The organism is Streptomyces sp. NPDC060184, assembly GCF_042728795.1.
In the GTDB taxonomy this organism is placed as follows: domain Bacteria; phylum Actinomycetota; class Actinomycetes; order Streptomycetales; family Streptomycetaceae; genus Streptomyces.
On record NZ_JBHWYX010000018.1, the window covers coordinates 1 to 55,678 of the forward strand.

The 55,678-nt window shown below is 72.8% G+C and carries 56 protein-coding genes (1 of these 56 cut by a window edge); 30 read left to right on the forward strand and 26 right to left on the reverse strand.

Annotation, left to right across the window (positions count from 1 at the left end):
- The 4 genes from ACFWEE_RS14315 to ACFWEE_RS14330 form a co-directional block, all read left to right on the forward strand.
- The coding region (locus ACFWEE_RS14315) for a GTP-binding protein (protein WP_386889049.1) at positions 1-858 on the forward strand (858 nt) is incomplete at its 5' end.
- 4 nt (positions 859-862) lie between these two features.
- A complete protein-coding gene (locus ACFWEE_RS14320; RefSeq protein ID WP_386889051.1) occupies positions 863-1,594 on the forward strand; it encodes an ABC transporter ATP-binding protein in 732 nt (243 codons plus the stop codon).
- Positions 1,578-2,495 carry an ABC transporter permease gene (locus tag ACFWEE_RS14325; protein ID WP_386889053.1) on the forward strand — a complete coding sequence of 306 codons (918 nt, stop codon included), beginning with the start codon at positions 1,578-1,580 and terminating at the stop codon, positions 2,493-2,495. The genes ACFWEE_RS14320 and ACFWEE_RS14325 overlap by 17 nt, the downstream gene beginning before the upstream one ends.
- A gap of 50 nt (positions 2,496-2,545) precedes the next feature.
- Positions 2,546-4,090, forward strand: a complete 1,545-nt coding sequence (locus ACFWEE_RS14330; protein ID WP_386889055.1) for a glycosyltransferase family 2 protein — start codon at positions 2,546-2,548, stop codon at positions 4,088-4,090.
- Positions 4,091-4,244: 154 nt separating this feature from the next.
- Here the strand turns inward: ACFWEE_RS14330 and rlmB are convergent, their stop codons facing one another.
- The 6 genes from rlmB to ACFWEE_RS14360 all read right to left on the reverse strand — a co-directional run bounded on the left by rlmB (position 4,245) and on the right by ACFWEE_RS14360 (position 10,010).
- Positions 4,245-5,201, reverse strand: a complete 957-nt coding sequence (gene rlmB, locus ACFWEE_RS14335; RefSeq protein WP_386889057.1) for a 23S rRNA (guanosine(2251)-2'-O)-methyltransferase RlmB — start codon at positions 5,199-5,201, stop codon at positions 4,245-4,247.
- A 107-nt stretch (positions 5,202-5,308) separates the two neighbouring features.
- Entirely contained in the window at positions 5,309-6,709 is a 1,401-nt protein-coding gene (gene cysS / locus ACFWEE_RS14340; protein ID WP_386889059.1) for a cysteine--tRNA ligase, read from the reverse strand.
- 252 nt (positions 6,710-6,961) lie between these two features.
- Complete coding sequence (locus tag ACFWEE_RS14345; RefSeq protein WP_386889061.1) at positions 6,962-7,366, reverse strand: PPOX class F420-dependent oxidoreductase; 405 nt, start codon at positions 7,364-7,366, stop codon at positions 6,962-6,964.
- Between the two features lie 181 nt (positions 7,367-7,547).
- Positions 7,548-8,045: a 2-C-methyl-D-erythritol 2,4-cyclodiphosphate synthase gene (gene ispF, locus ACFWEE_RS14350; RefSeq protein ID WP_386889062.1), complete on the reverse strand. Its 498-nt coding sequence runs from the start codon at positions 8,043-8,045 to the stop codon at positions 7,548-7,550.
- Positions 8,035-8,862: a 2-C-methyl-D-erythritol 4-phosphate cytidylyltransferase gene (gene ispD, locus ACFWEE_RS14355; RefSeq protein WP_386889063.1), complete on the reverse strand. Its 828-nt coding sequence runs from the start codon at positions 8,860-8,862 to the stop codon at positions 8,035-8,037. The genes ispF and ispD overlap by 11 nt, the downstream gene beginning before the upstream one ends.
- Positions 8,863-9,527: 665 nt before the next feature.
- Complete coding sequence (locus ACFWEE_RS14360; protein WP_003953493.1) at positions 9,528-10,010, reverse strand: CarD family transcriptional regulator; 483 nt, start codon at positions 10,008-10,010, stop codon at positions 9,528-9,530.
- Positions 10,011-10,703: 693 nt separating this feature from the next.
- Between ACFWEE_RS14360 and ACFWEE_RS14365 the strand changes: the two genes are divergently transcribed.
- On the forward strand, positions 10,704-11,342 hold the full coding sequence (locus ACFWEE_RS14365; protein ID WP_386889065.1) for a DUF461 domain-containing protein: 639 nt from the start codon (positions 10,704-10,706) through the stop codon (positions 11,340-11,342).
- 111 nt (positions 11,343-11,453) lie between these two features.
- Here ACFWEE_RS14365 and ACFWEE_RS14370 read toward each other — a convergent pair whose 3' ends face one another.
- Both ACFWEE_RS14370 and ACFWEE_RS14375 read right to left on the reverse strand, forming a co-directional pair.
- Positions 11,454-12,134: a response regulator transcription factor gene (locus ACFWEE_RS14370; protein ID WP_275493488.1), complete on the reverse strand. Its 681-nt coding sequence runs from the start codon at positions 12,132-12,134 to the stop codon at positions 11,454-11,456.
- Entirely contained in the window at positions 12,131-13,393 is a 1,263-nt protein-coding gene (locus tag ACFWEE_RS14375; RefSeq protein ID WP_386889066.1) for a sensor histidine kinase, read from the reverse strand. Before ACFWEE_RS14375 ends, ACFWEE_RS14370 begins: the two co-directional genes overlap by 4 nt.
- A 196-nt stretch (positions 13,394-13,589) precedes the next feature.
- Between ACFWEE_RS14375 and phoU the strand changes: the two genes are divergently transcribed.
- Positions 13,590-14,267, forward strand: coding sequence for a phosphate signaling complex protein PhoU (phoU, locus tag ACFWEE_RS14380; protein WP_386889067.1), 678 nt, complete (start codon positions 13,590-13,592; stop codon positions 14,265-14,267).
- A gap of 255 nt (positions 14,268-14,522) precedes the next feature.
- Complete coding sequence (locus tag ACFWEE_RS14385) at positions 14,523-14,672, forward strand: hypothetical protein (protein WP_266705998.1); 150 nt, start codon at positions 14,523-14,525, stop codon at positions 14,670-14,672.
- Between the two features lie 213 nt (positions 14,673-14,885).
- Here ACFWEE_RS14385 and ACFWEE_RS14390 read toward each other — a convergent pair whose 3' ends face one another.
- Positions 14,886-16,244 carry an MDR family MFS transporter gene (locus tag ACFWEE_RS14390; RefSeq protein ID WP_386889068.1) on the reverse strand — a complete coding sequence of 453 codons (1,359 nt, stop codon included), beginning with the start codon at positions 16,242-16,244 and terminating at the stop codon, positions 14,886-14,888.
- 355 nt (positions 16,245-16,599) lie between these two features.
- Here ACFWEE_RS14390 and ACFWEE_RS14395 point away from each other — a divergent pair, with 355 nt between their 5' ends.
- From ACFWEE_RS14395 to ACFWEE_RS14420, 6 genes are all read left to right on the forward strand, one after another.
- Positions 16,600-17,361 (forward strand): phosphoglyceromutase, encoded by a 762-nt coding sequence (locus ACFWEE_RS14395; RefSeq protein ID WP_386889069.1) that lies wholly within the window; start codon positions 16,600-16,602, stop codon positions 17,359-17,361.
- 209 nt (positions 17,362-17,570) lie between these two features.
- On the forward strand, positions 17,571-18,119 hold the full coding sequence (locus ACFWEE_RS14400) for a YcxB family protein (RefSeq protein WP_386889071.1): 549 nt from the start codon (positions 17,571-17,573) through the stop codon (positions 18,117-18,119).
- 151 nt (positions 18,120-18,270) lie between these two features.
- Positions 18,271-19,536, forward strand: coding sequence for a glycosyltransferase family 4 protein (locus tag ACFWEE_RS14405; RefSeq protein WP_386889072.1), 1,266 nt, complete (start codon positions 18,271-18,273; stop codon positions 19,534-19,536).
- On the forward strand, positions 19,533-20,501 hold the full coding sequence (locus ACFWEE_RS14410) for a hypothetical protein (protein WP_386889074.1): 969 nt from the start codon (positions 19,533-19,535) through the stop codon (positions 20,499-20,501). The genes ACFWEE_RS14405 and ACFWEE_RS14410 overlap by 4 nt, the downstream gene beginning before the upstream one ends.
- A gap of 165 nt (positions 20,502-20,666) precedes the next feature.
- Positions 20,667-20,915 (forward strand): hypothetical protein, encoded by a 249-nt coding sequence (locus ACFWEE_RS14415; RefSeq protein WP_327176538.1) that lies wholly within the window; start codon positions 20,667-20,669, stop codon positions 20,913-20,915.
- A complete protein-coding gene (locus tag ACFWEE_RS14420) occupies positions 20,912-21,154 on the forward strand; it encodes a hypothetical protein (RefSeq protein ID WP_386889075.1) in 243 nt (80 codons plus the stop codon). The genes ACFWEE_RS14415 and ACFWEE_RS14420 overlap by 4 nt, the downstream gene beginning before the upstream one ends.
- Positions 21,155-21,264: 110 nt before the next feature.
- On the opposite strand, the gene ACFWEE_RS14425 is transcribed toward ACFWEE_RS14420, so the two are convergent.
- The 4 genes from ACFWEE_RS14425 to mshA form a co-directional block, all read right to left on the reverse strand.
- The gene (locus ACFWEE_RS14425; protein WP_386889230.1) at positions 21,265-22,062 is read right to left on the reverse strand and encodes a hypothetical protein; all 798 of its coding nucleotides are present in this window, start codon (positions 22,060-22,062) and stop codon (positions 21,265-21,267) included.
- Between the two features lie 224 nt (positions 22,063-22,286).
- On the reverse strand, positions 22,287-23,816 hold the full coding sequence (locus tag ACFWEE_RS14430; protein WP_386889077.1) for a hypothetical protein: 1,530 nt from the start codon (positions 23,814-23,816) through the stop codon (positions 22,287-22,289).
- A 110-nt stretch (positions 23,817-23,926) separates the two neighbouring features.
- Positions 23,927-24,439 carry a YbjN domain-containing protein gene (locus ACFWEE_RS14435; RefSeq protein WP_386889079.1) on the reverse strand — a complete coding sequence of 171 codons (513 nt, stop codon included), beginning with the start codon at positions 24,437-24,439 and terminating at the stop codon, positions 23,927-23,929.
- Between the two features lie 68 nt (positions 24,440-24,507).
- Complete coding sequence (gene mshA, locus ACFWEE_RS14440; protein ID WP_386889081.1) at positions 24,508-25,884, reverse strand: D-inositol-3-phosphate glycosyltransferase; 1,377 nt, start codon at positions 25,882-25,884, stop codon at positions 24,508-24,510.
- Between the two features lie 442 nt (positions 25,885-26,326).
- On the opposite strand from mshA, the gene ACFWEE_RS14445 reads away from it, so the two are divergent.
- The 3 genes from ACFWEE_RS14445 to ACFWEE_RS14455 all read left to right on the forward strand — a co-directional run bounded on the left by ACFWEE_RS14445 (position 26,327) and on the right by ACFWEE_RS14455 (position 30,340).
- Positions 26,327-27,124 carry a class I SAM-dependent methyltransferase gene (locus ACFWEE_RS14445; RefSeq protein ID WP_386889082.1) on the forward strand — a complete coding sequence of 266 codons (798 nt, stop codon included), beginning with the start codon at positions 26,327-26,329 and terminating at the stop codon, positions 27,122-27,124.
- Positions 27,125-27,394: 270 nt separating this feature from the next.
- Positions 27,395-28,453: an NlpC/P60 family protein gene (locus ACFWEE_RS14450; RefSeq protein ID WP_386889083.1), complete on the forward strand. Its 1,059-nt coding sequence runs from the start codon at positions 27,395-27,397 to the stop codon at positions 28,451-28,453.
- 492 nt (positions 28,454-28,945) lie between these two features.
- Positions 28,946-30,340: a PP2C family protein-serine/threonine phosphatase gene (locus ACFWEE_RS14455; RefSeq protein WP_386889084.1), complete on the forward strand. Its 1,395-nt coding sequence runs from the start codon at positions 28,946-28,948 to the stop codon at positions 30,338-30,340.
- On the opposite strand, the gene ACFWEE_RS14460 is transcribed toward ACFWEE_RS14455, so the two are convergent.
- The 4 genes from ACFWEE_RS14460 to ACFWEE_RS14475 all read right to left on the reverse strand — a co-directional run bounded on the left by ACFWEE_RS14460 (position 30,322) and on the right by ACFWEE_RS14475 (position 32,981).
- On the reverse strand, positions 30,322-30,657 hold the full coding sequence (locus tag ACFWEE_RS14460; RefSeq protein WP_386889226.1) for a DUF2516 family protein: 336 nt from the start codon (positions 30,655-30,657) through the stop codon (positions 30,322-30,324). The two genes, ACFWEE_RS14455 and ACFWEE_RS14460, sit on opposite strands and share 19 nt — an antisense overlap.
- A gap of 210 nt (positions 30,658-30,867) precedes the next feature.
- On the reverse strand, positions 30,868-31,521 hold the full coding sequence (locus tag ACFWEE_RS14465) for a hypothetical protein (RefSeq protein ID WP_386889085.1): 654 nt from the start codon (positions 31,519-31,521) through the stop codon (positions 30,868-30,870).
- An 18-nt stretch (positions 31,522-31,539) separates the two neighbouring features.
- Positions 31,540-32,067, reverse strand: a complete 528-nt coding sequence (locus ACFWEE_RS14470; RefSeq protein WP_386889087.1) for a helix-turn-helix domain-containing protein — start codon at positions 32,065-32,067, stop codon at positions 31,540-31,542.
- A 95-nt stretch (positions 32,068-32,162) separates the two neighbouring features.
- Positions 32,163-32,981, reverse strand: a complete 819-nt coding sequence (locus ACFWEE_RS14475) for a phosphotransferase (RefSeq protein WP_386889088.1) — start codon at positions 32,979-32,981, stop codon at positions 32,163-32,165.
- A gap of 74 nt (positions 32,982-33,055) precedes the next feature.
- Between ACFWEE_RS14475 and ACFWEE_RS14480 the strand changes: the two genes are divergently transcribed.
- Entirely contained in the window at positions 33,056-33,634 is a 579-nt protein-coding gene (locus tag ACFWEE_RS14480; protein ID WP_386889090.1) for an O-methyltransferase, read from the forward strand.
- 123 nt (positions 33,635-33,757) lie between these two features.
- Here ACFWEE_RS14480 and ACFWEE_RS14485 read toward each other — a convergent pair whose 3' ends face one another.
- Complete coding sequence (locus ACFWEE_RS14485; RefSeq protein ID WP_386889091.1) at positions 33,758-34,813, reverse strand: aldo/keto reductase; 1,056 nt, start codon at positions 34,811-34,813, stop codon at positions 33,758-33,760.
- 90 nt (positions 34,814-34,903) lie between these two features.
- Positions 34,904-35,716, reverse strand: a complete 813-nt coding sequence (locus tag ACFWEE_RS14490; protein WP_386889093.1) for a JmjC domain-containing protein — start codon at positions 35,714-35,716, stop codon at positions 34,904-34,906.
- Positions 35,717-36,176: 460 nt separating this feature from the next.
- On the opposite strand from ACFWEE_RS14490, the gene ACFWEE_RS14495 reads away from it, so the two are divergent.
- From ACFWEE_RS14495 to ACFWEE_RS14535, 9 genes are all read left to right on the forward strand, one after another.
- A complete protein-coding gene (locus ACFWEE_RS14495; RefSeq protein WP_386889095.1) occupies positions 36,177-36,347 on the forward strand; it encodes a hypothetical protein in 171 nt (56 codons plus the stop codon).
- Between the two features lie 235 nt (positions 36,348-36,582).
- Positions 36,583-37,587 (forward strand): arginase family protein, encoded by a 1,005-nt coding sequence (locus tag ACFWEE_RS14500; RefSeq protein WP_386889096.1) that lies wholly within the window; start codon positions 36,583-36,585, stop codon positions 37,585-37,587.
- Complete coding sequence (locus ACFWEE_RS14505; protein WP_386889097.1) at positions 37,572-38,900, forward strand: tetratricopeptide repeat protein; 1,329 nt, start codon at positions 37,572-37,574, stop codon at positions 38,898-38,900. Before ACFWEE_RS14500 ends, ACFWEE_RS14505 begins: the two co-directional genes overlap by 16 nt.
- Entirely contained in the window at positions 38,897-40,270 is a 1,374-nt protein-coding gene (locus ACFWEE_RS14510; RefSeq protein ID WP_386889099.1) for an MATE family efflux transporter, read from the forward strand. The genes ACFWEE_RS14505 and ACFWEE_RS14510 overlap by 4 nt, the downstream gene beginning before the upstream one ends.
- Positions 40,263-41,465 (forward strand): PQQ-binding-like beta-propeller repeat protein, encoded by a 1,203-nt coding sequence (locus ACFWEE_RS14515; protein ID WP_386889101.1) that lies wholly within the window; start codon positions 40,263-40,265, stop codon positions 41,463-41,465. Before ACFWEE_RS14510 ends, ACFWEE_RS14515 begins: the two co-directional genes overlap by 8 nt.
- The gene (locus tag ACFWEE_RS14520) at positions 41,462-43,309 is read left to right on the forward strand and encodes a M3 family metallopeptidase (RefSeq protein ID WP_386889103.1); all 1,848 of its coding nucleotides are present in this window, start codon (positions 41,462-41,464) and stop codon (positions 43,307-43,309) included. Before ACFWEE_RS14515 ends, ACFWEE_RS14520 begins: the two co-directional genes overlap by 4 nt.
- Entirely contained in the window at positions 43,306-43,968 is a 663-nt protein-coding gene (locus tag ACFWEE_RS14525) for an O-methyltransferase (protein ID WP_386889105.1), read from the forward strand. The genes ACFWEE_RS14520 and ACFWEE_RS14525 overlap by 4 nt, the downstream gene beginning before the upstream one ends.
- Positions 43,958-44,755 (forward strand): SDR family NAD(P)-dependent oxidoreductase, encoded by a 798-nt coding sequence (locus ACFWEE_RS14530; protein ID WP_386889107.1) that lies wholly within the window; start codon positions 43,958-43,960, stop codon positions 44,753-44,755. Before ACFWEE_RS14525 ends, ACFWEE_RS14530 begins: the two co-directional genes overlap by 11 nt.
- Positions 44,756-44,844: 89 nt before the next feature.
- Positions 44,845-45,885, forward strand: coding sequence for a hypothetical protein (locus ACFWEE_RS14535; RefSeq protein ID WP_386889109.1), 1,041 nt, complete (start codon positions 44,845-44,847; stop codon positions 45,883-45,885).
- Between the two features lie 33 nt (positions 45,886-45,918).
- On the opposite strand, the gene rox is transcribed toward ACFWEE_RS14535, so the two are convergent.
- Both rox and ACFWEE_RS14545 read right to left on the reverse strand, forming a co-directional pair.
- The gene (gene rox / locus ACFWEE_RS14540) at positions 45,919-47,352 is read right to left on the reverse strand and encodes a rifampin monooxygenase (RefSeq protein WP_386889110.1); all 1,434 of its coding nucleotides are present in this window, start codon (positions 47,350-47,352) and stop codon (positions 45,919-45,921) included.
- Positions 47,353-47,592: 240 nt separating this feature from the next.
- Positions 47,593-48,135 carry an HAD domain-containing protein gene (locus tag ACFWEE_RS14545; RefSeq protein ID WP_386889111.1) on the reverse strand — a complete coding sequence of 181 codons (543 nt, stop codon included), beginning with the start codon at positions 48,133-48,135 and terminating at the stop codon, positions 47,593-47,595.
- Between the two features lie 350 nt (positions 48,136-48,485).
- On the opposite strand from ACFWEE_RS14545, the gene ACFWEE_RS14550 reads away from it, so the two are divergent.
- Positions 48,486-49,628, forward strand: a complete 1,143-nt coding sequence (locus ACFWEE_RS14550; protein WP_386889112.1) for an acyltransferase family protein — start codon at positions 48,486-48,488, stop codon at positions 49,626-49,628.
- Positions 49,629-49,699: 71 nt separating this feature from the next.
- Here the strand turns inward: ACFWEE_RS14550 and ACFWEE_RS14555 are convergent, their stop codons facing one another.
- Positions 49,700-50,953, reverse strand: coding sequence for a GNAT family N-acetyltransferase (locus ACFWEE_RS14555; RefSeq protein WP_386889113.1), 1,254 nt, complete (start codon positions 50,951-50,953; stop codon positions 49,700-49,702).
- 121 nt (positions 50,954-51,074) lie between these two features.
- Between ACFWEE_RS14555 and ACFWEE_RS14560 the strand changes: the two genes are divergently transcribed.
- Both ACFWEE_RS14560 and ACFWEE_RS14565 read left to right on the forward strand, forming a co-directional pair.
- A complete protein-coding gene (locus tag ACFWEE_RS14560; protein WP_386889115.1) occupies positions 51,075-51,581 on the forward strand; it encodes a TetR/AcrR family transcriptional regulator in 507 nt (168 codons plus the stop codon).
- Position 51,582: 1 nt separating this feature from the next.
- On the forward strand, positions 51,583-51,948 hold the full coding sequence (locus tag ACFWEE_RS14565) for a hypothetical protein (protein ID WP_386889117.1): 366 nt from the start codon (positions 51,583-51,585) through the stop codon (positions 51,946-51,948).
- Positions 51,949-52,139: 191 nt separating this feature from the next.
- Here the strand turns inward: ACFWEE_RS14565 and ACFWEE_RS14570 are convergent, their stop codons facing one another.
- On the reverse strand, positions 52,140-53,129 hold the full coding sequence (locus tag ACFWEE_RS14570; RefSeq protein ID WP_386889119.1) for an asparaginase: 990 nt from the start codon (positions 53,127-53,129) through the stop codon (positions 52,140-52,142).
- Between the two features lie 42 nt (positions 53,130-53,171).
- Positions 53,172-53,867: an ABC transporter substrate-binding protein gene (locus ACFWEE_RS14575; RefSeq protein WP_386889120.1), complete on the reverse strand. Its 696-nt coding sequence runs from the start codon at positions 53,865-53,867 to the stop codon at positions 53,172-53,174.
- Between the two features lie 115 nt (positions 53,868-53,982).
- On the opposite strand from ACFWEE_RS14575, the gene dtd reads away from it, so the two are divergent.
- Complete coding sequence (gene dtd / locus ACFWEE_RS14580) at positions 53,983-54,432, forward strand: D-aminoacyl-tRNA deacylase (protein ID WP_386889122.1); 450 nt, start codon at positions 53,983-53,985, stop codon at positions 54,430-54,432.
- Positions 54,433-54,540: 108 nt separating this feature from the next.
- Here the strand turns inward: dtd and ACFWEE_RS14585 are convergent, their stop codons facing one another.
- The gene (locus ACFWEE_RS14585; RefSeq protein ID WP_386889124.1) at positions 54,541-55,506 is read right to left on the reverse strand and encodes a YgfZ/GcvT domain-containing protein; all 966 of its coding nucleotides are present in this window, start codon (positions 55,504-55,506) and stop codon (positions 54,541-54,543) included.
- 55 nt (positions 55,507-55,561) lie between these two features.
- A protein-coding gene (locus ACFWEE_RS14590) for a Fur family transcriptional regulator (protein ID WP_386889125.1) crosses the window boundary here: on the reverse strand, positions 55,562-55,678 show its final stretch. It continues 330 nt past the right edge of the window; 117 of the gene's 447 nt are visible here — the last part of the coding sequence; its start codon lies off the right edge, out of view; it ends in the stop codon at positions 55,562-55,564.

Sequence of the window (55,678 nt, forward strand, 5' to 3'; positions counted from 1 at the left end):
AACGGCGTCGTCGAACAGACCCGCCGCCACGCCGCCGTCGCCGCCCTCCTGCGCGTCCCCCACGTCGTCCTCGCCGTCAACAAGATGGACCTCGTCGACTGGTCGGAGAAGGAGTTCCTGCGGATCACCGAGGACTTCGCCCGGTACGCCGCCGAACTCGACCACCCGATCGGCGCGTTCACCGCGATACCGGTCTCCGCGCTGACCGGCGACAACGTCGTGGACCGCTCCGCGCACATGGACTGGTACACGGGCCCCACGCTCCTCGACCACCTGGAGACCGTCCGCACCGACGACGCGGAGGCGGACCGCCCGGCCCGGCTCCCCGTGCAGTACGTCATCCGGCACGGCGACGACCGTTTCTACGCGGGCCAGTTGGCCACCGGGGAGCTGCGCACCGGGGACGCGGTGGTGGTGCTCCCCTCCGGGGTCACCTCCACGGTCACCGCCGTCGAACGGCTCGGCGAGCCCGTCGACGCCGCGTACGCCCTGGACTCGGTCTCCGTACGCCTCGCCGACGACCTCGACATCGGCCGGGGCGACCTCATCGCCCCGCCGGCCGAGGCGCCCGCGCTCACCCGGAGCATCGACGCGGACGTCTGCCATCTGCACGACCGGCCACTGCGCGTGGGCGACCGGGTACTGCTCAGGCACACCACCCGCACGGTCAAGGCGATCGTCCAAGACCTGCCCGGACGGCCCGACTCCATCCTCACCGGCAACGAGCTGGGCCGGATACGCCTCCGCACGGCCGAACCGCTCGCGGCGGACGCCTACGCCGCCTCCCGCCGCACGGGCTCCTTCCTCCTCATCGATCCCGCTGACGGCGCCACGCTGACCGCGGGCATGGTCCGGTGATCGCGTGCCCACCCCGGGCCGCGCCCCGGCCCTCGCCCTGAGACAGGTCACGCACACCTACCGGCCCGGCGGTCCGCCGGTGCTCGACCGGATCGATCTCACCGTCGAGCAGGGCGAGTTCCTCTGCGTGCTGGGTGCGTCCGGCTCCGGCAAGTCCACCCTGCTGGGCCTCTTCGGCGGGCTGGAGCACCCCTCCTCGGGCACGGTGTCGCTGCCCTCGCCGCGCCCCGCGCTGATGTTCCAGGAGCACGCGCTCTTCCCCTGGCTCACCGCCGGCGGCAACGTCGAACTCGCCCTGCGCTTCGGGGGATCGCCGAAGGACGAGCGCGAGGCGCAGGCCCGGCGGCTGCTCGCCCTGGTGCGGCTCCCGGACGCGTACGACCGGCCCGTGCACGAGCTCTCCGGCGGCATGCGGCAGCGCGTCGCGCTGGCCCGCGCGCTCGCGCAGGGCAGCCGGGTCCTCCTGATGGACGAACCCTTCGCCGCGCTCGACGCGATCACCCGCGAGGTGCTCCACGAGGTCCTGCTGGACGTGCACGAGGCACGTGGGCTGACCGTCGTGTTCGTCACCCACCAGGTGTCCGAGGCCGTCCGGCTCGGCACCCGCATCGTGCTGCTCTCCTCGCGCCCCGGCCGGATCGCGCACAGCTGGCGGGCCGGTGAGCCCGGGGCCGACAGCGCGGCCATCACCGCCCGGCTGCGCGAGGAGGTCCGGCGCCATGCCTCCGTCCACTGACCAGAAGGAGCGGACGGACCGGCGGGAGCGGGCCGCCGGGACCGCCGCGCTCACCGACGGCCTGGACCGGCTGGAGGCCGCCCCGGCGGACCGCCCGGCCCCCGGCGGCCCCGCCCGGCGGTACGCCGCCCGCCTCCGCACCACGGTGACCGCCCCGGCCCTCTCCGCCCTCGCCCTGCTGCTGCTCTGGCAGGGCGCGTACGGGCTCGGCCTCTCCGCCACCCTCCCGTCCCCCGCCGCCGTCGCCACGTCCCTGGGCGACGCGCGGCGGGACGGCACCCTGTGGCCGGCGCTCGGCCACAGCCTGCTCCGTACGGTGGCGGGGTTCGCGGTCTCCGTGGTGCTCGGCACCCTCCTCGGGCTGCTGATCCACCGGGTGCGCACCGCCCGCGCGGCGCTCGCGCCGGTCCTCTCGGCGCTCCAGTCGCTCCCGGCCGCCGGTCTCGTACCGCTCGGGGTCATCGTCTTCGGCGAGTCCGAGAAGGCGGTGTACGCGGTGGTGCTGCTCGGGGCCGTACCGTCCGTGGCGCTCGGTGTGGCCGGGGCGCTCGGGCAGATCCCACCGCTGCTGCTGCGGGCCGGGCGCTCGCTGGGCGCCACCGGGCCAGCCCTCGTCCGGCACATCCTGCTGCCGGCCGCGCTGCCGGGTCTGGTCGCCGCGCTGCGGCAGGGCTGGACCTTCGGCTGGCGGGCGCTGATGACGGCGGAGCTGATCACCGCGACCCCGCTGCCCGGGGTCGGCCGGCTCCTCGACTCCGGCAAGGAGAACGACGACACCGCGCTCGTGCTCGCCGCCGTCCTCCTCGTGCTCGCCGTCGGCATCGTCATGGAGTCCGCCCTCTTCACCCCGGTGGAACGCCGGGTGCTGCGCGCCCGCGGCCTGCTCCCCGCCCCGTCCTGATCCTCCGACTCCCCTCCCGTGTACCTCCGCACGCCCCGAAAGGCACACCCATGAGCCCGGCCTCCTCCCCTCCGCCGAAGGTCAGCGTCGTCGTCCCCGTGTACAACCCGGGCCCGCACATGGACGAGCTGATCGACTCGCTGCTGCGCCAGACGATGGCCCCGGGCGAGTTCGAGGTGATCTTCGTGGACGACGGCTCGACCGACGGCACCGGAGCGCGGCTCGACCGGCTCGCGGCGGAGCACCCGCACTTCGACGTGGTCCACATACCCAACTCGGGCTGGCCCTCGCGCCCCCGCAACCTGGGCATCGAACGCGCCCGGGGGACGTACGTCCAATTCGCCGACAACGACGACTGGTTCGGCACCGAGGCCCTGCAACGGCTGTACGCCTACGCCGAGGAGAACGGCTCGGACATCGTGGTGGGCCGGATGGCGGGCCGGGGCCGGGGCGTCCCGCGCGAGCTGTTCCGCACGAACCTCCCCGACGCCCGGCCGGAGAAGAGCGCGCTCGTCGACAGCCTCACCCCGCACAAGATGTTCCGCCGGTCCTTCCTGCTGGCCCACGGGCTGCGCTTCCCCGAGGGCAGACGGCGGCTGGAGGACCACGTCTTCGTGATGGCCGCCTACTTCGCGGCCCGGCGGATCTCGGTCCTCTCCGACTACGTCTGCTACTACCACGTGGCCCGCCCCGACCACTCCAACGCGGGGTTCCGTACCTTCGACCCCGCCGGGTACTTCGGCAACCTCCGCGAGGCGCTCGACATCGTCGACGCCAACACCGGGCCGGGCGCCGTCCGCGACCGGCTGCACCGGCGGTGGCTCCGGGTCGAGACGGTGGAGCGGCTCAGCGGGAAGCGGTTCCTGGACGCCCCCGAACAGTGGCGCGCCGACTTCTTCCGCGAGGCCCGGGCCCTGGTCGCCGAGCGGTTCGCCCCCGGGGTCGCCGCGGGGCTGCCCGCCCGCCAGCGCGCGGCGGCCGAACTCCTCGTCCAGGACCGGATCGACGCCGTGCGCGAACTCGCCCGGTGGGAGTCGGCGGTACGCGCCAGGGCCACCGCCTCCGCCCCCTCCGCGGAGGAGATCACCGCCACCGGCGAACTGCTCTCCGGCGGCGCCCCGCTCACCTTCACCCACCGCGCGGACGGGGCCGACGCGCTGGCCGTGCCCGTCCCCGGCATCCCGGCCGAGGCGCTGGACGTCACCAAGGCGCTCAGGAAAGCGAAAATGGACGTGCTGGCCCGCCGCAGGGGCGGCGCGGAGGAGTTCTTCGTCCCCTCGAAGACCAGCGTCACCCGGGTCCCGGAGCCGGGCACCCCCGGCGGCTTCCGGACCGTCCACACCACCGTCGCCCGCCTCGCCCCCGACACTCTCAACTCGGGCCGCAACGCCGGTACCTGGGACCTCAAGGTGCGCATCAGCAGCTGCGGCTGGCAGCGCGACGCCCCGCTGCCGCTCAGCCTCCGCATCGCCACGGACGGCGCCCCGCCCGTGCTGGTCGCTCCGCCCGCCCGTCCCGCCGCGGTGCTCCGCCTGAAGCGGGCCGCCCGGCGCCGGGCGGCGGCCCTGCTGGCCCGGCTGCGCGCCCTGGTCTGAGGCGAGCGGCGCGCGAGCGTACGAGGAGGTGCGCGAGCATACGACGAACGGCCCCAGGAGATCCTGGGGCCGTTCGTCGTACGGACCGACCCGGGCGCGTGGTACCGGGCCGGTGGTCGGGGGTGAGCGAGCGGGACGAACCGCTCAAGGGTGCTTACGCGCGGCGGCGGGCCACCTCGTAGAGCACGATGCCGGCCGCGACACCGGCGTTCAGCGACTCGGCGCCACCCGGCATCGAGATGCGGACGCGGTAGTCGCAGGTCTCGCCCACGAGACGGCCGAGGCCCTTGCCCTCGCTGCCGATCACGATGACGACCGGGCCGGACAGCTGTTCCAGGTCCTCGACCGTGTGCTCGCCGTCGGCGGCCAGACCGACGACCGTGAGGCCCGCCTTCTGGTAGCCCTCCAGCGCGCGGGTCAGGTTGGTGACCCGGGAGACCGGGGTGCGCGCGGCCGTACCGGCCGACGACTTCCAGGCGCCCGCCGTCATACCGGCGGCGCGCCGCTCGGGGACGACCACACCGTGGCCGCCGAACGCCGAGACGGACCGGACGATCGCGCCCAGGTTGCGCGGGTCGGTGACCCCGTCGAGCGCCACGATCAGCGGGTCCTCGCCGTTGTCGTACGCGGCGGCCGTCAGGTCCTCCGGGTGCGCGTACTCGTACGGCGGGACCTGGAGGACGAGGCCCTGGTGGTTCAGGCCGTTCGTCATCCGGTCCAGCTCGGGGCGCGGGGCCTCCATGAGGTTGATGTTGCCCCGGTCGGCGGCGAGCTTGAGCGCGTCGCGGACCCGCTCGTCGTTGTCGATGAACTGCTGGACGTAGAGCGTCACCGCGGGGACGCCGTCGCGCAGCGCCTCGAAGACCGGGTTGCGGCCGACGACCATCTCCGAGGTGCCCTTGACGCCGCCGCGCCGCGGAGCGGGGCGGCGGGCCGCGGCCTGCTTGGCCTGGGCGTTGGCGATGCGGTTCTTCTTGTGTCCCTTCCGGGCGGAGGCGGGCGGCGTCGGGCCCTTGCCTTCGAGGCCACGGCGTCGCTGCCCACCGCTGCCGACCTGCGCGCCCTTCTTGTTGGACGTGCGGCGGTTCCTGCGCTGGCTGTTCCCGGCCATGACCTACCTGTTTCGTTGCTTCAGAAATGCTTCTACAAGTGAAAGTGTGCCGCCCGGACGGCCGGGCGGCACATTCGCGCCTCTGGACGCGGTGCGAGGAGCGGTGCTCAGCGCGGTCCCAGCGACCACCGGGGACCGCTCACGCTGTCCTCGATGACCAGCCCGGACTGGTTCAGCTGGTCGCGGATCGCGTCCGCGGCGGCCCAGTCCTTGCGCTCACGGGCCCCCTGGCGCTGGTCCAGCACGAGCCGGACGAGCGTGTCGACGACCCCGTGCAGGTCCTCGCCCCGGTCGCTCTCGCCCGCCCAGTGCGGGTCGAGCGGGTCCAGGCCGAGGACGCCGAGCATGGCCCGGACCTCGGCGAGGCGGGCGACCGCCTCTTCCTTGTCGTCGGCGGCGAGCGCCGAGTTGCCCTGGCGGACGGTGGTGTGGACGATCGCGAGCGCCTGCGGGACGCTCAGGTCGTCGTCCATCGCCTCGGCGAAGGCCGGCGGCACCTCGGGGGCGGGCTCGACCGTCTTGCCCGTCTTCTCGGTGACCCGCTGCGCGAAGCCCTCGATCCGCGCGAACGCGGACTCCGCCTCGCGCAGGGACGCCTCGCTGTACTCGATCATCGAGCGGTAGTGCGCGGCGCCGAGGTAGTAGCGGAGCACGATCGGCCGCCACGCCTTGACCATCTCGCTGACCAGCACGGAGTTGCCCAGCGACTTCGACATCTTCTCGCCGGCCATGGTGACCCAGCCGTTGTGCACCCAGTACTTCGCGAAGGTGTCGCCGTACGCCTTGGACTGGGCGATCTCGTTCTCGTGGTGCGGGAAGATCAGGTCGATGCCGCCGCCGTGGATGTCGAACTCGGTACCGAGGTACTTGTGCGCCATCGCGGAGCACTCCAGGTGCCAGCCAGGACGGCCGCGGCCCCACGGGGTCTCCCAGCTCGGCTCGCCCGGCTTCGCCGACTTCCACATGGCGAAGTCGCGCTGGTCGCGCTTGCCGGTCTCGCCCTCGCCGGACGGCTGGCGCAGGTCGTCGAGGTTCTGGTTGGAGAGCTCCAGGTACCCGGGGAACGAGCGCACGTCGAAGTAGACGTTGCCGTCCGCCTCGTAGGCATGGCCGCGCTCGATGAGGCCGCGCATCATCTCGATCATCTCGGTGATGTGACCGGTGGCGCGGGGCTCGTAGGTGGGCGGCAGGCAGCCGAGCGCGTCGTAACCGTCGTTGAACGCGCGCTCGTTCTCGTACCCGATCGACCACCAGGGGCGGCCCTGCTCCTCGGACTTCCGGATGATCTTGTCGTCGATGTCCGTGACGTTCCGGACGAACGTCACGTCGTAGCCGCGGTACGCGAACCAGCGGCGCATGATGTCGAAGTTCAGGCCGGAACGGATGTGCCCGATGTGCGGTGCGGCCTGGACGGTAGCGCCGCAGAGGTAGATCGAGACACAGCCCGCGGTGAGCGGGACGAAGTCACGGATCTGCCGGGCGCTGGTGTCGTACAGGCGAATAGTCACGCCACCAGGGTAGTAGGCCGACACCAGTGCCCCGCGACCTCTGCGCAGTCGCGGGGTAACTTTTCTGCTATACGGCCCCCGGGAGGGCACTGCGGCGGCGCCGTTACGGGACACGGGGTGCAGGTGGGGCGCGTGGGACGGGTGGGGCGAAGCCGCCCGCCCGCGCGGAAAAGACTTTCCGGCACGGGCGGAGGCATCACCGCCGGACCGCCCGCACGACCCGCCCTGCGGATCGCCGCGCGGCCCGGCCCGTCAGATGCGGCCGACCACCTTGCGCGGGGTGATCCGCACGACCACCCGCTCGCCGTCGTTCACCGAGTCCGGGTTGAAGTCCGCGTACCCCTTGCCGGTGTACTTCCGCGACAGCTGGTCGATCAGCTCCTGGCCACCCTCGGTGGACAGGGTCGCCTCGCCGCGGATCTCGGCGTACGAGTACGGCGCGTCGAACGGCTGGAGCAGCACGGTCACCCGGGGGTCGCGGCGCAGGTTCTTCTCCTTGCGGCGGCCGACCGTGGTGGAGATCAGCACGTCGTCCCCGTCCCGCGCCACCCACACGGGTGACACCTGCGGGCTGCCGTCCGGCTGGATGGTCGCGACATTGACGAAGACGGGCGTGTCCAGCAGGTTCTTGAGCTCATCGGAAAGTGCGGCGGTCATGACCTACATCCTCCTGCGCGGGGCGGTGACGGAATGTGACGGTACGTGATCTGCGTCTCCTACCCCGTAACCACGCGGCTGCTCCGTTCCTTCCCGGACCGCCCCCACCGGAAGGGTGAAAAAAGGCCGGGCCGGGTGCGGGCCGCCGGGCCCGCAGCCGTGCGGCGGGCCCGGCGGGCCTTCAGGGGGCGCGGTACACGAGCGCGGTGGCGATCCCCGCGATGCCCTCGCCCCGGCCGGTGAAGCCGAGGCCGTCCGAGGTGGCGGCGGAGAGCGAGACCGGGGCGCCGACGACGTCCGACAGGACCCGCTGGGCCTCCTCGCGCCGCTTGCCGATCTTCGGCCGCACGCCGACGACCTGGACGGCGACGTTGCCGATCCCGAAGCCGGCCGCCCGCACGATCCGGGCCGCCTCGGCCAGCAGCGTCACGCCCGAGGCACCGGACCACTCCGGGCGGCCGGTGCCGAAGTGCTGCCCCAGGTCACCGAGGCCCGCGGCGGAGAAGAGGGCGTTGCAGGCGGCGTGCGCGACGACGTCCGCGTCGGAGTGCCCGGCCAGGCCGGGGCCCTCGCCCTCCCACTTCAGGCCCGCGCACCAGAGCTCGCGGCCCTCCTCGAAGGCGTGGATGTCGGTGCCGATCCCGACGAGCGGGATCACGGGACGGGGTTCAGAAGCCATCGTTCGCCCTCCGGCGTGCGAGTACCGCCTCGGCCAGCACGAGATCGAGCGGCCGGGTCACCTTGAACGCCTCTTCGTGGCCGGGCACCACGACGACGGGCTCGCCGAGACGTTCCACCATGCCCGCGTCGTCGGTGGCGCCCTCGCCGCCGAACACCACGGTCGCGTGCGCCCGCACCAGGGTGTCCCGGTCGAAGCCCTGCGGGGTCTGCACCGCCCGCAGCGCGGCCCGCACGGGGGTGGAGAGCACCGGTTCCGGTCCGCCCGGGGCCGCCGGGGGCCCGACCTCCTTGACGGTGTCGGCGAGCGGCACGGCGGGCACCACGGCCGGGGCGCCGCCGCGTACCGCCTCGACGACCGCGTCCACCGTGTCGACCGGCACCAGCGGGCGGGCGGCGTCGTGCACCAGGACCGTGGCCACGTCCCGGGGCAGCGCCTCCAGGCCGAGGCGGACGGACTCCTGGCGGGTCTCGCCGCCGGGCACCACCACGTAGTCGGTGCGCTCGGGCAGGGCGTGCGTGTCGAGGAGGTTCTTCACCTCGGCGGCGCCGTCCGGCGGGGCGACCACCACGACGAGCGAGACGGCGCGCGAGGCGGCCATCGCCCGCACGGCGTGGACCAGCATGGGCGTGCCGCTCAGGGTGCGCAGCGCCTTGGGCGCGCCGGGGCCGAGCCGGACCCCCCGGCCGGCCGCCGGGATGACGGCGGCGGTACGGGGCGTCCTGGCCGGACCGCCGGTCGTGGCGGGTTCGGCGGGCGCCGGGGCGCCCGACGGGCCCGGCAGCCCGCCGGGCGGCGACATGTCGGGCGGTGACATGGGTGACATCGGTTGTACTCCGAAGCTTCGGCAGGTTTGTTGCCACGGCCGACGTGGGTAGGGCCCCAAGCGAGCCGCCGTACAACGGCCCGCCTCGGTCCGGACCCCTTCCGTGACCCGGTCGAGCGAGTCGTGGCGGCGGCGCGGGGCGGCCGGTGCGTTGACCGGCCGAGGGGGACGCTAGCCGCACACGGGCTGTCGCGTAATCCGCGGCAGTCGCCGGGGAGCACGGGACGCCCCGGGGCCGGCGCGACCACCACCTGGTATCCGGCCGAATTCAGCCGCATCCGGGTGGCCGAAAAAGAATCTTGAAAAGTGCCGGGTGCCCAGGTGTCCGGCCCCCCGCATGCGGTGAATCCGGTGCGGTGGGTTCCGCCGCATCGGAAACCCGCCGCACCGGGACCGGAAGTCGGCGGGGCGAAGTCGGCGGGGCGAAGTCGGCGGGGCGAAGTCGGCGGGGCCGGGGCACGAAGGGCGTACGGCGTGCGGAGCGAGCGACCCGCGCCCGCGAACAGGACCCGAACACGAACGCGCCCAGAACATGAACGGGCCCGGAACGCGAACGGGCCCAGAACGCGAACGTGCCGCGGCGCCCGGAGACGTGCCGTTGAAAACGGCAGGTCAGCGGGGACCGCGGCATATTCGTACGACCGGTGCGATCCGGTTCAGGACGCGAGAACCTCGTCGAGCAGGGCTTCGGCCTTGTCCTCGTTCGTGTTTTCCGCGAGAGCGAGCTCACTCACCAGGATCTGGCGGGCCTTGGCGAGCATGCGCTTTTCTCCGGCGGAGAGTCCGCGCTCGCGCTCACGACGCCACAGGTCGCGCACCACTTCGGCGACCTTGATGACATCGCCAGAGGCGAGCTTCTCCAGATTTGCCTTGTAGCGACGGGACCAGTTCGTCGGCTCTTCGGCATACGGTGCACGCAGCACCTCGAAGACCCGGTCCAGCCCGTCCTGCCCGACCACGTCGCGCACGCCCACGAACTCCGCATTGTCCGCCGGCACACGAACCGTCAAGTCGCCCTGGGCGACCTTGAGCACCAAGTAGGTCTTGTCCACGCCTTTGATCTGGCGAGTTTCGATAGCCTCGATCAGCGCGGCCCCGTGATGGGGATAGACCACGGTGTCGCCAACCTTGAACGTCATGTGACAGGTACCCCTTCCGTGGCTATCCAGGGTAACACGAGAACCGCTACTCCTGAATGGCGTTTTCGCAGGTCAGGGCATATCTCGGGGCTTGACAACAGCATCCGGAACGTGCTGCGCGGGGCTTCACGGAGAGGGTATTCGCAGGTCGGAGCCGTTGTACGACCGGCCGGAAACGCGCCGTTCCCGCACCCGGGAAGCCTGTCCGAACGGGTTAAAGATCCCGTTTTGCCGGATTCGTGAAGCCGCAGTTTCTTCCATGCGTTCGGAGATCGATCACACGATCGACGGAAGTTTCGTGGCCCATTGAAATTGATCAAGCCACTCCTGACAACCGTCCGCGCGCTTTTCCGCCGACGAATGCGCCACCGCCGGGAAAATTGATCATTCGCGTTTTGTGAACGGCGGATGTCGGGCGGTGACCGGCGGGCCGGGGCGGCGCGGCGCAGGGGCCGTCCGGGCGCGCCTCCGGTCCGGGAGGCGGGCGGGCCGCCCCGGTCCCGGCGAAGTGCCGCGGCGCAAAGGGGCGGGTCGGGTGCGAGGCGTGAGCGGCGGCTCGGTAGCCTAAGGCCGCTGACACACCCTTAGGGCGGCTTTACGTCACTCGGTCCCGCCGCCCTGCGCGGTCGTGCAGTGCACCTGCGCACCACGTCCGTAGTCCGCAGTCCGAACGTTCAAGGAGTTGCCGCCGCCGTGAGCCGCAGCCTTCGACACGGCGCCCTCGCCGCCACTGCCCTCGTGATCTCCATCGCCTCGCTGTCCGCGTGCGCCGCGGGCAACGACGCAGCAACGCTCCAGGTCAGGCCGGACAATGCCGCCACCTCGGTCGGCGACATCAAGGTCCAGAACGTCAACGTCGTCACGCAGCCCGAGCACAACGCCGAGGGCCCCGCCGTGATCACCGGCGCCCTCTTCAACCAGGGCACCGAGGACGAGACGCTGGAGGCCATCACGCTGCCCCGGTCCGGCACCGAGGTGAAGCTGCACGCCGCCAAGGGCGACGGGCCGCTCGTCGTCCCGGCCGGCGGCAAGGTCGTCCTCGGCGGCGAGGGCAATGCCTCCGCCGTCATCGAGAACGGCCGCCAGGCCACCCAGAACGGCAACGTCGAGCAGGTCGTCTTCCGCCTCAGCGACAGCGGCGACATCGCGCTGGGCGCCACCGTCGTGCCCTCCGTCTCCTACTTCGAGGGCTTCGGGCCGAGCGCCCTGCCGACCTCCGCCGCGAGCCCGGACGCCTCGGCCTCCCCCGACGCCTCCGCGTCGCCGGACGCCACGGCGAGCGCCGACGCCTCCGCGACCCCGACGGACGGCGGGTCCCCGGCCGCCGAGTGAGGCCGGACCGGCCTCGTCGCCGAGCGCCGGCCGCGTACACGAGTGAAGGGCGCCTTCCCCTCGGGGGAGGCGCCCTTCACTCATCCGTGTGCCCGGTGGCCGGCCACCGGTTTACGGCTCGAACTTGTAGCCCAGGCCGCGGACCGTCACCAGGTAGCGCGGCGCACCCGGGTCGGGCTCGATCTTGGCGCGCAGCCGCTTCACGTGCACGTCGAGGGTCTTGGTGTCGCCCACGTAGTCGGCGCCCCAGACCCGGTCGATGAGCTGCATGCGGGTCAGCACGCGGCCCGCGTTGCGCAGCAGCATCTCCAGCAGGTCGAACTCCTTCAGCGGGAGGTCCACCTTGCCGCCGGAGACGGTGACCACGTGGCGGTCGACGTCCATCCGGACCGGACCGGCCTCCAGGGCCGCCGGCGTGATCTCCTCCGGCTCGCCGCGGCGGCGCAGCACCGCGCGGATGCGGGCCACCAGCTCGCGCGAGGAGAACGGCTTGGTGACGTAGTCGTCGGCTCCTATCTCCAGACCGACCACCTTGTCGATCTCGCTGTCCTTGGCGGTGACCATGATCACCGGGACGTTGGAGCGGTTGCGCAGCTGGCGGCAGACCTCGGTACCGGGCAGGCCCGGCAGCATCAGGTCGAGCAGGACGAGGTCGGCGCCGTTGCGGTCGAACTCGTCGAGACCGTCGGGACCCGTCGCCGCGACGGCGACCTCGAAACCCTCCTTGCGCAGCATGTAGGACAGGACGTCGCTGAAGGATTCCTCATCCTCGACGACAAGCACTCGGGTCACGGAAGGGCCTCCGGGGCGGGAAAGGGTTCAAAAGCAGCGGTGTCGAACGGTCCCTCGTCGTCAGCGTTGACGAAGAGCGGGCCGCCGGTGGTGCGTTCCCGTACGCTGCCCGACTCGGGCAGCCGCAGGGTGAAGGTGGAGCCCTGTCCCTCGGAGCTCCAGACGGTGACCTCCCCGCCGTGCGAGGCGGCCACATGCTTGACGATGGCGAGCCCGAGGCCCGTGCCACCGGTGGCTCGTGAGCGGGCCGGGTCGACGCGGTAGAACCGCTCGAAGACCCGGTCCCGGTCCTTCTCGGAGATGCCGATGCCCTGGTCGGTCACGGAGAGCTCGATCAGGGGCCGGCCCTGTCCGGCGACCCGCCGGACGGCGATGCCGACCCGGGTGCGGGCGGGGCTGTAGTTGACGGCGTTCTCGACCAGGTTGCCGAGGGCCGCCGCGAGCTGTCCGCGGTTGCCCCAGACGGAGAGGTCGCTGGTCCCGCCGGAGGCCATGGTGATCTCCTTCGACAGGGCCGGCTGACGGCAGCGGTCGATGGCCTCGGCGACGAGTTCGTCCACCCGGACGGGCTCGGCGTCCTCCAGCGGGTCGTCGTTCTGGACCCGGGAGAGGTCGATCAGCTCCTGGACGAGGTTGGTCAGCCGGGTGGCCTCGATCTGCATGCGTCCGGCGAAGCGCTCGACGGCCTCCCGGTCGTCGGACGCCTCCAGGACCGCCTCCGACAGCAGGGAGAGAGCGCCGGTCGGCGTCTTCAGCTCGTGGCTGACGTTGGCGACGAAGTCGCGCCGTACCGCCTCGATCCGCCGTGACTCGGTCAGGTCCTCGACCAGCAGCAGCACCAGCCGGGAGCCCAGGGGGGCGACCCGGGCCGAGACGGCGAGCGCGTCGCCCCGGCCCGTACCGCGGCGGGGCAGCTCCAGCTCGACCTGCCGTATCTCGCCGTCCCGGCGGGTGTCCCGGGTCATCTGCAGCATCTGGTCGACGGCCAGCCGGCCGCCGCGGACCAGGCCCAGCGCGTACGCGGCGGAGCTCGCCTTGACGACGCCGTCGCTCTCGTCGAGCACGACGGCGGACGAGCTGAGGACGGAGAGGACGGTGTCCACCCCGGGAGGCAGGGTGGCGCCGGTCTCCGGCCGCACGGAGGCACGGGTCGGCTTCCTCAGATCGCGCTCGCTCCAGCGAAACGCCAGCATCGCGATCACACCGGTGCACAACCCGGCGGTCCCGGCTGCTGCGGCGACCGCCGCGTTCACGTCCATGTCGTCCAGGTTATGCGTCGATGCGCACGCCCTCACAGCCATACGAGTGCCTGCTCGAACACTCGTCGCCCAGAGTTCACCGAGGGTATGGGTCCGGTTCACTTCTGCGGTCGGATTCCGACGCGTTCCGGGCGCACCGTGGGAGCGTGGGGTTCGACCCAGAGACCCCGGCCCCCAGGACTGGAGAGGGACTTCCATGCGCGACGCCTACCACGAGGAACTCGACTCGATCGGCGAGGACCTGGTCGAGATGGCCCGGCTCGTCGGTTCGGCGATCGGACGGGCCACCACGGCCATGCTCGACGCCGACCTCAATCTCGCGGAGACCGTCATCGCCGCGGACCAGAGGGTCGACGACCTCCAGCACGAACTGGAGGCGCGCGCCATCGCCCTCCTCGCCCGGCAGCAGCCGGTCGCGACCGATCTGCGGATCGTCGTCACCTCGCTGCGCATGAGCGCCGACCTGGAGCGCTCGGGCGACCTCGCCCAGCACGTCGCCAAGCTGGCCCGGCTCCGCTTCCCGGACAAGGCCGTCCCGCACGACCTGCACGCCACGATCCTGGAGATGGGGCAGCTGGCGCAGCGGCTGATGGCGAAGGCCGCCGAGGTGATCATCACCAAGGACGTCGACCTCGCCCTCCAGCTGGAGCAGGACGACGACGAGATGGACCTGCTGCACCGCGCGCTCTTCCAGCACCTGATGGACGACCGGTGGAAGCACGGCATCGAGACGGCGGTCGACGTGACCCTGCTCGGCCGCTACTACGAGCGCTTCGCCGACCACGCGGTCTCGGTCGCCAAGCGGGTCGTCTACCTGGTGACGGGCGAGCACGCCGACGAGCTCCAGACCCCGACCTCGGTCGAGGGCGCGTAACCGGCGCGGACGGGCCGGAGCGGGCGGGGCGGGCCGGAGCGGGCGGGGCGGGCCGGCGCACGACGGGGCCGGCGGGCCGTGCGGAGGGGCACGAAATCTCTGCGCGCGTGCGCCGTTGATGCGCCCGCCCGGCTGGGCATGCAATGGACGGGGCCCGGGACCGATCCCGTACGCCCCTGTCGTGCGCACCGGGCGTACGACACCGGCGCGGCGGCTCTCCCGCCCCGGCCGGTGGTACGCGTTGAGGAGGACCTCGTGGCACATGCGGCCGATTCCCCCCTGCCCGACCCCGAGCAGGAGACCCCGACCGAAGTGGTGCGCCTGACCGTGCTCGGCGCCTGCGGCTGCGGCTCCGGCTGCGGCTGCGGCTGCCAGTCCGGTTCGCCCTGTCAGTGCGGCGGCTGACCGGCCCCGATCCGGAGGACGACCACCGGCCGGGGCTTCACGGCGGCCGGGTTCACGGCTGCCGACCGTACGGCGGCCGGGTTCACGCCGTCGTACGGCCGGGCGCCGCTCAGGCGGTGTCCGGCCGTACGGCTGCCGGGAGCACGTACCGGTCCAGCGAACGGCAGGAGTGGTCGGCCACGACCCGGAGGAGCCGGGTCGGCCGGGTGCCCGTCATGCCTGCGGCTGGGGCTGGGGCTGGATCTGGGGCTGAGGCTGCTCGTCCCCGGCGTCGGAGCGCGCGGACGGCTCGGCGGCGGTGGCCCGCACGGCCGCGTCGCCGGTCTCCACGACCCGGTCCCCCTGCTCGGCGACCGCCGACAGGTCCCGCATCAGCAGCCAGTAGCCGAGGGTGGTCGCCGTACCGAGCAGGGCGCAGGCCATCCAGAGCCAGGACGCGCCCCAGTTGTCGATCACCACTCCGGACATCAGCGGGGCGACCAGCCCCGCCACCGACCAGGACATCGTGTACACGCCCTGGTAGCGGCCCCGGCCCTGGGCGGGCGACAGCTTCACCACCAGACCGGACTGGGTCGGGGCGTTGACGATCTCGCCCAGGGTCCAGACGCAGACGGTCAGCGCGTAGGCGGCGACCGAGCCGGCGAAGGCCGTGAGGCCGAATCCGTACCCCAGGAAGAGCGTGGAGACGATGAGGAGCTGACGCGGGTCGCGGCTCTCGATGAACCGGGAGAGGGGGATCTGGAGGACGACGATCAGCAGGCCGTTGACGGCGATCGCGGTACCGAAGTCGGAGCTGGTGAGCCCGTCCGCCCCCATGGCCACCGGCAGGCCCACGTACCCCTGCTGGGTGATCAGCGCGACCAGGAACGACAGCCCGACCACCCCCATGAACCGCCCGTCCCGCAGCACGTCCGTGAGCCGGATCCCGGCGGGCCCGGCGGCCCGCCCGCCGGACGCGGACGCCACCGGGGCACGGTCCGGCCGGGACTCGGGCACCTTCAGGAAGACGACGGCGGCGCAGCACAGGGTCAGCAGCGCCTCGACGAGGAAGCCGATCCGGTAGCTGTACTCGGCGATGAACCCGGCGCCGGTGGAGGAGACGGCGAAACCGAGGTTGATGGCCCAGTAGTTCAGGGAGAAGGCCCGTACCCGGTCCTTCGCCGGCACGATGTCCGCCATCATCGCCTGGACGGCGGGACGCGAGGCGTTGCTCGCCATGCCGACGACGAACGCGACGCCCGCGATGGCGACGGGGTTCTCCATGAACCCCAGCACCGCCACCGAGAGGGCCGTCGAGACCTGTGCGATCAGCATGGTCGGCCGCCGTCCGAGCCGGTCGGCCATCACCCCCGCGCCGAGCGAGGAGATGACCCCGCCGAGGCCGTGCAAGGAAGCCACCAGACCCGCGTACGAGGCCGAGTAGCCCCGGTCCAGCGTCAGGTAGAGCGCCATGAAGGTGGCGACGAACGCTCCGAGCCGGTTCACCAGCGTGCTGGTCCACAGCCACCAGAACTCCCGGGGCATCCCGGACACCGCGCCCCGCGCGGCTCTCCGTAGACCGTCGACAGACATGCGGGTACCCCCAGGTGACGCGAGCGAGAACAGATGCGGGACGAATGCCGCACGGACGCGCCCGGTAAGCGGTACGGCAGCTGAGCGAACATTACGAAGGACGGCTTCCCGACCGCCACTCGATTGACGGCAGCCGTCAATCGACGGCCCGTCGGGGTGCGGCTCTCCGCCCGGGTGGGATCCGGGTGGGACCCGAACGGGGTGCGGGTGAGGCGCGGAAGGTGCCCGGACAGGGCCTTCGGACCGCCCTCCCCGCACCCCTCATGTGCGCCCCCCGCCGCTCGCCTGTGTACCTGTTTGTCCGTCCAGTGGCCGGACGCGCGAAGGGGGTACGGGTTCGATTACGCTCGGGCTCATGGCCGACGCGACGTACAAGCTGATCCTCCTCCGCCACGGCGAGAGCGAGTGGAACGCGAAGAACCTGTTCACCGGTTGGGTGGACGTGAACCTCACCGAAAAGGGCGAGAAGGAAGCGGTGCGCGGCGGTGAGCTGCTGAAGGACGCCGGGCTGCTCCCGGACGTCCTGCACACCTCCCTCCAGAAGCGCGCCATCCGCACGGCGCAGCTCGCGCTGGAGGCCGCCGACCGCCACTGGATCCCCGTCCACCGCTCCTGGCGGCTGAACGAGCGCCACTACGGCGCGCTCCAGGGCAAGGACAAGGCGCAGACCCTCGCCGAGTTCGGCGAGGAGCAGTTCATGCTGTGGCGCCGCTCCTACGACACCCCGCCGCCGGTCCTCGAGGACGGCACGGAGTTCTCGCAGAGCGACGACCCGCGCTACGCGACGATCCCCACCGAGCTGCGCCCGCGCACCGAGTGCCTCAAGGACGTCGTCGTCCGCATGCTGCCGTACTGGTACGACGGCATCGTCCCGGACCTGCTCGACGGCAAGACCGTCCTCGTCGCCGCCCACGGCAACAGCCTCCGCGGCCTGGTCAAGCACCTGGACGGCATCTCCGACGACGAGATCTCGGGCCTCAACATCCCGACCGGCATCCCGCTCGTCTACGAGCTCGACGCCGACTTCAAGCCGGTCAAGCCGGGCGGCACGTACCTCGACCCGGACGCGGCCAAGGCCGCCATCGAGGCCGTGAAGAACCAGGGCAAGAAGAAGTAAATTCTGCGCTCACGCCCCGGCCCGCGCGTACGGCGCGGGCCGGGGCGTTTTCGTGGCCGGAACCTGCCCCGCCGCAGGCCAGAACACCTGTCCGGGGCCCCGGGAGGCCGCGACCGCCCCGCCGGGTTCCACCGCCCTCGCAGTGGGGCCGGTCCGGCGCCTCACGAGTGGCTGTGCCGTACACGCGAACTGCCTTACCCTCAGCCGTCATGAAGATGGATCAAGCCGGGCAGGCCGAATCCGAGTCATCGGACACCGCCCTGTTCGACTACCTCCCGGCAGCCGCGGACTACGACCAGGCCCGGAAGAGGTTCTCCGTCAGGACCCGGCAGGGTCTCACCGGTGGTCTGCTGCTTCCCGCCCTGTTCGGGGCCGCGGTGATCGCCACGCGGACACTGGCCTGGCACTTCGGCGCCGCCCGGACGATCGGCGTCGGCGTGATCGGTGTCAGCGCCCTCTTCTACGCACGGCAGCGGGTCCGCAGGTCCCGGACACGGACCCAGTACCAGGAGCACGCGGCTCTCGGGAACTGCCGCACCACGCTCACCGCCGACGGGCTGACCACCACCGGCTCGTCCGGGGAGAGCGGCACCACCACCAGCTGGAACATCTACCCGTGGTGGTTCGAGACGCCCGACCTGTTCGTCCTCACGGGCAGCGCGGAGTACTTCTTCGTCGTACCCAAGCGCGGCGCGCATTCCCCCGAGGACCTGGTCCGGGCCCGCGCGCTCTTCGCGCGGCACCTTCGGCGGATCTGAGCACCGGCCGACGCGCGCCTGCCGGGCAGGACCCGGCAGGGGCGGCCGATGCCCGGGGCACGCCCCGCACGAAGGGCCACTCGGCGGCATTCGCCCCTCACGAAGGAGTAACGGCCGCAACTACCGGCCTCCCGCCGCTGTCTTGCCGTTCATGAAGATTTCCTTCCTCATCCACAACGCGTACGGGATCGGGGGGACGATCTCCACCACGTTCAACCTGGCCCACGCACTGGCCGAGCGGCACGAGGTGGAGATCGTCTCGGTCAACCGGCACCGGGAGGTGCCCGCGTTCACGCTCGATCCGCGCGTCCGGCTGCGTCCGCTGATCGACCTGCGGCGGGAGAAGGGGCACCCCCTGTTCGGGCAGCCGTCGAAGGTGTTCCCGCGCGCGGAGAACCGGTACGGGCAGTACAGCGCACTGACGGACCGTCGGATCGCCGGGTTCCTGACGGACCTGGACGCCGACGTCGCCATCGGTACGCGCGCCGGGCTCAACGTGCACCTCGCGCTCCAGGCCCCCGACCGCACCGTGCGGGTCGGGCAGGAGCACCTCACGGTGGAGAGCCACCCGCCCGCGCTGCGCCGCGTGCTGCGCCGGGCGTACCGGCGGCTGGACGCGCTGACCACCGTCACGGACGCGGACGCGGACGCCTACCGGCGGACGATGCGGCTGCCGGGCGTACGCGTCGAGGCGCTGCCCAACAGCGTGCCGGACCCGGCGCTCCCGCCCGCCGACGGGACCGGGCGGATCGTGGTCGCGGCCGGGCGGCTGGTGCGGGTGAAGCGGTACGACCTGCTCATCGAGGCGTTCGCGCAGGTGGCCGCCGAGCGTCCCGACTGGCAGCTGCGGATCTACGGCCGGGGCGAGGAGCACGACCGGTTGCGGCGTCTGGTGGACGAACTCGCCCTGCACAACAACGTGTTCCTGATGGGCGCCGCCGCTCCCATGGAGGCCGAATGGGTCAAGGGGTCGATCGCGGCGGCGACGTCGAGCTTCGAGCCGTTCGGCATGACGATCGTGGAGGCGATGCGCTGCGGGCTCCCCGTGGTGAGTACCGACTGCCCGCACGGGCCCGCCGAGATCATCCGGCCCGGCGAGGACGGCCGGCTGGTCCCGGTCGGGGACCGGGACGCGCTGGCCGCGGCCCTGCTCGGCCTCGTCCGCGACGACGAGCTGCGCCGCAGGATGGGCCGCGCCGCGCTCTCCAACTCCCGCCGGTACGCCCCCGGTCCGGTCGTCGCACGGGCGGAGGCCCTGTTCGAGGGGCTGACCGCCGCACGGGCCGCCGGGCGCCCCGCCGCACCGGCCACCGGCACGGCTCTCGCACTCGGCCCGCGCGCGCACGCGGCCCGGGACACCCTGGAGGCGGGGGCGCGCACCCTGCTGAAAACCGTACGGAAGGCGAAGCGACGATGACGGAGGCGAAGGCGACGGACAAGGCTGCGGAGAAGGCGGCGGAGAAGGCGGCGGAGAAGGCGAACAGCGCACCGGTGCGGGACGGCGGCACGGACCCGGAACCGGGCCAACTCCCGCGTGCCTCCTGCTCGGTGGACCGGGACGGCCGGATGGTGGTGCGGTTCGGGTTCGAGCCCCGTACGGCCGGACGTCCCCGCCTGCTGCTGCGGTTGCGCCCGCCGAAGGGGAAGCCGGAGTCGATCACCCGGCTGGTCGACCTGGAGCCGGACGAGCCGGATGAGCCGGACGAGCCGGACGGACGGCCGGGCGTCCGCGCGGGTGAGCCGGAGCACCGCTGGCGGGCCGTGCTCGAACCGGACCCGGCGCTGGCGGAGGGGCGGTGGGACCTCTTCGTCCTGCCCACGCCGGACGCGGAGCGTACGCCGCTGATCGCGGGGATCCGCGATCTGCGGAAGCTGGTGGCCGGACGCGAGCCGGGGCGGACGACGTTGCCGCTCGCGCTGCGGGTGCCGTTCGCCACGCCGGACGGGACCCTCGCCGTGCGGACCTGGCTGCGACCGGCCCATGTCGAGGTGGACCGCGTCGAGGTCGGCGCCGAGTCGACGACCGTACGCGCGCGTCTCTTCGGGCCCCGGCCGGGCGCCGGTGCGCAGGCCCTGCTGCGGCTGCGGGGAGCGGCCGGGGAGGTGCACGGGACCGAGCTCCGCACGGACGGCGACGACCACGTGTGGTTCACCTTCACCCAGCGGGAGTTGGCGGACGTCCCCGGCGGCGGAACGGGCGTGTGGGACGTCCTCGTACGGACGGAGGAGGGCGCGCGGCCGATCCGGGCGGGGCGGCTGCTGGACGACGTCGCGGACCGCAAGAAGGTCTGGGTGTATCCGGCGGTCGGCCTCGACGGCCGTACGGCCCGCACCTACTACACGCTGGACAACGAGCTGTCGGTGGAGGTCACGAAGGACTGACGCGCCGTCGGGGGCGGCCGAAGGAGCGGATGCACCCGTGTACTTGGGGTCGCCACCCACTACCGTGGGGGGCGCCTTTCCGGAGCCCGGCGCGGACGCGTACCCGGGCCCCGGCGACGGGGCACACCTTGCCGGCCGAGGCACAAGGAGATCGGGGAGAACACCGTGGGCGAGTCCCTGAAGACGTTCGTCGGTGGTACCGAGGTGGAGGTGCCCAACAGCATCCCGGCCATCCGCGCCGCACTCCCCGACGGGAGACGCGACGAGTTCGACCGCGCCGTCAACGAGGCGGGGGTGCACCAGATCCACGCCGTGATGCGGCACTGGATGCTGGAGGCAGTCCCCGATCCCGAGGCCGAACGCATCCTGGACCGGCTGGCGCGGGACGAGGCCGAGAGGCGGAGCGTGGCTTGAGTTTCCGTATCTCCTACGCCCCGCCGGCCGACGACACCCTGGCCAAGATGCGGGACGTCGAACCGTTCCGCGACGAGATGGCCCGCACCGTGGGCCGGGCGCCGTACGGGCACGGCTCCACAGCCGTGAAGGGCGAACGCGACCGGCGCGAGGCGACGGTGGCGGGCGCGATCGTCCTGTACTACGTCTCGGGTTCGGTGCTCACCGTCACCGTCGTCCGGCTCGTGCCGCTGCCCTGAACCCGGTCGGGGTCGGAGCAGCGGCACGGCGCGAGGACAACAGCCGGGCGGCCCGGCCGCGACGCCTGCGCGCGCCACGGCCGGGCCGCCCGACTTCGCCCGACGCCACGTCAGCCGAGCTTCTTCACCTGCGCGTCGATGACCGGCTGCGGCTGGGTCAGCTTGACTTCCTTGCCCATGAACGCGGCCACGTTGAGGGTGCTGAAGGTGCTCACCGTGCTGCCCTGGCGGACCACCGCGAGGTCGAACGGGACCTTCGTCCCTTCCTGCTCCACCGTCAGGGTCCAGGCGGCCCGCTCCTCGCCGCCGGTCACCTTCTCCTCGGTGATCCCGGAGATCTTCTGGGCTTCGCCGCTCGTGGTGACGGTGAAGCCCGAGGCGCACGCGGTGGCAGCGGTACGGACGGCGGCGAACACGTCGGCGGCGCCGGTGCCCTCGTACGAGGAGAGGGTGAGCTCCGTGTGGTCCCCGCCCGCGATCGAGGCCGTCGCGTCGTCCGCCGTGGCGTCGGCGCCGGTGGCCCCCGCCTCCGACTCGACACTGCGCGAGGCCGAGGCGACCGGCTCGCCCTGGGCCGCCGCGAACAGCGCCTGGGCGAACGGCAGGCACGCGGCCTTGTCGACGGTGACGTCCCCGGGCTCGACGATGTCGTCGCCTGCGGCCTTCTCGATCTTGAGGCCCGCGATGTCGCCCTGGGCCAGCGTGGCCTTCTCCAGCTCGGCCGCGGTCAGCGCCTTGACCGGGGCCTGCTCCGCCTCGGCGGAGGCGGACGCGGAGGACTTCGAGGAGCCGGCGGCCTTGTCGGCGCTGTCCGAACCGTCCGAGGAACCTCCGCAAGCGGTGGCAAGAAGGACCAGGGAGGCCACGGAAGCGGCGAGGGCGGATCGGCGGACGGTGGTAGCGCGCATGGTTCATTTCTCCTATTTCGGGAGCAACAACCCTTGCTCGACTGCCCGTTCACGCGGTCACACGGCAGGATCGTCGCACTGCGCGTCACTCTATGACCGAAAATTTGCCAGAAGATGGTTTCGCTTCGGCTCCTGGTGCGATTGTGATTCCTCTGTGATCACCCTGTGAATCCACCGACCGTTTCGAGAGCATTCATGCCTCACGACCGCCTGGACCAGCAGGTTTATCCGTCGTCCTCGTCGCGGGGCGCGACGTTGAGGAAGGGTTCGAACCAGGCGGACGGCCGGAGATCGCCCATGCCCAGCCGCTGGTTGACCTCGTCCTCCGGGTCCTCAACGCCGTCCAGACCGGCGTCGTAGAGCATCAGCACGTCGGTGTCCTGGAAGAACATCTCGGCGCACGCGTCGAAGTCGTAGTCGTCCCGGTGGGACGGGAGGTCTCCGCCGACGACGGTCCTGGCGGAGGTCCCGATCCCGACGACGGCCCCGGTCCCGGCGGAGGTCCCGGCCTCGACGGCGGCTCGCGCGTCCTCGATGGCGAGGTGCAGGGCCACCTCCTCGGCCGTACAGGTGGGCTCCGGCCACCAGCCGTCGCGCAGGTCGTCCCCGATGTTCTCGACCGCCCGCGCGAAGCGCAGCCGCCAGGCCGCGCCGACGCCGAACGTCACCCTGGGGAGCCGGGTGAAGACCCCGGCCTTCTCGCCGAGCCCGCCCGGCGCCAAGGGCCGGTCGCCGAGCGCTACGGCGTCCTCGCGGGCGCGGCGGGCCAGCAGCCTCAGCGCCTCGTGGAGGGTTGCGGCGGTACGGGGCGTGAGGTGCCACCGACACCGCTCCTCCCCGCAATCCGGGTCCGCGCAGTGCGGGGCGCCCACCTCGAACAGGGTCGCGAAGTCCGGCCGTTCGGGTTCCCCGAGCCCTCGGGCCGACCCCGCGGGCCCTCCGGACTCCACGGCCCTTCCGGACTTCACGTCCCCTCCGGACTCCACGTCCCCTCCGGACTCCGCCATCCGGTAGGCCTTCTCGCCACGGAGCCAGCCCGCCCCGAAGTCCGCCACCACCGCCTCACGGCTCCAGCCCGCGAGCTCGTCGTCCTCGTCGGCGGTGAGCCGGTAGACCTGGCTGCGGTCGGCGAGGGTGTCCGCTCCCGCGATGTCTCCCCCGCACTCGGCGAGCCACTGGGTGGCGCCGATGAGGTCCTGCCGGTCGTGGGCGCCCAGTTGGTCGGCCGGCAGCGGTTCCCAGCCCTCGTCGGCGGCGGCCTTGAGCAGCGCCCGCCGGTCGTGGACGTGGAACTCCCGCAGCAGCGCGATCCGGAAGACCGGGCCGGGGAGCTCGGCGAGCCGGGCGTCCGGGGTGGCGGCCCGCCCGTACCCGTCCTCCCCGTCGCCGCGCCCGTGCTCTCCGTGCCCGCGTTCCCCGTCGCCGCGCTGCCCGTCTCCCGGCGCGCCGTCCAGCGGCCAGGCGCCCGCGAGGGCGTGGCCCACAGCGGTGCGCAGGGACTCGGCCGCACGGTCCGGCAGCCTGGCGCACAGCTCCTCAGGCGAGCCCGGGTCCCAGGTGTCGTCGGGGACGCGCAGGGCCCGCCGGAGTATGCGGGCCGCCTCCTCGGCGAGTTCGGGGGTGCCGCAGGTCAGGACGGCGCGCAGGGTGGCGGGATGGGGGCCGTGGTCCACCAGCGCGAGGACCCGGCTCTCGCCGGGGGTGTGCTCGCAGTGGAAGCCGCGCGGCACGGCAGAACGTGGCTGACTGGGCACGCGGTGACTCCGGGCAGGTGGGGGCGGACGCACGGACGTCTGCCCCGTCGGGGGGAGATGACACACCGTCCGGACGGCGGAGAGCCTGCGGCGGGCCAGCCCTGGGGCGGTCAGCCCGCGTCCGGGCGCCGGGTCAGGTGAGCGAACGCGTCGAGGTTCCGGGTGGACTCGCCCCGCGAGACCCGCCAGGCGTACTCCTTGCGGATGGCGCTCGCGAAGCCCAGCTCCAGCAGGGTGTTGAACGCGCCGTCGGCCGCCTCCAGCACCGTGCCGAGCAGCCGGTCCAGTTCGTCCGGGGTGACCACGCTCAGCGGCAGCTTGCCGGCCAGGTAGATGTCGCCGAGCCGGTCCACCGCGTAGCTCACGCCGAAGAGACGGAGGTTGCGCTCCAGCAGCCAGCGGTGGACCGCCGCGTCGTTCTCGTCCGGGTGCCGGATGACGAAGGCGTTGAGGGAGAGGGAGTGCTTGCCGACGAGGAGCGAGCAGGTGGTGGAGAGCTTGCGGGTGCCGGGCAGCTTGACGACGTAGTTGCCGGGCTCCGGGCTTTCCCATTCCAGACCGGCGTCGTCGAGGGTCGCCTCGATGATCCGCGCCACTGCCGCTTCGTCCACTGCCTCAGCCATGGTGCGAGCGTACGACAGCGCGCACCCGCGTCACCGGACGGCCGGTGCGTACGGACCGGCCTGCGGAATCAGCCCTGGCGGGAGCGGACCAGGCGGCGGTGGTCCTGCATCGCGCCGGTGTAGACCTCGGCGGTCGCGGCGGCGGCGGTGCCCCAGCCGAACGACTGCGCGTGCTCGGCGGCGGCGGCGCCCATCCGGTCGACGAGCTCCGGCGCGCGGACGAACCGTTCGAGCGCCAGCGCGTACGACTCGGGGTCGTGCCCCGGGATCAGGAAGCCGCTGACGCCGTCCCGTACCGCGACCGGCAGTCCGCCCACGGCCGACGCGACGACCGGCGTGCCGACCGCCTGGGCCTCTATCGCGACCAGCCCGAAGGACTCGCTGTACGACGGCATGACCAGGACGGACGCGGCGCGGAACCAGTCGGCGAGCTGGTCCTGCCCGACCGGCGGCTGGAACCGTACGACGTCGGCGACACCGAGCCGGGCCGCCAGCTTGTGGAGGACCTCCGGCTTCGCGAGGCCCGTACCGCTGGGGCCGCCCACCACCGGGACGACGATCCGCGACCGGAGCGACGGATCGCGCTCCAGGAGCACCGCGACGGCGCGCAGCAGCACGTCCGGCGCCTTCAGGGGCTGGATGCGCCCCGCGAAGAGCGGGACCAGCGCGTCCTGCGGCAGGCCGAGCCGGGCGCGCGCGGCGGCCCGCCCGTCGCCGGGGCAGAAGCGTTCCAGGTTCACGCCGGGGTGGACGACGGCGACGGAGGCCGGGTCGGCGTCGTAGAAGCGGACGAGTTCGTCGGCCTCCTCCGCCGTGTTGGCGATGAGCCGGTCCGCCGCGTCGACGATCTGGGTCTCCCCGATGACCCGGGCGGCCGGTTCGGGGGTGTCCCCCTCCGCGAGCGCGGCGTTCTTGACCTTCGCCATCGTGTGCATGGCGTGGACCAGCGGGACGCCCCACCGCTGCGCGGCCAGCCAGCCGACCTGGCCGGAGAGCCAGTAGTGGGAGTGCACGAGGTCGTAGTAGCCGGGACGGTGACCGGCCCACGCCTGCATCACACCGTGGGTGAAGGCGCAGAGCTGGGCGGGCAGGTCCTCCTTGCGGAGCCCTTCGTACGGTCCCGCGTCGACGTGCCGGACCAGCACCCCGGGCGCCATCTCGACCACCGGGGGGAGGGAGCCGGTGGTGGCCCGGGTGAAGATCTCCACCTCGATGTTGATCTCGGCGAGGCGCTTGGCCAGCTCCACGATGTAGACGTTCATGCCGCCGGCGTCGCCCGTGCCGGGCTGGTGGAGCGGCGAGGTGTGCACGGAGAGCATCGCGATCCTGCGCGGTCTGCGGTGCCCGCCGGTGAACCCGGCCGTCAGACCGCCGCCACGCCCACCGGGGAACCGACGGCGCGGCGCCACGCGGCTGCCGCCGAATCGGGAGACGTCACGACTCACGTCGTCCGGACCTCCTCGCTCAGGGCATGCCATGGAGGGGACGGAAGTCCCCGCGTGGGCTGAACAGCGAAACGTGCCCGATTCATTTCCACCTTTGCCAAATCATTGCCATGCCGTGTCAACCATCGTCGTTCTCCGTCCGTTCGCTGTCGCTCTTCCCTCTCGTGCGGGACGCCCTCCACCCCGTCCACGGGGTGCGGACCGGCGCGCGCGGGCGTGCGGACCTCCTCTGCCGCATACCCGCGATCGCGCGCGGGCGCGCACGTTCCGCACGCACGCCCGCGCGCTCGTCGGCACTCCTCGTATACGAGTGCCCTCTCGTGGACGTACGAGCGCCCCTCGGGCGTCGTCGAGGACCCGGCGTTCGCCCGGAGGCCGGCGGACGGCACCCCGACGGCACACCGAGGACCCGCCCGGCGCCCCGCCGCGTACGCTCGACCGCATGCACCAGCGCCCCATCGGCACCGTGACCCGCGGGACCACCAACCCGAACCGGCTCCGCCGCATGGACCGCTGGATCGCCGCCACCCACGGCGCGGCGCTGCGGCGCGCGGACGCCCCCGTCGCGGTGGACCTCGGCTACGGGGCGGCCCCCTGGACCGCCGTCGAGCTCCTGGCCCGGCTGCGCACCGCCGCCCCGGGCACCCGCGTGGTCGGCGTCGAGATCGACCCGGAGCGGGTCGCGGCGGCCCAGCCGTACGCCCGCGAGGGGCTCACCTTCCGGCACGGCGGCTTCGAGGTGCCGCTGGCCGAGCCGCCCGCCCTGATCAGGGCGGCGAACGTGCTGCGCCAGTACGACGAGGACCAGGTCGCCGCCGTCTGGGAACGGCTGTGCGCGCGGCTCGCCCCGGACGGACTGCTGGTGGAGGGCACCTGCGACGAGATCGGGCGGCGGCACGTGTGGGTGGCGCTGGGGCCCGAGGGGCCGCGCACGGTGACGTTCGCCGCGCGGCTCGGCTCGCTGGACCGCCCCTCCGACCTCGCCGAACGCCTCCCCAAGGCGCTGATCCACCGGAACGTGCCCGGCGAGCCGGTGCACGCCTTCCTCCGCGATTTCGACCGGGCCTGGGCGACCGCGGCCCCGTACGCCTCCCTCGGCGCACGCCAGCGCTGGATCGCCGCCGCGCGCTCGCTCGCGGCCGACTGGCCGCTGAGCGACGACGCGCGCCGCTGGCGCCAGGGCGAACTCACGGTGGCCTGGGAGGCCCTGCGCCCGGGCGGCGGCGCCGCCCGCGGCTGAGAACGGCGGGCGCGCACCGACCGGCGTGTCCTCCGGCGCGCTCCGGAGATGTGCGCCCGGCGTACGGAAGGGGACGCGCTCGGGACCGAGGGGGAAAGCGCGCGGAAAGGCCCGCCGTGTCGCGTCCGTGTGACGCGTCCTTCGCCCGGTCCCCCTGTTGCTTTTCGGGACGGCATGGCACGATCGCGACGTTGTCGAAAAGTTACTGACAGTAAGTCACATGAGCGCTATCGGGCCTTTGCGCCAAGGTGCCGGAGGGGGAGTCCGTCCGTGAGGCGACGTCACTGTGCCGCAGCCGCCATCACCGTGGTCTGCGCACTCGCCGTGCTGTCCGCACCGGTCCAGGCCTGGGCCGCGCCCGAGCCGCCCCCGTCGTTCCAGCAGGCCCCCGCCACGAAGTCGCTCGCCGAGGTGCGCGAGGAGATCGACCGGCTCTACGAGAAGGCCGGGGCCGCGACCGACGCGTACAACCTGGCCGAGGAGCAGGTGGAGAAGCAGACCGCCGAGCTGGGCGAACTCGGCCGCACCATCGACGAGGGCCGCTCGAAGATCGCCCGGCTGAAGGACCAGATCGGCTCCCAGGCCCGGGAGCAGTACCGCAACGCCGGTCTGCCGCCGGGCGCGCAGCTCGCCCTCAGCAGCGACCCCCGGCTCTTCCTGTACGGCCTCAACCAGATCCACCGGAGCCAGCAGGCCTCCACCTCCGCACTGGCCGAACTGACGCGGGCCCAGGCGGACCTGGAGCTGTACACCGAGGACGCCAAGGACAACTGGGACAGGCTGGAGGCCGGCCGCATCGAGCAGGCCCGGGCGAAGAAGGAGATCAACGCCCGGATCGACGAGGCGAAGAAGCTCGAAGCGCGGCTGGAGGAGAAGGAGCGCGCCCGCCTCCTCGAACTGGAGAAGCAGGCGCAGGACGCCGCCCAGGCCTCCTGGCTCGGCTCCGGCGCGCTGAAGGACATCAACCGCGAGGCGAGCCCGAGCGGCAAGGCCGCCGTGAAGTTCGCCCTCGCCCAGATCGGCAAGCCGTACGTCTGGGGGGCCGAGGGCCCCGGCTCGTACGACTGCTCCGGCCTGACCTCGCAGGCGTGGGCGGCGGCGAAGCGGCCGATACCCCGCACCTCGCAGGAGCAGTGGGCGCGGCTCCAGCACATCGCGATCGGGGACATGCGTCCGGGCGACCTGATCATCTACCACAGCGACGCCACCCACGTCGGGATGTACGTCGGCGACGGCATGGTGGTCCACGCCCCGCGCCCCGGGCGAAACGTCACTCTGACCGGGGCGGGCTCGATGGAGATCCTCGGCGTGGTACGCCCGGACGCGTAGGCCCGCCTCCGCACGGTGGCGTGTGGGGCCCGTCTCCCGTACCGGTGGCGTGGTTCGGTCCCGATGGCGTGGCGCGCACCGGTTCGGTACCGGTGGGCGCGTTCGGTACCGGTGGGCGCGTTCGGTACCGGTGGGCCCGCGCCGGGGTGTGCACGACCGCCGCACGCCGGAATACGTACGATCACCGCGCGCCGGGATATGTACGACTGCCGCGCGCCGGGCGTGCGATCCGGCCCGTGCGCGGGCGTGTGACCCACTTCCCACGCGCGTACGCGCCCGCGTGATGTTTGTCATGGCTCCCGTGCCCGCGACGGAGGGGTGCATCGCGCCGGATCCGTGCCAGGACGCGGCTTATGACTGCGCATATGACTCCGGCGCGTCCCCCGGCGCCATTCCGCTCCCGGCCCGCCGAACGCTATGGTCCCGATCTGGCAGGTCGTCGATCGTCGTCCCGCCCGCGCCCTCGGGGGGAGGGAAGGAACCCGGAAACCGATGCCCGCACCCGTACCTCAGCAGCGAGCCGTACCCGCTGCGGAGACCACCACTGGAGCCGACCTCACCCTGTTGGTGATCCAGGACGACCCCACGGGCACCTTCTCCCTCCCGGATCTTCCCGCGGCGGCGGGCACCCGGGTCCGGGTCCGTACCGCCCGCAACCTCACCGAGGCGGGCCGGCTCCTCACCGACGACGTCGACTGCATCCTGCTCGACCTCTCGCTGCCCGGCGGCTCCGGCGCACGCGTGACGGCGGACGACGGGGGCGGCTCCGGGCGCGCCGACGAGCTCGCCGCGCTCCTGCACGTCCTGCGGATCGCGCCCCAGCACGCGGTGCTCGCGCTCACCGCCGAGGACGACGCGGAGCTGGCGGCGGAGGCGGTACGCGTCGGCGCGCAGGACTACCTGTTCCGTGACGAGCTCGACGCCCGGCTGCTGAGCCGCGCCATCCGGTACGCCGTCCAGCGCAAGCGCGCCGACATCACCCAGCACCAGCTGACCGAGTCCCGGCTGCGCGCCCAGGAGAACGCCCGCCTGGAACGCGGCCTGCTGCCCACCCCGCTGCTGGACGGCTCCAACCTCGGCTTCGCCGCGCGCTACCGCCCCGGCCGCAGCCGGGCGCTCCTGGGCGGTGACTTCTACGACACCGTCCGTACGCCGGACGGCACCGTCCACGCGATGATCGGCGACGTCTGCGGCCACGGCCCGGACGAGGCGGCCCTCGGGGTGGAGCTGCGCATAGCGTGGCGGGCCCTCACGCTGGCGGGGCTCTGCGGGGACGAACTGCTCTCCACGCTCCAGCAGGTCCTGGAGCACGAGCGGCAGAGCGAGGAGATCTTCGCGACGCTCTGCACCGTCGACATCGCCCCGGACGGCCGTCGCGCCGGGCTCTGCCTCGCCGGGCACCCGGCGCCGCTGATCTCCCGGGCGGGCCGCACCGCGCGCCTGCTGCCCTTCGAGGACGGCGGACCGGCGCTCGGCCTGCTGCCGCGCGCCCGGTGGCCCCGGCGCCAGGTCGAGCTGGGCGGCGCCTGGCACCTGATGATGTACACGGACGGGCTCATCGAGGGCCGCGTCGGCGAGGGCAAGGAACGCCTCGGCCAGGACGGCATGGTCGCCATGGTCGACGAGCAGCTCGGCCGGGGCCTGCGCGGCGAGGAGCTGCTGGACGCCGCCGTCTCCCGGGTGCGGGAGCTGAACGGCGGCGAGCTCACCGACGACGTGGCCGTCCTGCTGCTCTCCCGCGACCGCGACAAGGACCGGGGCAGGGACCGCGACCGTGAGCGGGACCGGGCACGCAAACGGGGCAGGCTCGCCGTGCGAACCCACCCCGTGCCGTCGGCCGTCGCTGCCGCCGTACCGGTCGTACCGGCTCAGCGCCCGCCGTTGTAGGGGCCGTACGGGCCGTCGCTGCTGGACCCGCCGCGCCGGTTGCCGCCGCCGGTCACCGCCTTGAGCGCGGGCCGTACGTCCACCAGGAACACGATGGACGCGACCGTCCCGGCGAGGATCAGGAAGAGCATCGGCACGAAGAGGTTCACGGCCACCGCGACGGCGAGCAGGATCACCCAGAACTTCTTCGTCTTCTTGTCGGCCGCCCGGTAGGCGTCCTCGCGCGCGAGGGACGCGAAGACCAGGGCCACCACGGCCAGAGCGAGCATGAGCAGGTACAGCAGCTGGATGACTGTGCCGAATCCGCTGAGCAACATGATGTGCACCGCCTCGTCGTGGGTGAGCGCCGTACGGCCCCTGTGGCAACCGTACCGGGACAGCGGACGGGCCAGGGTCACGATGCCCGCTCCACGCCGGAACACGCCCGTCGCGACCCTGCGGTCCGCCGTACCGCCCTTGCTGTCCGGTCCCCTGACCGGCTCCGGGGCGGGCCGCGCCTTCGCGGCGGCCCGCCCCGGCCCGCTCCGCTACTTCGCGGGCGGGGTGGACTTCTTCGCCGCCGCCTTGCGCGGCGCGGGCGCCTGCTTCGCCGGGGCTGCCTTCGCCTCGGCGGGCTTGGCGGCGGGAGCGGGCTTGGCGGCCGTCGGGGCCGGCTTGGCCGCCGACGGCTTCGCGGCGGGCTTCGGCCCGCCGGCCCTGGGCGCGGCCTTGGGCTCGGCGGCCTTCGGGTCCGCCTCCACGACGGCGGCGATCTCGACGATCTCGTCGGCCGCCTCCCCGCGCCACGCCTTCACGCTCTGCTCGCCGCGCTCGGCGACCTTCTCGTACGCCTCCCGGGCCCGCACCGCGTACTCGGCGGCCACGCCCAGGCCGCGCAGCGCCAGGTCCTGCGCCGTCTCGCCGAGCTTGCGCAGGTCGGTGTCGAACGAGCCGATCACCTCGGTGACCTTCGCCTGGACACTGGCCTGGGCCTCGCGGGCCTGCGTGGAGACCTTCTCCTGCACGGCCTTCGGGTCGGTGCTGCGGACCGCCTCGAACCGCTCGGGCGCCTCGGCCCGCAGCTGCTCGATCAGTCCCGGCACCTTGCGCGCCTGCTCCACGGCGAGCTCGGCCGTACCGGCGGCGAAGTAGAGGGGGGTGGGGTCGGTGAGGGTCTTGCGCAGGTCATCGGTGATGGCCATGACTGTGGTCCTCCCGGATCAGAGTTCGTTGTGAGGGTCTGCGGAATCTGTGGAGTCCGCGGCATCGCCGCCGCCGGAGGTACGGGGTGCGCGGGCGCTCGTGGCGGATCCGTCGGTCGTACCCGCGCCGCCGGGTCCTTCGCCGTCTCCGACGACACCGTCGGCCGTATCGGTATCGGCGGAGACGCCCGGATCGGGGACGTAACCGTTCTCCCGGCGGAACGAGTCGTAGATCTGCAGCAGCACGTTCTTCTGCCGCTCGTTGATCGACGGGTCGGCCACGATGACCGCCCGCGTCTCCAGCTCGCCCCGCTCCCGCTCGTCCAGGATCCCGGCGCGTACGTACAGCGTCTCGGCCGAGATCCGCAGCGCCTTGGCGACCTGCTGGAGCACCTCCGCACTGGGCTTGCGCAGGCCGCGCTCGATCTGGCTGAGATACGGATTGGACACCCCGGCGGCATCCGCGAGCTGCCGCAGCGAGAGCTGCGCGCTGCGCCGCTGCTCGCGGAGGTACTCGCCCAGGTTGCCGACGTTGAGTGATGCCATGGTTCGATGATGCGACGACGCCGCTAACAATTGCAAGCGGTTGCTTGCAAAAGTGTGGCGCGTGTCGCACCCGCACCTGGGCCGGAACCCGCCGATCAGTCCAGCAGGGCGTCCGTGAACATCTCGCGACGCTCCGCCAGCCAGGTCCGCATGCGGTCCCAGCGTTCCCATCCGCCGCGTTCGGCCAGCGCCCGGAGGTAGAGCGGGTCACCGTCGGCCACGCGGCGGGCGACGAAGGACCGGCAGACCTCGGTGGCCTGCTCGACGACACCGGGCAGCTCGGCGCGGTCCTGGGGCGAGAGGCCGTAGCCGTCGGCGAGGATCCGCAGCCGCGCGGGCACCTCCAGCCCGGAGGGGTAGAGGGCTGCCGCGGAGGAGGGGTCGACGAGCGGCACCCAGTAGCGGGCGGCCATGGCGACGTCCCAGAGGGGACGGCCCGGGGCCGCCAGGTCGAAATCGATCAGAGCGGCGGCACGGCCGTCACGGAAGACGACGTTCTCCGGGCACACGTCGTTGTGGCACAGCGTCGTCCCTCCCTCCGGGTCGGCCAGGTCGCCCGGCCACTCGGCGCGGGTGTCGACCTCGACGCCCGCGCCGGCCTCGTGCAGGCGCCGCAGCAGACTTCCCACCGACGCCAGGGCGCCCCCCGTCATCGCCCACCGGGCGAACGGCGGCAGAGGCACGTCGCCGGGAACGAAGCTCAGCTGCTCGCGGCCGTCCCCGGTGAGGCCGACCGGGGCCGGCGCCCCGTCGAAGCCGTGCTCCCTGAGCGCGAGCAAGTAGGCGTGCAGGGCACGCGCGTTGCGCGGCGCTGGACGGTCCACCAGCGCGCCACGGCGAAAGACCGATCCCGCGTTCGCCATGCCACCGGCCAGCGCCTCGTCCCCGGCGGCGGTACCGCCCTCAGCCGTCATGACGACGACGCTACCGCCGCACGGCCCGCCAAAGAGCCTTGCCCGCCGGGCCCCGTCCCTCGCATCATCTCCGGATGGACGACGAACCGACCCAACTCCCGCCCGCACTCCCCGCCTTGCGAGCCAGGGCACGTGACGCGGGCTTCACCATGTCCAGCGAGGACCGCACCGGAAGCCTGCTGGCCGCCCTCGCCGCCGCACGTCCGGGCGGCAACATCCTCGAACTCGGCACCGGAATCGGCGAAGGCACCGCCTGGCTCCTCAGCGGCATGGACCGCAGCGCCGCCCTGACCACCGTCGAACTCGACCCCGCCGTGCAGGACGTCGGCCGCGAACTGCTGGGCGCCGACCCGCGGGTGACCTTCGTGACCGAGGACGGCGGCACCTGGCTGGACGCGTACGGGGGCGCACTCTTCGACCTCGTCTTCGCGGACACCTGGCCGGGCAAGTTCACCCACCTCGGACGGGCCCTGGACCTGGTGGCGCCCGGCGGGATCTACCTGATCGACGACCTTCTCCCCCTGCCCGACCGGCCCGCGGAACACACCGCCGCCGTCCGCCGCCTGCTGGCCGGGCTGGAGGAGCGCGAGGACTTCCGGTGCGTCCGCCTGGCGTGGGCGAGCGGGCTGCTGATGGCGGTACGCGGGAGCTGACGGACGCATACGCACGGGACGAGGGCGGTACGCGAGAGCTGAGGGACGTATACGCAATGGGCCGACGGCGGTACGTACGGGCTGCCGAGGGCGGTACGCGAGAGCTGAGGGCTGTCCGGCCGGTCAGACGGCGCCTGACGGCAGGTCCTCCCCGTGCACCATCCGCTGGTGTTCCGGAGTGAGGAAGGTGTACGGGTAGCGGGCCGGTTCGGCGCCCGCGCGGTCCAGCCGGGCGGCCTGCTCCGGGGAGAGCTCCAGGTCCGGCGCCGCCAGGTTGTGCAGGAGCTGGTCCAGGGACGAGACGCCGAGGGCGACGGAGGCGAGTCCGGGGCGGGCCAGCAGCCAGGCGAGGGCGATCAGCGCGGGTTCGCTGCCGAGTTCCCGGGACACCTCGTCCAGGCAGCCGAGGACGCGCCGCGCCCGCGCCTGGAACGGGTCGGCGTCGCTCACCCCGAAGGCCTCGGTCAGCCTGCCCTTCCCGGTGAGCCTGCGGGTGGCCGGGTCCACGTGGTAGCGGCCGGTCAGCAGGCCGTCGGCGAGCGGTCCCCAGCTCACCAGGCTGGTGCGGCCGTCGAGCAGGGGGACGGTCTCGTGCTCGGCGGAGCGCTCCAGGAGGTTGTGGTTCATCTGGACCGCGGCCACCGGGGGAAGTCCGCGCCAGCGATGGAGGGCCCGGCACTCCGCCAGGTACCGGCCGGGGACGTTGCTGACGCCGAAGTGGCGGATCTTCCCGGCGGCCACGAGGTCGGCGACGGCCGCGAGGGTCTCCTCCGGGGGCGTCACGCCGTCCCAGAGGTGCAGGTAGTACACGTCGATGTAGTCGGTTCCCAGGCGGCGCAGCGACCGTTCGACCGCTCTGTTCACCGCGTTCCGGGTGTTTCCGCCACTGTGCGGATGCCCCGGTTCGGTGCGGTATCCGGATTTCGTGGCGATGACGACGCGGTCCCGTACGGAACGGCGCCCCAGCGCGCGCCCGAGCCATTTCTCGCTCTCGCCGCCGTTGTACACGTCGGCGGTGTCGAAGAAGTTTATCCCGCCTTCCAGGGCGGCTCCGACGAGAGAATCGGCATCGGTTTCCGACATGGTCCAGTGGGCGCCCCAGCGGGACCCCATGGTGGCGGTCCCCAAACACAGAACGGAAATTTCCAGCCCGCTGTCGCCCAGGAATCGGTATTTCATGTCCGGCCCCTCATCGTGTTCTGCCGGGATGTACCGCAGGGGCGTTTCCGGAATGTTTCCGCCAAGGGTTGCCCCGCGATTCGTGGTGGATCACGACCGCGGCAGCAGCCACTGCTTCTGGAGTTCGTGCACGGCGTCGACGATCTCGTCGTCGGCCATGCGCCCGACGAGGGCCGCGGTGGCGGTCCGGACGGCTTCCACGGCCCGCCGCCGCTCCTCCTCGGAGAGCCCGGAGTGGAAGGCGGGCAGGGGCTGGTGGCCCAGCGCCCGGCCCCGGAGCACCTGGCCGAGGAGCGGCACCACGGCCGCGTGCAGGGAGACCGCCGGGCAGACCAGGGAGAGGCTGAGCGAGGAGGCGCGGGAGACACCGGAGTGCAGCCACAGCAGGGGGATGTAGAGGAGGTCGCCGGGTTCGAGGACGAACTCGGCCCGGTCGTGCGCCGGCAGGTCGTACCCGCCGACACCGGGCAGGTTCATCATCCGGCGGGCGATCTCCGCCTTCGGCAGGTGCGAGGGGGAGGCCAGCGACCACTCCTTGACCCCTTCCTGCTGGAGCACGAAGTTGTCGCTGTGGTCGAAGTGGTCCCCGATGCCGCTGGGGGTGTAGGTGGCGACCGAGTCGAACCAGGTCCCGGGCACTCCGAAGAACCGGCCGAACTCCTCGGCACGCCCGGCGAGATCGGCGTCGAACAGGGAGACCTTCTCGATGAAGGCCACCTCGCCCTCACGCTCCAGGACGGTGTGACCGGCCTCCCGGGCGGCCCCCAGGGCGGCACCGAAGTCCTCGGGCGTCCAGGACCGTCCGAGGAAGTCCGCCGCGCCGCCCCGGACATAGAGGGGCTTCTTCCGCCAGTGCTCGGCGAAGAACACCTCGGGGTCGAACTTCTCCCGCTCGAACTCCACGGCCGCCCTCGCTCTCTCGTCCCGCAGTCCGGGCCCGCACCGAAAGGGCTCGCGCCGGCGGTACGTCACCCACGGACCGGACGTTCCCGGTGCAGATGCCGGGATCCTGGCACGGCATCCGGCTCCGGGCAACGGCTCGGTGTGGAGACACTCTCCCCCCGGACGCGAAAGTGAAACCAGGCGGCGCGGCGCCACGGCGCCCGTAAACGGACGAACCGCCATTTCTCCTCCCAATATTTCCTTCCGCGCTTTCGTCAATTCGAAATCACCGGCCCGAAACGTGCCATTTCAGACATAGGAGTCGAGGGGAATCTTGACACGTTCTCGGGTCGACTGTGAAATGACCCCTGCTCGGCACATCCAGTTCCGCGAGATGCACCGCTCCTGCCTCACAGGGATGTTTATCGTATATTCCCTGCCGGACGGCAGCGGGAATTCCGCACGGTTAAGGAGTGATGTCATGGAGAAGTACTCGTACGAGAAGAAGCCCGCGTTCTTCCGGGCCGCCGTTGCCGCCATGTTCTTCGAGGCCGAGGCCGCGGAGACCAGCGCGGTCGTCGAGAACCTGGGCGCCGATCTGGAGATCGACACCGAGCTCGACGCGATCCTCGAGATGCAGGAGACCCGCTAAGGGATCTCCGGGCGGGAGGAGGCGTCCCGGCCATGCCGGCCGCCTTCTCCCGCCCGTGCCCTCCCGGCCATTGGCTTCCCGCGCGTGCCCTCCCGGCCGTTCCCCGTACGACACACCAGGAGCACGCGGACACCCGGGACACGGACACCCGGGACACGGCCCCGGGACACGGCCCCGGGACACAGGACGCCGGGGACACCGGACGACCGCAGCGCGACCAGAGGTGGGTCAGGCCTTGCCCAGCAACACATCCGTCACCGCTTTCTGCGGCATCCCCCTCGTCTCCGGCGACGGCCTGCCACCGGGCACCGCCGCCGCCGTCCTCGGGGCGGGTTCCTCCCTCGGCAGCGCGCACAGCGGCAGCGAGAACGGCCCCTTCTTCCTGCGGACCCTCTCCAAGGCGCACACCTGGGCCGCCGCCGACCCCGGGGTCTTCACCCTCCGGCACGGCCGCGACGCCCTGGACGGCATCGTCGACGTGGGCGACCTCGACTTCACCGGCATGGAGCTGCCGCAGGCGCTCGACACGATCGCCGACGCCGTACGGGCCCTGCCGGCGGACGTCGCCCCCTGCGTCCTGGGCGGCGACCACTCGATCACCCTGCCCGTGGTCCGTACGCTCGCCGAACGCCGGGCGGACCCCTTCCTGGTGGTCCAGTTCGACCACCACCTCGACCTCCAGATCTGGGAGGGCGCCCCCGGCGACCCCCGGGCGGAACGCGAACCGGTCTTCAACACCAACGTGATGTCGCACGTCTCCGACCTGGTCGGGCCGGGCCGTCTCGTCCAGGTGGGCGTCTCCCCCTTCGCCACGGTGGAGGCCGGGAGCCTGGACGCCATGCGGTCCTACCTCGAAGCGACCGGCCGCCAGCTCTGCCTGACCGACCCCGAGCTCCACGACGCCGCCCTGTTCCGCGCCGCGATCGGGCAGGGCCACGACATCTACCTCAGCCTCGACATCGACGTGCTGCAGCGGGCCGAGATGTCCTCCACCGGCTACCCGGCGGAGATCGGGCTGAGCACCCACACGCTGCTGCGGCTGATCGACCTCGTGCTGGACGGCAACCGGCTGATCGGCTTCGACCTCGTGGAGTTCGCCGCCGACCGGTCCGACCGGTCCGACGCCACCCTCTCCGACGCGGGGCGCGCCACGGCGGTCTTCCTGCACGTACTGAGCTGGATCTCCCGGCAGTCCGGAGAGAAGTCCGAGAAGAGGAGCGAGACGTGCCAGGCCCGCTGACGAACCAGACCGCGGACGAGACCCCGCACAGCCCGCGGAGCCGGGGCGCGGACGGGGCGGCGGACGGCCCCGCCGGGCGCCCTCCCCTGCGGAACACCTTCCAGGAGACGCTCCTCGGCCTGGAGTACACCCCACGCCCCGAGGGCGCCGACCTGTTCTCCCGGGCCTGCGTCGAGCAGTACCAGGAGTACCGGCCCGACCGCTTCGGCTACGTCTTCGCCCAGGTCTTCGAACCCAACACGCTCACCGAGGTGGCGCTCCTCGAAGGCGTCTCCCCGGAGGCGGCGGCCGATCTGAGCCACCGCCCCACCGCCTCCATGACCGCGCTCGCGGAGCACGTCGAGGGCCGCGCCGACCTTCCCGTGGTGACCCTGGTCAACCTGGCCGCCGCGCTGATCAGCGTCTCCCGTTTCGACGCCGCGCGTCTGGTGCTCGCCGACGCGGAGGCCCGCGCCCGCACGCCCGAGGAGGTCTTCGAGACCGCGATGCTGGCGTTCGTGGTGGCCAACCGCCGTGACGACGGCGCCGGTTCGCCCCCCGCCTTCGCCCGGATGCGGCAGGCCGTGGAGACCGGGCGGCTCGTCCCGCACCGCGCCCTGGACGCCTGCGCCCAGGCGGTCGTCTGGTACCTCAAGCGCCAGGAGCTCCCCGAGGCCGACTACCGGTGGTTCCTGAACACCGGCCTGGAACTCGTCCGCGACCACCCGGACATGCCCTCCGGCGGCGTCTCCTCCTGGTACCGCGCGCTGGCCATGCTCCCCGCCGCCGAGGGCGACGCCGCCGCCACCCGGCGGTACATGGAGAGCGCCCGGGAGGCCGCCGACGAGACGTACACCCGCAGCCCCCGCGCCTACGAACTCCACCTGCTCAAGACGTACTACGAGTCCTCCGTCAAGGAGCACATGTACGTCACCCGCGACCTCGACCGGGCCGTCGAGGCCGGGCGCGCGCTGATCGCCCTCGACCCCGTCTGGTCGCCCAGTTACGGCGAACTCGGCGACGTCATGGCACGGTTCGGCAAGCCCGAGGCCGCCGCCCGGCTGTACGAGAAGGCCGTCTCCCTCGGCGCCCCCTACTACGGCCACCACCTGCTCCGGGCCGCCCGGATGCGGGAGAAGGCCACCCAGTCCGAGCAGGCCCTGGGCCACTACGAGGCGCTGGCCCGGCTGGCCCCGGACAGCGCGCCGCTCCTGGAGGACGGCCTGCGCCTGGCCCGCTCCGTCGGGCACGGCTCGCGCGCGTACTTCGAGGACGCCCTCGCCCGGCTGCGGGAACAGCCGTCACCGGCGGCCCCGGGGGAGTCCGGCCGGTGACGAGGCACACGGAACTGACCACCCGGAACTTCGCGAGCTACGCCTGGGTGGTCCTGCTGATCAGCTGCGTCACCGTGGGCTTCGGGGCCGTCGACCTGCTGATGGTGACCCCCAAGGGGCTGCTGGACGTGGCCGCCGTCGGGCAGGGCGAGCTGATCGTCTCCGGCGTCTTCGCCTTCTTCATCGGCGTCGTGGACACCTTCACCTCCCGGCTGGCCGTCGCCGAGGGCGAGAACGCCCGCGCCCGCCGCCTGCCGGTGCTGGTCCGGGCGCTGCTGCCGCTGCTCGGCCTCTGCCAGGTGCTCGGCCTGCTGACGGGCGCGGGCGTGGAACCGTTCCTCCGGCTCACCGGGCAGCAGCCCGAACTGGTGCCGCTGGTCGGCGACTACGTGCAGGTCAGGGCCTGGAGCACCGCGGCCGTCCTGGCGTACATCGTCATCGGCGAGACGCTGAAGATCTGCGGCATGAAGAACGCGTCGTTCCTGATCCTCGGCGCGGGCCTCGGCGTGAACGTCCTGCTCGACTGGGTCTTCCTGTACACCGGCGCCGCCTCCCTGTTCGCCTCACCGGCCGCCGCGGTGTCGGCCGCCACCGTCGGCGCGCAGTCCCTGATGGCCTGCGCCGGTCTCGGGTACTTCCTGCGGCAGAACCGGCGCCCGGGCCCGGCGGCGGGCGCGCCCGCGGCGGCCCGGCCCGAACGGGGCGAGGTGCTCGCCGAGTTCCGCTCGATGCTGCGCACCGCCCCCGGTGTCGGGGCCCGCCATCTCAACGACTACGCGGGCGCGATCGTACCGAGCCTGTTCATCGGGACGCTCGGCGTCCAGGCGGTCGCCGCCGCCGGGGTGGCGACGAAGATCTACACCCTGTTCTGCCGGGTCCCGCAGGCCTGTGCGGCCGGTGCCTTCACCTTCTACGGGTACACCGTCGGATCCCGGGAGACCCCGCTGCCCGCGGTCGCCCGCCGCCTGCTGGTGTACACGGCGGTCCCGACGGCCGTCACGGCCGGCGTGCTGCTGCTGTTCGGACCGCAGACCGTCGGCGCCTTCGCGAGCGCCGGGATGGACCAGGGCCTCGCCCGCGACCTGCTGCTGGCCTTCCTGCTGCCCCTCCCCGTCTACGTGCTCTCCGCGGTCCACGGCGAGATGCTGACGGTCCACCAGCGCGGTGGCCTGCTCTTCGGCGCCTCCACCCTCACCACGTACCTGCTGACCATCCCGCTGGCCTGGTACGCGGTGTTCGTCCTGGACTCCCCGTTCCTCGCGATCGCCTGCAACGGGGTGTCGACGGCGGTCCTGGCGTTCGTCTTCCACCGCGCCCTGCGCAAGGACCACTGGGCGGCGGCCTCCTCCCCGGAGCTCGCCCATGCCTAGCGCCACGGTCTCCCCCGCGCCCGCGGCCTTCCGCCACGACCCGGTCAAGAACGTCCTGCCCGCCGCGGTCGCCGCCCGCCGCTGGGACCGCGAGCCGGTCGTGGCCGGGTACCGCATGCTGACCTACCGCAACCGCGCCCTGGACCGCACCGTCCCGGTCTCCGTCAGCGCCACCCCGGCGCTGATCGCGGGCGTCGGCCCGGTGGTCGCGAGCGACGACGGGCACGTACGCCTGTACTCCCGCGACCTGTCGAAGGTGTACTGGGAACGCCGCATGGACAGCGGGGTCTACGCCTCCGTGGTGCTCGCCCCCGCCGGCCGGCACGTGGTGGTCGCCGCCACCAGCGGTCTGATCGCCTGCTTCGACCTGCGCGGCGGCCTGGTGTGGTCGGTGAAGCTGGACACCCCCGTCTTCGCCACCCCCACCCTGCTGCCCGGCTCCGGCGTCCTGGTCGTCAGCTCCTTCCGCAGCCGCTGCACCGGACTGGACGTCCGCACCGGTGCCGTCGTCTTCGAACGCGCCCTGCCGGAGCCCTGGCACGCCGCGCACGGCGGCTCGGCCTCCTACCGCGACCCTTACGCCGGGCCGGTCGGCACCGCCGAGGGCACCGCGGTCGTCGCCTGCGCCGAGCACGTCCTGTGCCTGGCGCCCGACGGCACCGAACTGTGGCGCACCGAGGCCGGCGCCTCGGTCCGCGCCACCCCCGCCGCCCTGCACGCCACCGGCGAGGTCGCCGTGTGCGCGGTGGACGGCCGCTGCCTCTTCCTCGACGCCCGCACCGGCGCGGTACGGGGTGAACTCGCCCTGGACGCCAAGATCACCGGCAGTCCGGCGGTCTCCGGCGGCGTCCTCGCGATCGGCACCCAGCTCGACGCCACCACCGGCGTCGACATCCGCACCCGCGCCCCGCTGTGGACCGCCCCGCAGGGTGCCCCCCGCTCGTACACCTCGCTCACCGTGCTGCCCGACGGCGGCTTCGCCGCCACCGGCGAACGCGGCAACGTGGTGTGCCTGGGCGCCGCCGACGGCCGGTTCCGCTGGGAGAGCAGCCAGGTGCTCGGCCTCCCCGACCACGAGACGCCGATGGACGTCACCCCGGTCGCCGGCGGCGACGGCGACATGTACTGCGCCTCCTACACCGGCGTCCTCTACCGCTTCCTCTTCCGTCCCCTCCCAGGAGAGACCGCCCCATGAGCACCGAGACCGAGCAGTCCCTCCCCGCCACCGGAGCGGCGGAGCACCGGGTCCCCGCGCCGCGCGACGGGGTGATCGAGATGGAGGAGTCGCTGGCGGGCATGCGCGCCCGCCTCGCGGCCGTCCTGGACGGCCCCCCGCTCACCCAGGACACCCTGGTCGAGATCATGTCGATCTACAACAACGTGGCGTACGTCTTCCTCTACCTTGAGGCCGTCGACGACCACGAGAACCTCGAACGCCTCCGCCCCTGGCGCACCGAGTTCTACGAGAACGCCGGGCTCGACGACGAGATCCTCGCCCGGCTGCTCGCCCTGGACTGCGCCGACCCCGAGGTGGAGGCGGCCCGGCTGGAGTACATCGACCAGCTCCGCAAGTCCCGCGTCCACGATCCGGAGGGCCCCCGGCGCCTGGACGCCCTGCTCACCGAGGCCAAGGCACTGACGGACCTGGCCCAGCAGGACCAGAAGAGCCTGCTGGAGCGGCTGGGCGTGCCGGTGGGCGGTGCCCGCCCCCAGGTCGTCTTCTACAAGCTGATGGGCAACACCGCCAACCCGGCCACCCGGGCCAAACTGGCCCGCGCCTGGCGTGGTGCCCGCGCCCCGCACGTGGACGAACTGGCCGGTGTCGTGGACCGCATGATCACGGAGCGCCGGGCGCAGGCCGCCGCCGCGGGCCTGCCCGGTGTGCTGGCCCGCACCATGGAACGCTGCAAGGCCGACGAGGACACCGTCGAGACCGTGATCCGTACGTTCCTCTCCGGCGCGCTCACCGCCACCGAGGAGCTGGAGCGGGAGATCCGGGAAGTGACCGGGGCGGCGGAAGGACGGCCGCTGGACCACTTCGAGTACGCCGTCCAGCAGCTCTCCAAGGACGCCCGCATCCCCTCCTTCGACCTGGAGGAGTGCCTGGCGTACATCTTCCGCGTCGCCCGCAGCGTCTTCGGCCTGACCTTCACCCGCACCGATTCCGCCGCGCCCGGCCTGTCCGGCACCGACCTGACCGCCACCGACCTGATCGCGGTGGACGTGGCGGCGGACGGCGTCCCCGTCGGCGGCATCAAGTTCGACCTGTGGGACCTGGCCCGCAAATCGGTGCGCGCCAACCACACCCGGGGCATCCGCAACCGGACCGACTGGAGCGACATCCGGCAGCTGCCCGTCGCGTACGTCTCCTGCCGCTTCCGGACCGACGACCGGGGCTCCGGCCGGATCACCTTCCAGAACGTGCACAGTCTCTTCCACGAGTTCGGACACGCCGTCAACCATCTGCTGGTGCGGAAGCGGACCTCGTACCAGTCGGGGCTGGAGTACCTTCCGCCGGAGCGGCTGGAGTGCCTTTCCATGTGGTTCGAGAAGTGGGTGCACCACCCGTCCTTCGCCGCGTCCGTCACCCTCCCCGAGGGCGGTGCGGCGGAGCTGGACCGCTGCCGCCTGCTGGCCGCCGCCGAGTACCGGCGGACCTACGTGGAGCGCGCCGTGACCGCCTGGCTCGACCTCGACGTGCACCGCGGCACCGAGGGCGGGCTGCGGGACTCGTACCGGCGGCTGGACGAGGAGTTCGGCGTCTCCCGGTACGTGCCCTTCGACGACATCGTGGAGTACTTCACCTGGCCGATGTACATGGCCCACCCCGGCGCCAACTTCAGCTACCTGTGGGGCTCCGCCGACAGCTGCGAGAAGTTCCTCGCCTTCCGCGACCTCACCCTGGACGAGATCGCCGGACGCCCCGGGCTGCGCGCGCTGTTCGGGCCCTGCTTCGACTTCGACGAGCCCTCCGACCCGCCCGCCGCCGGGTCCGTCTTCACCTTCTTCGGCGACGCCCGGCTGGAGGCGATCGCATGACCGCCACCGCCACGCGCGGCTACATGCGCGCCGTCCTGGGCGACCGCGACGAGGCGCTGGAGCGGGTGCTGCGCCGCTCGCTCCTGGAGCGCGGCATGCCGACGATCATGATCGACGACAACGCCGGACGCTTCCTCCAGCTGCTGACCCGGCTGCACCGTCCCCGCCACGTGGTCGAGATCGGCACCCTCTTCGGCTACTCCGCCATCCACATCGCCCGCGGTCTGCCGCCCGGCGGACGCCTGACCACCCTGGAGATCGACCCGGCGGCGGCCGAACTGGCCCGCGAGAACTTCGAGATCGCCGGGGTCGCCGACCGGATCGAGGTACTGGTCGGCGACGCCGCCGAGCACTTGGCGCGGATGGAGCGCGCGAGCGTCGGCATGCTCTTCGTGGACGGGGACAAGAAGTCGTACCCGGCCTATCTCAAGCTGGGCTTCCCGCTGGTGGAGCCCGGCGGTCTCCTGATCGCCGACGACGCCTTCGCCCACGGCGACTTCGGCGCGGAGAGCGATCCGGACGCCGCTCCGGACCGGGAGGCGCGGGCCATCCGCACGTACGCCGGGGCGGTCGGGCGCAGCCCCCTGCTGTTCTCCACGTTCGTGGCGACGGAGGCGGGTCTGCTGGTGAGCCGGAAGAAGCACCCCGATGACCGCTGACGACACCACGTACGACGCGCCGGGGCACGGCGCTCCCGGGCGCGCCCTGGTGACCGGCGCCAGCCACGGGCTGGGGCTCGACACGGCCCGCCGGCTCGCCGCCGAGGGCTGGTCGGTGACGGGCGTGGGGCGGCGTCCGGCCACGGCCGTGGAGCGGCCGGTGCCGTTCGCCTACCTGCCCGCCGATCTGTCGCTGCCCGAGACGTACCCGGAGGTCGCCGCGGCGGCGGACGGCGGCTGGGACCTGGTGGTGCACAGTGCGGTGCACTACGCCGACTTCCACGACCGGCCCCTGCTCGGATTCGCGGACACCGAGGAGATGCTGCGGGTCAACGCCCTGGCCCCGTACCACCTCACCCGGGAGATCCTGGACCGGCAGCCGGCCGAACGGTTCTGCTCCGTGGTCGTGGTGAACTCCGAGGCGATGTACCACGCGGACCGCCACTCGGCCCCCTACGCGGCGAGCAAGGCCGCGCTCCGGCTGCTGACCGCGGGCTTGGCCGATGCCTGCCGGGGGCGGCAGGCGGCGGTGTCCACCCTGGTCCTGGGGCCGCTGGACGACGCGCGCAAACGCGCCGACCTACGGGCGATCGCCGAGAAGCTGGGCGCCCGGGAGGAGGAGGTCACCCGGAAGTTCCTCAAGCGGTCCAACCCGGACCTGGTGATCGAGGAACTGATCGACTACGCGTCCTGTTTCCACACCATCCGCCATCTGCGGAGCCTCGGCCGCCTGGCCAACGGCACGGTGTGCCGTCTGGACGGAGGCTCGGCGGGCTCCCTCATCTGAGGTGCGTACGGGACGTACGCTGCGGTGGGGGAAGGCCGCCGGTGCCACCGCGGCCACCGTCCCCGCACACACCACCAGGGGGTCGAACCGTGAAGGCCGGGCAGGCGCGTTCCGCCGCGAGCGACTGGGTCCACCGGTACGCCCGGTCCCAACCGGGCTACCGGGGCGCCTACTTCAGCGGCTCCACCGTCGGCCTGCCGGACGGGACCGAGCTGCCGCCCACCTCCGACGTCGACGTCCACATCGCCACCACCGCGGACAGCCACCCGGTCCGGGCGGGCAAACTCCGCCACCAGGGCGCCCTGTTGGAGATCAGTTACGTCCCCTGGGCCGAACTGGCCTCCGCACAGGCGGTGCTCGGCTCCTACCATCTCGCGGGCTGTTTCCGCACCGACACCCTCATCGACGACCCCACCGGCCGGCTGCGCGCGCTCCTGACGGAGGTCGCGCCGCGCTACGCCACCGCCCCCTGGGTGCGCCGCCGGTGCGAGGACGCCCGCCGCCGGGTGGAGACCCGGCTCGCCGCGATCGACGTCTCGGCGCCCTTCCACGAGCAGGTGCTGGGGTGGCTGTTCCCCACCGGCGTGACCTGCCACGTGCTGCTCGCCGCCGCGCTGCGCAACCCCACCGTCCGGCTGCGCTACCCGGCCGCACGCGCGGTTCTCGCCGACTACGGGCACCCCGGCGTCTACCCGGAGCTCCTCGGGCTCCTCGGCTGCGCGGACCTGCCCGCCGAGCGGGTCCAGCACCATCTGGACGCGCTCGCCGTGACCTTCGACGCCACCGCGCGGGTGGCCAGGACCCCCTTCTTCTTCAGCAGCGACCTCACGCCCGGGGCCCGGCCGATCGCCGTCGACGGGAGCCAGGCCCTCGTCGACGCGGGCGACCACCGCGAGGCGGTGTTCTGGATCGTCGCCACCTTCGCCCGCTGCCACACCGTGCTGGCCGCCGACGCGCCTCGGCTGGCCGACGCCCACCGCCCCGCGTTCCGGGAGGCCGTCGCCGACCTCCTCGGCATCACGTCCGGCGACGACCTCGTGCGGCGGGCGGCCGGGACCGTCCGCCACCTGCCCCGTCTCTGGCACACCGCCGAGGCCGTCATGGCCGCCAACCCGGAGATCACCGGCTGAGCCGGCGGGCCCCCGGCCGGCCCGGCCCCGCCCTCAGCCCGCGACGGCGGCCGTCCCGAACCACCGGCCCAGCCGCTCGTCCAGCTCCCGCTGGTCGTCGCCGGCCCAGACCACGTGACCGTCCGGGCGCACCAGCACGGCGGGCACGTCGAGTTCGTCGCTGCCGTCGACGACGTGGTCGACGCGGTCCGCCCAGCCGTCGGCCGAGAGCCGGCCGGTCCGGTCGAGCAGCAGCCCGCGCCCGGCGTGCGTCAGGGAGTACAGCCGGCCCTGCTTCAGGCTCACGTCACGGATCCGCTTGCCGAGGAGGGCGTGGCCCTCGCCGACGTCGTAGCGGACGCCGATCGCGGTGATCTTCTCGATCAGGCGGTGGTTCACCTCGTCGATGTCCATCAGCTCCGAGAGCAGCCGGCGCACCGCCACGGGGCCGGGTTCGGTGGACAACAGGAGCATCTGCGCACGGGTGTTGTCGAGCACTTCGGCGGCGACCGGGTGCCGCTCGGAGTGGTAACTGTCCAACAGCCCCTCCGGCGCCCACCCGTTGACCTCGGCGGCAAGTTTCCAGCCGAGGTTGAACGCGTCCTGGATGCCGAGGTTCAGCCCCTGCCCGCCGGTCGGCGGGTGGATGTGCGCCGCGTCACCGGCCAACAGCACCCGGCCGGTCCGGTACCGCTCGGCGAGGCGCGTCGCGTCGCCGAAACGGGAGAGCCAGCGCGCCGAGTGCGCGCCGAAGTCGGTGCCCGCGTAGTGCCGGAGTCGCTGCTTGAACTCCTCCAGGGTGGGCCCGGCCGTACGGTCCTCGGCGACGCCCTCGGCGGGCACGATGACACGGAACGCCCCGTCGCCCAGCGGCATCAGCCCGAACCGGAGCTGCGTCTTGCGGACTTCGGCGACCACCCGGCCGACCTCCTCCGCGGAGTCCGTCAGCTCCAGCTCCCCCAGAAGGGTTTCCACCCGGGCGGGTTCGCCGGGGAAGCCGGTCCCGAGCAGCTTGCGCACGACGCTGCGGCCACCGTCGCAGCCCACGAGCCAGCGCGAGCGCAGCCGGGTGCCGTCGGCGAGCCGGGCGGTCACCCCCTGGTCGTCCTGGCTCAGTGCGACCAGCTCCCGGCCCCGCCGGATCTCGGCGCCCAGCTCGACGGCGCGCTCGGCCAGCAGGTGTTCGGTGGTGGCCTGCGGAATGGCGAGTACGTACGAGTGCGCGGTGTCCAGGTGCTCGGGCCAGACCTTGCCGAGCCCGGCGAAGAACCCGCCGGAGGTGACCTGCTTGCCGAGCCGCAGGAACCGCTCCAGCAGTCCGCGCTGGTCCATCACCTCGACGCTGCGGGCGTGCAGGCCCTGTGCACGGGACTGCGTGGTCGGCTCCGTCTCCTTCTCCAGCACCACCACCCCGACCCCGTGCAGCCGCAGCTCGGCGGCCAGCATCAGCCCGGTCGGTCCGCCGCCGACCACGATCACGTCCGTCATGAACACCCCAATGAGCGAGAAAGCGCGATGCCGGTCCCCCGGCCGGGCCACCGCCGTCCGGGCACGCGGGCACACGGGCACGGGCACGGCCCGGGAGCGGTGGAAGAGGCGATTGTGCGGGACACCGGGGGCCTTGCCGCAAGCCCCCCGGTGCGCTATATCTTGAGAGTGGCGGGAAGAGTCTCCTCTTCCTGCCTTCGCTGTTTCCGCAGGCGGGAAGCCATCTCCGGCAGCACGGACTCAGCCGCGGGTGGCGTCACCGAGCGCCCGTACCCACTCCGCCAGCACCGTGAAGTCCGCGTCGGTCAGGCCGAGTCGGGGCTCGACGCGGTGGAGGAGCCGGTGCCCCCGGCAGTGGTCCGCGACCCAGCGCCGGTCGATGTCGGTGATCTCGTCGTCCACCCAGACGAAGGGGCGCCCGGCCGCCAGCTCCACGAGGGTGCGGGTCTTCCAGTGGAGGCCGCCCCGTTCGTCCGCCGCGTCCACGTCCTCCGGCCAGTCCACGACGGGCAGTTGCGGCAGCCCGAGCCAGGGCGCCAGGACGAGGTTCGCGTCCGCCATCCAGGTCGTGGCCCACACCAGCTCGCAGTCCAGCGCGAGGAGGCGTGGCCCGAGGGCGGGGTTGATCCGGGCCAGCAGCGGGTTGCCCCGGTCCTCCGGCCGCCCGGTGGCCGAGCGATACACCGGGTACCCGCCGGGGAGCTCGCGCGCCGTCGCCCCGAAGGGGATGAGGGGGCCGTCGACGTCGAGGAAGAGCAGGGGGCGGGGCTCCGGACCGTTCACGCCCGCACGATAACCGCCCGGACGCGCGGGCGGCCCGAGGCCGCGTCCGACGACGCGCGTCGGATCGGCCACCGCCCCCGCCGCCGACGCCACGTGAACATCCGGCCAACACTGCGGAACGCCCGGACGGGCGGCGAGGGAAACATGTCACCCCCAGCGCATTTGTTCCCATCCGTTCGATGAGCCGGTCGTAGCCTGGCCCGACCGGTGGCCGCTCCGCCCCGGAGTTCCCTGATGAGGATGGTCAGATACGCATGCGCGGCGCGGACGGCGGTTTGTCGATACCCCTACGGCAGCGGGTCACGGGCAGGTTGCAGGAACCCCTCCCCCCGCTCGCCGGGATCGAGGCGGTGTCCGCCACGGGTACCGGGCTCCCCGGGCAGGCCGCCCAAGCGACGGGCGGCAAGCACGCGGCCACCCCCGCCCGGTCCGGGCGCCGCCTCTACGCCATCGACGGGATCCGGCTGGCCGCCGCGCTGATGGTGGCCGTCCACCACTACGCCGGTACCGCCAGGGCCGACCGGCCGGGGAACCTCATCTGGGGCCGCCCGGCGTCCGAGCTGATGCCGACGGTGTTCCGGTTCGCCTCGTACGGCTGGATCGGCGTCGAGATCTTCTTCGTGATCAGCGGGTTCGTGATCTGCATGTCCTGCTGGGGCAGGACCCCCAAGGACTTCTTCGTCTCGCGGGTGATCCGGCTCTACCCGGCGTACTGGATCGCCATCGTCCTCACCACCGGGTTCCTGGCCGCCGTGCCGGGGGTCTGGGACCGGCTGAAGCTGCGCGAGGTGCTGATCAACTTCACCATGCTGCAGTCCGGTTCGGGGGTCCCGAACGTCGACGGCGTCTACTGGACCCTCTGGTCGGAGCTCCGCTTCTACCTGCTCTTCCTGATCGTCGTCGCCTCCGGGCTGACGTACCGCAAGGTCGTGGTGTTCTGCTGCGTGTGGGGCGCCGTCGCCATGCTGGCACCGGTCTCCCACTTCCCGCTGCTCGTCCTCGTCGCCCAGCCCGAGGGCGCCTGGTACTTCATCGCCGGGCTCGCGCTCTACCTGATGCACCGGTTCGGCCAGGACCTGCTGCTCTGGGGCATCCTCGGCATGGCATGGATGATGGGCCAGCTGGAGCTCGGGCACCGCATCGACATGGTCGAGCACGTCTCCAGCTGGCGCGGCAGCGTGGTCGTCTTCACCGCGTTCCTGCTGCTCATGGTGGGCATCTCGCTCGGCCTGACCGACCGCGTCCGCTGGAAGTGGCTGGTCACCGCCGGGACGATGACGTACCCGCTCTACCTGACGCACTACGCGATCGGGACCACGCTGATCAACCGGCTGCGGGACACCATGGACCCCCGGCTGCTGCTCCTCGCCGTCCTCGCGGGCTTCCTCGTCCTGGCCTGGGTGATCCACCGCTTCGTGGAACGCCCGCTCGCGCGCCTGCTGAAGCAGGGGCTCAACTCCGCCTTCGTCCGGCTGCGCACCGCCCGGGACTGAGCGTGTCGCGGAAGGGGCGCCGTCCGCCCGGAAGGCGGGGCTTTCACGGCACGACCTGACCGGCGGCCGGTTCAGAACATGTCCGGGCACCACGGCCGGCGGGCCGTCCGGAACGCACCGCCGGCCAGCGCCGCCGCGCCCGGCCGGTTCTCCTCGATCCGCCCCAGGGCCACCAGCCGCTCCACCGACTCGTCACCGAGGAACACGGAGGCCAAGTCCCGCACGTCCAGGGTCAGATCGGCGCTCCGGGTGTCCGGTGCGCACACCGCGCCCTCCGGCGAGGCGTCCAGGCGGAAGACGCCCCCGGCGAGCCCGGCGGGGTCGCGGACGTCGAGGACGAGCGAGGCCTCCTGCCCGTACGTACGCGACGCGAGCAGCCGCGCGGTGTCGAGCACCCGCAGCCAGAGCCAGTCGGCGTGCGTGACCACCCGGGCCGCGCGCGGGTCGGGCAGCAGCAGCGGGAGCAGGTCGTCGGGGGCGCGGTAGCCGGTGCGGACCGTGGTGATCCAGTCGATCGAGCAGACGAACCGCCACAGGGCACGCTCGGCCGCCGGGCCGGCCGCGATCAGCTGGCTCACGATCGCGCTGTCCCGGGGCTGCTTGCGGTCGTCCCAGTTGTCGTCGGTGCGGTACGTGACCAGGCCCTCGGGCACGCCGGAAGCGGAGCGGTACAGGGCGTAGAAGGGCTCGGTCCACTTGTCGAGCGGCGGTACGCCGATGCCCGCGTGCCGGTCCCACCAGCCCTCCGGGCGGTCGACGACCCCGTGCTGCCGGGCGGCCAGCCGGGCGTGGATCGCTCCGCCCAGCTTCCGTACGTCCTCCCCGTCAACGAGGTCGATCCGGCCGCCGTCCAGCACGGCGTCGAGCGGCTCGTGGGGATTGAGCCCCGAGCGGGTGAGGTCCACCTCCCACTCCGTGAGCGAGGTGGCGGGGCCGAAGCCGAAGCGCCCGTAGATCGGGTACTCGGCCGCGATGAGGGTGGCGGCGACCTCGCCGCGCTCCTTCGCCGCCGCGAGGTCCGTCGCCATCATCCGGCTCAGCACCCCCCGCCTGCGGTGGGTCGGCGCGACCGTCACCGCGGTGACCGCGTCCACCGCGACCCGCGAGCCGCCGGGCACCGTCAGCTCCTGGGCGAACGACCGGAAGGTCGCCACGCACCGCCCGTCGTCGAACGCGCCCTGCAGCCGGGAGATGTCGGTGCGCGCCAGCCGCATGGCCGCCTCGGATTCGAGGCCCTCCGTCGAGGACTGCAGGAACCCCCGCCGGACGGCCATCAGCCATGCGGGGAACTCGGTCTCGGTGATCACGCGTATGTCCAGGCCCATACCGCAACGCTAGGCGGCGGGCTCCCCCGTGTCGCCCTCATTTACCCCCTGTCCACGGCCCGCACCCGTTTGAGAACACTCGTTCTTGACCGAGCGTTCTTTTATTCCTACACTCCTGGCCATGGGACGACCTCGCGCTTTCGACACCGACCTGGCCGTCAGTACGTCGGCCGCCCTCTTCGCCGCCCACGGCTTCGAGGGCACCTCGGTGGACGACCTGGTCACGGCCACCGGCATCCACCGAGGCAGCCTCTACAAGGTCTTCGGATCCAAGCGGGGCCTGCACCTGACCGTGCTGCGCAACCACCTCGACCACGAGATCCACCCGGCCACCGCCGCGCTCGCCACCGTCACCGACCCGGCACGGGCGCTGTCGACGGCGATCGCCTCCTTCGACAGCGGCCCGGCCGCCGGACTCCTGGTCCTCGCCGCCGCCGAACGCGCCCCGCTCGACCCGGAGGTCGCCACCCTCGTCGCGGAGGGCATCACCGCACTGGAGGAAGCCCTGCGCCCCTCGCACGGCGACGACGCTCCGCACACCGCCTCCACCGTCCTCGGTGCCCGGCTGCGCCTGCGCGCCCGGCCCGCCACCCCCGGCGCACAGCCCGCCACCTCCAAGGAGCACTGACATGGCCCTGATCTCCGTCGATCGCGAAGGCGGCCTGATGACCGTCGAAATCCAGGGTTTCGACAAGCTCTGGAGCCTCAAGAGCCGTCTGGAGATCCCTCTGGCCCATGTCCGGGGCGCCACCCACGACCCCGGGATCGCCCGCGAGGGGAAGGGCATCAGGGTCGGCGGCACCTACCTCCCGGGGGTCATCACCGCGGGCCGGTTCCTCCGCCACGGCGAACGCCTCTTCTGGGACGTGAAGAACCCGGAGAAGGCGGTCGTCATCGAACTCGCCGACGCCGAGACCTACGACCGCCTCGTCATCGAGGTGGAGGACCCCCGGGCCACCGTGGCCCTCATCGAGCGGTCCGTCGCCCGCGACTGACGCGCGCCGCTCCCCCCGCTCACGGTGCCGGGCCGACCACGCCGGAGGCCGGGCAGGCGGAACGTTTCCGCAGCCCGGCCTCCGTCGCCTGCCGCCGTCACCCGACCCCAGGCCCCAAACTCCAGGCCCCCAGGCCCCCAGTCCCCCAGACCCCCAGACCCCCAGGCCCCGGCCCCGGCCCCGGCCCCAGGTCAGAACGCCGCCCGCACCTCGCCGACCTGCGCCGCGCCGCCCGTCAGCGGCGCCCGGCCGACCCGGGCGACGACCGGGGCGTCCACGCCGAGGAGTTCCAGGGCGCGGGCCAGCACCGGGCCGAGCGCCCGGGTGGAGCCGTCCTCGATCTTGAAGGCCAGCGCACGGCCGTCCGGCAGCGCCAGCGCCTGTACCGCCTCGGCGCCCATCTTCGAGAGGGTTCCCGGCAGTTCGCGCATCAGCCAGGTGTCCGGCCGCCGGGTGCCCGCCACGTACTCCGGGTGGGCGCGCATCGCGTCCGCGACCCGCCGCTCCGCCGTACCGGGCTCCGCCAGGACGAAGGAGCGGAACGCCCGCGCCAGCCCGGTCAGCCCGATCGCCATCAGCGGCGCGCCGCAGCCGTCCGTGCCGACCGCGGCGACCGGTTCGCCCGCCGCCTCCTCGATCACCTGGTGCACCAGGCGCTGGAGCGGGTGCGCCGGGTCGAGGTAGCTCGCGGTGTCCCAGCCGTTGAGGGCGCAGACCGCGAGCATCGCCGCGTGCTTGCCCGAGCAGTTCATGGTGATCGGCTCACGGACCCGCCCGGAAGCGAGGTACGCCTCCGCCTCCACCGGGTCCAGCGGCAGGTCGGGCGGGGTCTGGAGATCGGCGGGGCTCAGCCCGTGCTCGGCCAGCATCGTCGCGACGAGCGCGAGGTGGAAGTCCTCCCCGGAGTGGCTCGCGGCGGCGAGCGCCAGCCGCTCGCCGGACAGGTCGAGACCGGCCCGCAGGATCGCGGCGGCCTGCATCGGCTTGTTCGACGAGCGGGGGAAGACGGGCGCCGACGGGTCGCCGAGCGCGTACTCCACACTGCCGTCCGCCGCCAGCAGCACCAGGGAGCCCCGGTGGCGGCCCTCCAGGAACCCGGACCGCACGACCTCCGCGAGCACCGGGCGGACGTCCGGCGTACCGGGGCCGGAGGGGGAGGCGAGGGCGTCGTTGCTGGTCATGAGGGCCTTCCGGGGGCTGGACCCGCTCCCGGAAGGATCACCTCAGGCGAGCAGATCGTCTACTTGTGCTTCTCCGTCACGGTACCTGCGGGCGATCTCCGCGCCGCATTCGTCCGCCGTGCGCTGGAGCTGGTGACGGCGGCGTGAGACCTGCTTCTCGTAGCCGACGAGCCTGCCCATCGCGGTGTGCAGCTCCTCGTCCGTACGGGCTTCGAGGTCGGACAGCTCCACCTCGGCGAGCGTCTCCGCCGCCAGCCTGGCGTACTCGTCGCCGCGCGGGGTGCGCAGCGTGACGTGCCGGGCGGAGGTGCGGTGGCGCGACGGGGTGTCCGCGAGGATCTCCGAGAGCCGGTCCACCACCGGGGACTCCGGGTCCTGCCGCCGCGCCAGCTCCGCCCGCAGGATGTCGATGCGCCCCTGGACCAGCCTGCGTACGTAGCTGAGGTCCGCCTCGTCCCGCTGGGCGTCCCGGCGCAGCGTCCGCAGCGCGGGGAGCCGGAGCCCGCCGAACCCGGCCTGCGGGCGGACCGCGCCCAGCCCCTCGGGGCCCGGGTGGGCTGCGCCCTGCTCGGGCACGGAGCCGACCGAGGCGGCGGACGGCACCCGCACCGGAGCGACCGCGGCCCCTGCCCCGGGCCCGCCCTCCGGTCCCGGTACGCTCCGCTGCACGGGCGGCCTCATGGTGGTGGGCGTCGTCGGTACGGCACCGGGAGATTGTCCCGTTCCATAGGTACTCATGCTGTTCCGTCCCCTCGACCGGTGCGTCGGCACACCGACATCGTGCATCGTGCCACCCCGTCCGGGGCCGACGCAGGGGTTCTGTACCCGTTCAGCCCAAGATAGGTTGGTCTGTATGCGTGCAGTGGTACAGAGAGTGGATGGCGCCAGCGTCTCCGTGTCCGAGGGCACCCAGGCCGCCCCGGAGACCGGAGTCGTCGGCGAGATCATGGGCGAGGGCCTGTGCGTGCTGGTCGGGGTCACGCACGGGGACACCCCGGAGCAGGCCGCGCAGCTCGCCCGGAAGCTCTGGTCGGTGCGCATCCTGGAGGGCGAGAAGTCGTGTTCCGACGTGAACGCACCGCTGCTGGTCATTTCGCAGTTCACCCTCTACGGGGACGCCCGCAAGGGCCGCCGCCCCACCTGGAACGCCGCCGCGCCCGGTGAGGTCGCCGAGCCGCTGGTCGACGAGGTCGTGGCGCAGCTGCGGGCGCTCGGGGCGCGGGTGGAGACGGGCCGGTTCGGGGCGGACATGCGCGTCACGCTCACCAACCACGGCCCGTTCACCGTCCTCATCGAGGTCTGACCGGCCTGATCGAGGTCCGACCGGCCTGAATCGAGGTCCGACCGGCCTGAATCGAGGTCCGACCGGCCTCATCGAGGTCCGACGGACGATCCGGCCGGTCACCGTCGCCTAAGGCTCGACGATCGTCTCCTGCGCGGCGGCCGTGTCCCCGGCGAGCAGTTCGGCGTCGACCGCGACGTTCCGCTTGACCAGCGCGAGGGCGATCGGGCCGAGCTCGTGGTGCCGGGCCGAGGTGGTGATGAAGCCGAGCTGGCGGCCCTCCGCACCGTCCGAGGCCAGCCGGACCGGCGTGCCGTGTCCGGGCAGGTGCACCTCGCTGCCGTCCAGGTGGAGGAAGACGAGCCGGCGCGGCGGCTTCCCCAGGTTGTGGACGCGCGCGACGGTCTCCTGCCCCCGGTAGCAGCCCTTCTGCAGGTGGACCGCGGTGCCGATCCAGCCCAGCTCGTGCGGGATGGTCCGGTGGTCGGTCTCGAAGCCCAGGCGCGGGCGGTGCGCCTCCACGCGCAGCGCCTCGTACGCCAGGATGCCCGCGGCCGGACCGGCCCCGGCGGTGTACGCCTCCAGCTCGGCGCGCGGCAGGAACACGTCGCGGCCGTGCGGCTCCTCGCGCACGGCGACGCCCTCGGGCACCTCCGTGATGGAACCGGCCGGGAGGTGCACGACGGCGAACTCCTCGGTGCGGTCGGCGACCTCGACCCGGTAGAAGAACTTCATCGACTCCAGGTACGCCACCAGCTCCGCACGGGTCCCCGGCTCGACGTGCATCCACACCGTGGAGCCGTCGTCCACGAGGTAGAGGGCGTGCTCGATGTGGCCGTTGGCGGAGAGGATCAGCGCCTCGGTGGCCCGGTTCGGCGCGAGGTCGGTGACGTGTTGGGTGAGCAGCAGGTGCAGCCAGCTCAGCCGGTCGTCGCCGGTGACGGTGACGACACCCCGGTGCGACAGGTCGACGAACCCGTCTCCGGCGGCGAGGGCGCGTTGCTCACGGAACAGGTCGCCGTAGTGCGCGGCGACACCTTCGTCGCGGCCTTCGGCGGGGACGGCGCCGGGCAGGGACAGCAAGGGGCTCTTCATGCGACCAGCGTACGGCGCGCGCCCCCGGGCCGTGGGGCCGGGCGGCCACGGCCGCTCAGGGCTGCTCGGCGTCCGAGGGGTCCGCCCCGGCGGCGCAGTCGCGGCACCGGCCGAAGATCGCGAAGTGCTTGAGGTCCGTCTCGAAGCCGAAGGTGTCCCGCAGCTTGGCGGT

Excerpts from the sequence above, each read along its gene's own strand:
- ACFWEE_RS14325 (WP_386889053.1), top strand. The coding sequence starts at position 1,578 with ATGCCTCCGTCCACTGACCAGAAGGAGCGGACGGACCGGCGGGAGCGG.
- ACFWEE_RS14330 (WP_386889055.1), top strand. The coding sequence starts at position 2,546 with ATGAGCCCGGCCTCCTCCCCTCCGCCGAAGGTCAGCGTCGTCGTCCCC.
- rlmB (WP_386889057.1), bottom strand. The coding sequence starts at position 5,201 with ATGGCCGGGAACAGCCAGCGCAGGAACCGCCGCACGTCCAACAAGAAG.
- ACFWEE_RS14345 (WP_386889061.1), bottom strand. The coding sequence starts at position 7,366 with ATGACCGCCGCACTTTCCGATGAGCTCAAGAACCTGCTGGACACGCCC.
- ispF (WP_386889062.1), bottom strand. The coding sequence starts at position 8,045 with ATGGCTTCTGAACCCCGTCCCGTGATCCCGCTCGTCGGGATCGGCACC.
- ispD (WP_386889063.1), bottom strand. The coding sequence starts at position 8,862 with ATGTCACCGCCCGACATGTCGCCGCCCGGCGGGCTGCCGGGCCCGTCG.
- ACFWEE_RS14360 (WP_003953493.1), bottom strand. The coding sequence starts at position 10,010 with ATGACGTTCAAGGTTGGCGACACCGTGGTCTATCCCCATCACGGGGCC.
- ACFWEE_RS14375 (WP_386889066.1), bottom strand. The coding sequence starts at position 13,393 with ATGGACGTGAACGCGGCGGTCGCCGCAGCAGCCGGGACCGCCGGGTTG.
- phoU (WP_386889067.1), top strand. The coding sequence starts at position 13,590 with ATGCGCGACGCCTACCACGAGGAACTCGACTCGATCGGCGAGGACCTG.
- ACFWEE_RS14390 (WP_386889068.1), bottom strand. The coding sequence starts at position 16,244 with ATGTCTGTCGACGGTCTACGGAGAGCCGCGCGGGGCGCGGTGTCCGGG.
- ACFWEE_RS14395 (WP_386889069.1), top strand. The coding sequence starts at position 16,600 with ATGGCCGACGCGACGTACAAGCTGATCCTCCTCCGCCACGGCGAGAGC.
- ACFWEE_RS14400 (WP_386889071.1), top strand. The coding sequence starts at position 17,571 with ATGAAGATGGATCAAGCCGGGCAGGCCGAATCCGAGTCATCGGACACC.
- ACFWEE_RS14405 (WP_386889072.1), top strand. The coding sequence starts at position 18,271 with ATGAAGATTTCCTTCCTCATCCACAACGCGTACGGGATCGGGGGGACG.
- ACFWEE_RS14410 (WP_386889074.1), top strand. The coding sequence starts at position 19,533 with ATGACGGAGGCGAAGGCGACGGACAAGGCTGCGGAGAAGGCGGCGGAG.
- ACFWEE_RS14425 (WP_386889230.1), bottom strand. The coding sequence starts at position 22,062 with ATGCGCGCTACCACCGTCCGCCGATCCGCCCTCGCCGCTTCCGTGGCC.
- ACFWEE_RS14435 (WP_386889079.1), bottom strand. The coding sequence starts at position 24,439 with ATGGCTGAGGCAGTGGACGAAGCGGCAGTGGCGCGGATCATCGAGGCG.
- ACFWEE_RS14445 (WP_386889082.1), top strand. The coding sequence starts at position 26,327 with ATGCACCAGCGCCCCATCGGCACCGTGACCCGCGGGACCACCAACCCG.
- ACFWEE_RS14455 (WP_386889084.1), top strand. The coding sequence starts at position 28,946 with ATGCCCGCACCCGTACCTCAGCAGCGAGCCGTACCCGCTGCGGAGACC.
- ACFWEE_RS14460 (WP_386889226.1), bottom strand. The coding sequence starts at position 30,657 with ATGTTGCTCAGCGGATTCGGCACAGTCATCCAGCTGCTGTACCTGCTC.
- ACFWEE_RS14465 (WP_386889085.1), bottom strand. The coding sequence starts at position 31,521 with ATGGCCATCACCGATGACCTGCGCAAGACCCTCACCGACCCCACCCCC.
- ACFWEE_RS14470 (WP_386889087.1), bottom strand. The coding sequence starts at position 32,067 with ATGGCATCACTCAACGTCGGCAACCTGGGCGAGTACCTCCGCGAGCAG.
- ACFWEE_RS14475 (WP_386889088.1), bottom strand. The coding sequence starts at position 32,981 with ATGACGGCTGAGGGCGGTACCGCCGCCGGGGACGAGGCGCTGGCCGGT.
- ACFWEE_RS14480 (WP_386889090.1), top strand. The coding sequence starts at position 33,056 with ATGGACGACGAACCGACCCAACTCCCGCCCGCACTCCCCGCCTTGCGA.
- ACFWEE_RS14485 (WP_386889091.1), bottom strand. The coding sequence starts at position 34,813 with ATGAAATACCGATTCCTGGGCGACAGCGGGCTGGAAATTTCCGTTCTG.
- ACFWEE_RS14495 (WP_386889095.1), top strand. The coding sequence starts at position 36,177 with ATGGAGAAGTACTCGTACGAGAAGAAGCCCGCGTTCTTCCGGGCCGCC.
- ACFWEE_RS14515 (WP_386889101.1), top strand. The coding sequence starts at position 40,263 with ATGCCTAGCGCCACGGTCTCCCCCGCGCCCGCGGCCTTCCGCCACGAC.
- ACFWEE_RS14520 (WP_386889103.1), top strand. The coding sequence starts at position 41,462 with ATGAGCACCGAGACCGAGCAGTCCCTCCCCGCCACCGGAGCGGCGGAG.
- ACFWEE_RS14525 (WP_386889105.1), top strand. The coding sequence starts at position 43,306 with ATGACCGCCACCGCCACGCGCGGCTACATGCGCGCCGTCCTGGGCGAC.
- ACFWEE_RS14530 (WP_386889107.1), top strand. The coding sequence starts at position 43,958 with ATGACCGCTGACGACACCACGTACGACGCGCCGGGGCACGGCGCTCCC.
- rox (WP_386889110.1), bottom strand. The coding sequence starts at position 47,352 with ATGACGGACGTGATCGTGGTCGGCGGCGGACCGACCGGGCTGATGCTG.
- ACFWEE_RS14555 (WP_386889113.1), bottom strand. The coding sequence starts at position 50,953 with ATGGGCCTGGACATACGCGTGATCACCGAGACCGAGTTCCCCGCATGG.
- ACFWEE_RS14560 (WP_386889115.1), top strand. The coding sequence starts at position 51,075 with ATGGGACGACCTCGCGCTTTCGACACCGACCTGGCCGTCAGTACGTCG.
- ACFWEE_RS14565 (WP_386889117.1), top strand. The coding sequence starts at position 51,583 with ATGGCCCTGATCTCCGTCGATCGCGAAGGCGGCCTGATGACCGTCGAA.
- ACFWEE_RS14570 (WP_386889119.1), bottom strand. The coding sequence starts at position 53,129 with ATGACCAGCAACGACGCCCTCGCCTCCCCCTCCGGCCCCGGTACGCCG.
- ACFWEE_RS14575 (WP_386889120.1), bottom strand. The coding sequence starts at position 53,867 with ATGAGTACCTATGGAACGGGACAATCTCCCGGTGCCGTACCGACGACG.
- dtd (WP_386889122.1), top strand. The coding sequence starts at position 53,983 with ATGCGTGCAGTGGTACAGAGAGTGGATGGCGCCAGCGTCTCCGTGTCC.
- ACFWEE_RS14585 (WP_386889124.1), bottom strand. The coding sequence starts at position 55,506 with ATGAAGAGCCCCTTGCTGTCCCTGCCCGGCGCCGTCCCCGCCGAAGGC.